At 71.2% G+C, this 56,980-nt stretch carries 51 protein-coding genes and 1 pseudogene (2 of these 52 running past the window's edge); 21 read left to right on the top strand and 31 right to left on the bottom strand.

All coding sequences use genetic code 11. The features are described from left to right. The 17 genes from ACZ6AA_RS22745 to ACZ6AA_RS22825 form a co-directional block, all read right to left on the bottom strand. Positions 1 to 378 carry the 5' portion of a cytochrome P450 gene (locus ACZ6AA_RS22745; RefSeq protein WP_468453045.1) on the bottom strand. The gene continues 1,128 nt to the left of window position 1, outside the view, so 378 of the gene's 1,506 nt are visible here — the first part of the coding sequence; it begins with the start codon at positions 376 to 378; its stop codon lies beyond the left edge, outside the window. A gap of 71 nt (positions 379 to 449) precedes the next feature. Further along, a complete protein-coding gene (locus ACZ6AA_RS22750; protein WP_385724172.1) occupies positions 450 to 1,079 on the bottom strand; it encodes a GTP-binding protein in 630 nt (209 codons plus the stop codon). Further along, positions 1,060 to 1,470 (bottom strand): DUF742 domain-containing protein, encoded by a 411-nt coding sequence (locus ACZ6AA_RS22755; protein WP_385724175.1) that lies wholly within the window; start codon positions 1,468 to 1,470, stop codon positions 1,060 to 1,062. The genes ACZ6AA_RS22750 and ACZ6AA_RS22755 overlap by 20 nt, the downstream gene beginning before the upstream one ends. After that, a complete protein-coding gene (locus ACZ6AA_RS22760; RefSeq protein ID WP_468453042.1) occupies positions 1,467 to 1,874 on the bottom strand; it encodes a roadblock/LC7 domain-containing protein in 408 nt (135 codons plus the stop codon). Before ACZ6AA_RS22760 ends, ACZ6AA_RS22755 begins: the two co-directional genes overlap by 4 nt. Further along, the gene (locus ACZ6AA_RS22765; protein WP_468453040.1) at positions 1,871 to 3,502 is read right to left on the bottom strand and encodes an ATP-binding protein; all 1,632 of its coding nucleotides are present in this window, start codon (positions 3,500 to 3,502) and stop codon (positions 1,871 to 1,873) included. Before ACZ6AA_RS22765 ends, ACZ6AA_RS22760 begins: the two co-directional genes overlap by 4 nt. 438 nt (positions 3,503 to 3,940) lie before the next feature. After that, positions 3,941 to 6,751 carry a DEAD/DEAH box helicase gene (locus ACZ6AA_RS22770; RefSeq protein WP_468453038.1) on the bottom strand — a complete coding sequence of 937 codons (2,811 nt, stop codon included), beginning with the start codon at positions 6,749 to 6,751 and terminating at the stop codon, positions 3,941 to 3,943. 112 nt (positions 6,752 to 6,863) lie between these two features. Further along, positions 6,864 to 7,754, bottom strand: a complete 891-nt coding sequence (locus ACZ6AA_RS22775) for a diacylglycerol kinase (protein ID WP_468453036.1) — start codon at positions 7,752 to 7,754, stop codon at positions 6,864 to 6,866. An 83-nt stretch (positions 7,755 to 7,837) separates the two neighbouring features. Beyond that, the gene (tatC, locus tag ACZ6AA_RS22780) at positions 7,838 to 8,740 is read right to left on the bottom strand and encodes a twin-arginine translocase subunit TatC (protein WP_468453488.1); all 903 of its coding nucleotides are present in this window, start codon (positions 8,738 to 8,740) and stop codon (positions 7,838 to 7,840) included. A 95-nt stretch (positions 8,741 to 8,835) separates the two neighbouring features. Continuing rightward, positions 8,836 to 9,135, bottom strand: a complete 300-nt coding sequence (gene tatA, locus ACZ6AA_RS22785; RefSeq protein WP_030356254.1) for a Sec-independent protein translocase subunit TatA — start codon at positions 9,133 to 9,135, stop codon at positions 8,836 to 8,838. A gap of 239 nt (positions 9,136 to 9,374) precedes the next feature. After that, positions 9,375 to 9,572: a hypothetical protein gene (locus ACZ6AA_RS22790; protein WP_468453034.1), complete on the bottom strand. Its 198-nt coding sequence runs from the start codon at positions 9,570 to 9,572 to the stop codon at positions 9,375 to 9,377. A 9-nt stretch (positions 9,573 to 9,581) separates the two neighbouring features. Next, entirely contained in the window at positions 9,582 to 9,827 is a 246-nt protein-coding gene (locus tag ACZ6AA_RS22795; protein WP_385724198.1) for a hypothetical protein, read from the bottom strand. A gap of 52 nt (positions 9,828 to 9,879) precedes the next feature. Then, on the bottom strand, positions 9,880 to 10,923 hold the full coding sequence (locus ACZ6AA_RS22800) for a helix-turn-helix transcriptional regulator (protein WP_471459629.1): 1,044 nt from the start codon (positions 10,921 to 10,923) through the stop codon (positions 9,880 to 9,882). An 18-nt stretch (positions 10,924 to 10,941) separates the two neighbouring features. Next, complete coding sequence (locus ACZ6AA_RS22805) at positions 10,942 to 11,958, bottom strand: helix-turn-helix transcriptional regulator (protein WP_385724203.1); 1,017 nt, start codon at positions 11,956 to 11,958, stop codon at positions 10,942 to 10,944. A 146-nt stretch (positions 11,959 to 12,104) separates the two neighbouring features. After that, positions 12,105 to 12,479, bottom strand: a complete 375-nt coding sequence (locus ACZ6AA_RS22810; protein WP_468453030.1) for an FKBP-type peptidyl-prolyl cis-trans isomerase — start codon at positions 12,477 to 12,479, stop codon at positions 12,105 to 12,107. A 64-nt stretch (positions 12,480 to 12,543) separates the two neighbouring features. Further along, positions 12,544 to 13,539 carry an FKBP-type peptidyl-prolyl cis-trans isomerase gene (locus tag ACZ6AA_RS22815; RefSeq protein WP_468453028.1) on the bottom strand — a complete coding sequence of 332 codons (996 nt, stop codon included), beginning with the start codon at positions 13,537 to 13,539 and terminating at the stop codon, positions 12,544 to 12,546. Between the two features lie 184 nt (positions 13,540 to 13,723). Further along, a complete protein-coding gene (gene pafA, locus ACZ6AA_RS22820; RefSeq protein ID WP_468453026.1) occupies positions 13,724 to 15,085 on the bottom strand; it encodes a Pup--protein ligase in 1,362 nt (453 codons plus the stop codon). Positions 15,086 to 15,094: 9 nt separating this feature from the next. Further along, positions 15,095 to 16,354: an MFS transporter gene (locus tag ACZ6AA_RS22825; protein WP_468480666.1), complete on the bottom strand. Its 1,260-nt coding sequence runs from the start codon at positions 16,352 to 16,354 to the stop codon at positions 15,095 to 15,097. A gap of 244 nt (positions 16,355 to 16,598) precedes the next feature. Between ACZ6AA_RS22825 and ACZ6AA_RS22830 the strand changes: the two genes are divergently transcribed. Then, positions 16,599 to 17,633 (top strand): LacI family DNA-binding transcriptional regulator, encoded by a 1,035-nt coding sequence (locus ACZ6AA_RS22830; protein ID WP_468453022.1) that lies wholly within the window; start codon positions 16,599 to 16,601, stop codon positions 17,631 to 17,633. Between the two features lie 42 nt (positions 17,634 to 17,675). Here the strand turns inward: ACZ6AA_RS22830 and prcA are convergent, their stop codons facing one another. The 6 genes and pseudogenes from prcA to arc all read right to left on the bottom strand — a co-directional run bounded on the left by prcA (position 17,676) and on the right by arc (position 23,447). Continuing rightward, the gene (gene prcA / locus ACZ6AA_RS22835; protein ID WP_468453020.1) at positions 17,676 to 18,464 is read right to left on the bottom strand and encodes a proteasome subunit alpha; all 789 of its coding nucleotides are present in this window, start codon (positions 18,462 to 18,464) and stop codon (positions 17,676 to 17,678) included. Positions 18,465 to 18,514: 50 nt separating this feature from the next. Then, the gene (prcB, locus tag ACZ6AA_RS22840) at positions 18,515 to 19,360 is read right to left on the bottom strand and encodes a proteasome subunit beta (RefSeq protein ID WP_380852719.1); all 846 of its coding nucleotides are present in this window, start codon (positions 19,358 to 19,360) and stop codon (positions 18,515 to 18,517) included. Continuing rightward, positions 19,312 to 19,524: pseudogene (locus ACZ6AA_RS22845) on the bottom strand (endonuclease domain-containing protein); the annotation flags it as partial. The pseudogene ACZ6AA_RS22845 and the gene prcB, both read right to left, overlap by 49 nt. A 34-nt stretch (positions 19,525 to 19,558) precedes the next feature. After that, positions 19,559 to 19,777, bottom strand: coding sequence for a ubiquitin-like protein Pup (locus ACZ6AA_RS22850; RefSeq protein ID WP_016325855.1), 219 nt, complete (start codon positions 19,775 to 19,777; stop codon positions 19,559 to 19,561). Between the two features lie 132 nt (positions 19,778 to 19,909). Beyond that, entirely contained in the window at positions 19,910 to 21,421 is a 1,512-nt protein-coding gene (gene dop, locus ACZ6AA_RS22855; RefSeq protein ID WP_468453017.1) for a depupylase/deamidase Dop, read from the bottom strand. Between the two features lie 259 nt (positions 21,422 to 21,680). Further along, entirely contained in the window at positions 21,681 to 23,447 is a 1,767-nt protein-coding gene (gene arc, locus ACZ6AA_RS22860; protein ID WP_030356239.1) for a proteasome ATPase, read from the bottom strand. Between the two features lie 254 nt (positions 23,448 to 23,701). On the opposite strand from arc, the gene ACZ6AA_RS22865 reads away from it, so the two are divergent. Next, positions 23,702 to 24,016, top strand: coding sequence for a ferredoxin (locus ACZ6AA_RS22865; protein WP_289953000.1), 315 nt, complete (start codon positions 23,702 to 23,704; stop codon positions 24,014 to 24,016). 138 nt (positions 24,017 to 24,154) lie between these two features. Here the strand turns inward: ACZ6AA_RS22865 and ACZ6AA_RS22870 are convergent, their stop codons facing one another. From ACZ6AA_RS22870 to ACZ6AA_RS22880, 3 genes are all read right to left on the bottom strand, one after another. Next, positions 24,155 to 24,751 (bottom strand): hypothetical protein, encoded by a 597-nt coding sequence (locus tag ACZ6AA_RS22870; RefSeq protein WP_471459634.1) that lies wholly within the window; start codon positions 24,749 to 24,751, stop codon positions 24,155 to 24,157. 218 nt (positions 24,752 to 24,969) lie between these two features. Beyond that, positions 24,970 to 25,872 carry a tRNA (adenine-N1)-methyltransferase gene (locus tag ACZ6AA_RS22875; RefSeq protein ID WP_016639459.1) on the bottom strand — a complete coding sequence of 301 codons (903 nt, stop codon included), beginning with the start codon at positions 25,870 to 25,872 and terminating at the stop codon, positions 24,970 to 24,972. Positions 25,873 to 25,940: 68 nt separating this feature from the next. Then, entirely contained in the window at positions 25,941 to 27,707 is a 1,767-nt protein-coding gene (locus ACZ6AA_RS22880; RefSeq protein WP_471459636.1) for a site-2 protease family protein, read from the bottom strand. 129 nt (positions 27,708 to 27,836) lie between these two features. Between ACZ6AA_RS22880 and ACZ6AA_RS22885 the strand changes: the two genes are divergently transcribed. Next, positions 27,837 to 28,754, top strand: coding sequence for a RecB family exonuclease (locus tag ACZ6AA_RS22885; RefSeq protein ID WP_468480663.1), 918 nt, complete (start codon positions 27,837 to 27,839; stop codon positions 28,752 to 28,754). Between the two features lie 15 nt (positions 28,755 to 28,769). Continuing rightward, a complete protein-coding gene (locus ACZ6AA_RS22890; protein ID WP_030356234.1) occupies positions 28,770 to 29,441 on the top strand; it encodes a response regulator in 672 nt (223 codons plus the stop codon). 93 nt (positions 29,442 to 29,534) lie between these two features. On the opposite strand, the gene ACZ6AA_RS22895 is transcribed toward ACZ6AA_RS22890, so the two are convergent. From ACZ6AA_RS22895 to metH, 4 genes are all read right to left on the bottom strand, one after another. Next, complete coding sequence (locus tag ACZ6AA_RS22895) at positions 29,535 to 31,115, bottom strand: ABC transporter substrate-binding protein (RefSeq protein WP_468453006.1); 1,581 nt, start codon at positions 31,113 to 31,115, stop codon at positions 29,535 to 29,537. Positions 31,116 to 31,157: 42 nt separating this feature from the next. After that, the gene (locus ACZ6AA_RS22900) at positions 31,158 to 32,765 is read right to left on the bottom strand and encodes an ABC transporter substrate-binding protein (protein ID WP_468453004.1); all 1,608 of its coding nucleotides are present in this window, start codon (positions 32,763 to 32,765) and stop codon (positions 31,158 to 31,160) included. 397 nt (positions 32,766 to 33,162) lie between these two features. Beyond that, entirely contained in the window at positions 33,163 to 33,858 is a 696-nt protein-coding gene (locus ACZ6AA_RS22905; RefSeq protein ID WP_468453002.1) for an HAD family hydrolase, read from the bottom strand. Between the two features lie 203 nt (positions 33,859 to 34,061). After that, positions 34,062 to 37,610 carry a methionine synthase gene (metH, locus tag ACZ6AA_RS22910; protein ID WP_468480662.1) on the bottom strand — a complete coding sequence of 1,183 codons (3,549 nt, stop codon included), beginning with the start codon at positions 37,608 to 37,610 and terminating at the stop codon, positions 34,062 to 34,064. A gap of 303 nt (positions 37,611 to 37,913) precedes the next feature. On the opposite strand from metH, the gene ACZ6AA_RS22915 reads away from it, so the two are divergent. From ACZ6AA_RS22915 to mtnB, 8 genes are all read left to right on the top strand, one after another. After that, positions 37,914 to 38,678: an IclR family transcriptional regulator gene (locus ACZ6AA_RS22915; protein WP_468452998.1), complete on the top strand. Its 765-nt coding sequence runs from the start codon at positions 37,914 to 37,916 to the stop codon at positions 38,676 to 38,678. A gap of 275 nt (positions 38,679 to 38,953) precedes the next feature. Continuing rightward, positions 38,954 to 39,739, top strand: a complete 786-nt coding sequence (locus ACZ6AA_RS22920; protein ID WP_468452996.1) for an MIP/aquaporin family protein — start codon at positions 38,954 to 38,956, stop codon at positions 39,737 to 39,739. Positions 39,740 to 39,786: 47 nt separating this feature from the next. After that, positions 39,787 to 41,325, top strand: coding sequence for a glycerol kinase GlpK (glpK, locus tag ACZ6AA_RS22925; RefSeq protein ID WP_468452994.1), 1,539 nt, complete (start codon positions 39,787 to 39,789; stop codon positions 41,323 to 41,325). Positions 41,326 to 41,377: 52 nt separating this feature from the next. After that, positions 41,378 to 42,997 (top strand): glycerol-3-phosphate dehydrogenase/oxidase, encoded by a 1,620-nt coding sequence (locus ACZ6AA_RS22930; protein ID WP_468452992.1) that lies wholly within the window; start codon positions 41,378 to 41,380, stop codon positions 42,995 to 42,997. A 142-nt stretch (positions 42,998 to 43,139) separates the two neighbouring features. After that, positions 43,140 to 44,204, top strand: a complete 1,065-nt coding sequence (locus tag ACZ6AA_RS22935) for an LLM class flavin-dependent oxidoreductase (protein ID WP_468452990.1) — start codon at positions 43,140 to 43,142, stop codon at positions 44,202 to 44,204. Between the two features lie 143 nt (positions 44,205 to 44,347). Next, positions 44,348 to 44,941 carry a 1,2-dihydroxy-3-keto-5-methylthiopentene dioxygenase gene (locus ACZ6AA_RS22940; protein WP_468452988.1) on the top strand — a complete coding sequence of 198 codons (594 nt, stop codon included), beginning with the start codon at positions 44,348 to 44,350 and terminating at the stop codon, positions 44,939 to 44,941. Further along, positions 44,938 to 45,675, top strand: coding sequence for an acireductone synthase (mtnC, locus tag ACZ6AA_RS22945; protein ID WP_471459643.1), 738 nt, complete (start codon positions 44,938 to 44,940; stop codon positions 45,673 to 45,675). Before ACZ6AA_RS22940 ends, mtnC begins: the two co-directional genes overlap by 4 nt. Continuing rightward, positions 45,672 to 46,307 carry a methylthioribulose 1-phosphate dehydratase gene (gene mtnB / locus ACZ6AA_RS22950; RefSeq protein ID WP_468452984.1) on the top strand — a complete coding sequence of 212 codons (636 nt, stop codon included), beginning with the start codon at positions 45,672 to 45,674 and terminating at the stop codon, positions 46,305 to 46,307. The genes mtnC and mtnB overlap by 4 nt, the downstream gene beginning before the upstream one ends. A 234-nt stretch (positions 46,308 to 46,541) precedes the next feature. Here the strand turns inward: mtnB and mtnA are convergent, their stop codons facing one another. Further along, a complete protein-coding gene (gene mtnA / locus ACZ6AA_RS22955) occupies positions 46,542 to 47,588 on the bottom strand; it encodes an S-methyl-5-thioribose-1-phosphate isomerase (RefSeq protein WP_471459645.1) in 1,047 nt (348 codons plus the stop codon). A 410-nt stretch (positions 47,589 to 47,998) separates the two neighbouring features. Between mtnA and ACZ6AA_RS22960 the strand changes: the two genes are divergently transcribed. The 9 genes from ACZ6AA_RS22960 to ACZ6AA_RS23000 form a co-directional block, all read left to right on the top strand. Next, positions 47,999 to 49,123, top strand: coding sequence for a BMP family ABC transporter substrate-binding protein (locus ACZ6AA_RS22960; RefSeq protein ID WP_471459647.1), 1,125 nt, complete (start codon positions 47,999 to 48,001; stop codon positions 49,121 to 49,123). Beyond that, the gene (locus ACZ6AA_RS22965) at positions 49,107 to 50,768 is read left to right on the top strand and encodes an ABC transporter ATP-binding protein (protein ID WP_471459649.1); all 1,662 of its coding nucleotides are present in this window, start codon (positions 49,107 to 49,109) and stop codon (positions 50,766 to 50,768) included. The genes ACZ6AA_RS22960 and ACZ6AA_RS22965 overlap by 17 nt, the downstream gene beginning before the upstream one ends. Then, on the top strand, positions 50,758 to 51,984 hold the full coding sequence (locus ACZ6AA_RS22970; RefSeq protein ID WP_471459651.1) for an ABC transporter permease: 1,227 nt from the start codon (positions 50,758 to 50,760) through the stop codon (positions 51,982 to 51,984). Before ACZ6AA_RS22965 ends, ACZ6AA_RS22970 begins: the two co-directional genes overlap by 11 nt. After that, on the top strand, positions 51,984 to 52,931 hold the full coding sequence (locus tag ACZ6AA_RS22975) for an ABC transporter permease (protein ID WP_468452975.1): 948 nt from the start codon (positions 51,984 to 51,986) through the stop codon (positions 52,929 to 52,931). Before ACZ6AA_RS22970 ends, ACZ6AA_RS22975 begins: the two co-directional genes overlap by 1 nt. Continuing rightward, a complete protein-coding gene (locus tag ACZ6AA_RS22980) occupies positions 52,931 to 53,725 on the top strand; it encodes a nucleoside phosphorylase (protein WP_471459653.1) in 795 nt (264 codons plus the stop codon). The genes ACZ6AA_RS22975 and ACZ6AA_RS22980 overlap by 1 nt, the downstream gene beginning before the upstream one ends. 85 nt (positions 53,726 to 53,810) lie before the next feature. Further along, positions 53,811 to 55,169: an amidohydrolase gene (locus ACZ6AA_RS22985; protein ID WP_468452971.1), complete on the top strand. Its 1,359-nt coding sequence runs from the start codon at positions 53,811 to 53,813 to the stop codon at positions 55,167 to 55,169. A gap of 89 nt (positions 55,170 to 55,258) precedes the next feature. After that, positions 55,259 to 55,900, top strand: coding sequence for a sulfite oxidase-like oxidoreductase (locus ACZ6AA_RS22990; RefSeq protein ID WP_471459815.1), 642 nt, complete (start codon positions 55,259 to 55,261; stop codon positions 55,898 to 55,900). A gap of 61 nt (positions 55,901 to 55,961) precedes the next feature. Continuing rightward, entirely contained in the window at positions 55,962 to 56,687 is a 726-nt protein-coding gene (locus ACZ6AA_RS22995; RefSeq protein ID WP_471459817.1) for a ferredoxin reductase, read from the top strand. A gap of 161 nt (positions 56,688 to 56,848) precedes the next feature. Then, positions 56,849 to 56,980, top strand: the start of a protein-coding gene (locus ACZ6AA_RS23000) for a FadR/GntR family transcriptional regulator (RefSeq protein ID WP_030356218.1). The gene runs 540 nt beyond the window's last position; only the first 132 of its 672 coding nucleotides appear in the window; its start codon is at positions 56,849 to 56,851; its stop codon lies beyond the right edge, outside the window.

Here is a 56,980-nt window from a genome sequence, read left to right on the forward strand (position 1 = left end):
GGAGGCCATCGGCTGCCAGCTGAACACGGGCGCGAGCGGGTGGTCGGGGCCCGCCGTGCCGTCCCTGACCGCGCTCCACACGCGGGAGTCACGGGTGTACTGGGACGGCGTGCGGACCATGTGCAGGTTCTCGCTGTGGCCGAGCACCGCCCAGACGCGGACGTCGTTGTGGATCAGCGCCGGGGCCACCGGGCCGTGTTCGGCGCGCAGCTTCTCGTAGACGCCCGCGAGGTCCTGGTCCGCCTCGGGTCCGTACAGGCGGCGCAGCCCGTCGCGGCCGATGCCGGAGGACTGGTGGGCGGGGCAACCGCGGGGCGGGGTGGCGTCGGGGTCGGGGTTCGACGCGGAGTAGGGGGAGTGCCGGGAGGGAGTCGTCACGGTGGTGGCTCCGGGGTGGTGAAGGTTCCGGGGTGGTGGGGTTCCGGGCGGGCGGATGGCGGGCGGCGGGCTCAGGCCCTGGCCACGGCAAGGGAGTGCAGATAGCGCATGAGCGTCATCAGCGTGTCCCTGCTGGAGACCCGGTGCCGGGCGTCGCAGTGCACGATCGGCACGCCCTGCTCCAGGTCGAGCGCCCTGCGCAGGGCGTCCATCGGGTGCCGTGGCGCGTCCGGGAAGTCGTTGACGGCGATGATGAACGGCACGCCCTTCTCCTCCAGGCGTCCGATCACGTCGAAGCTGACCTGGAGGCGGCGGGTGTCGATCAGGACGACGGCGCCGAGCGCGCCTTCGAAGAGGCCGTTCCACAGGAACCAGAACCGCTCCTGGCCCGGGGTGCCGAACAGATAGAGCACCAGCTCTTCGGAGATGCTGATCCGGCCGAAGTCCATCGCGACGGTCGTGGCGGTCTTGGTCTCGGAGCCGTAGTTGTCGTCGACGCCGATGCCGGCCTGCGTCATGGTCTCTTCGGTGGTCAGCGGACGGATCTCGCTGACCGAGCCCACCATCGTCGTCTTGCCGACTCCGAACCCGCCCACGATGACGACCTTCACGGCGGCCGTGGCCGTGGCGGGCAGGACGTCCTGCGCGCGGGGGCCGGTGATCGCGCCGGAGGTGAGCGTGTCAGAGCTTTTGAAGTCCATGCATCACCGCTTCGAGAAGGGAACGGTCGGGGAGCGCGGAGCGCACGATGGGGGCGCGCGCCAGCACTAAGTCCGCCGCGAGCATGTCCGTCAGGACCACGGTCACCACGCTGAACGGCAGGGCCATATAGGCCGACAGCTCCGCGACGGACAACGGCGTCCGGCACAGCCGCACCACGGCGGACTGTTCGGGCTGTGCCGTCGGGGAGGGATCACCCTTGGCGACGATCAGCGTGACCAGGTCGAGCGGTGCCCGTTCGGAGTCCTCGCCGGTGAGGATGTACAGCCGCTCGGGATTCTCGGGGCTGCGGCGTTCACGTCGGACTGGCACCTCCGCCTGGAAGCGGGCATCGGGTTCATCGCCTTGCGGGGGGTGTAGCGGATGAGTCATACGGCCTGCCCGTCTCGCCGCGGCGGGCTCGTGAGGTGCGCGCCGATCCGGACGACCAGGTCCCGCATGCGGGTGCCGATGAGTCCGGCGTCGACGGTCTCCTCGGCGAGCACGGCGAGGTAGGCCCCGGCGCCCGCGGCCATCATGTAGAAGTAGCCGCCGTTGACCTCGATGATGACCATCCGCATCTTGCCGTCGCTCTCCGGGATCTCGGTGGCCACGGCGGCGGCGAGGCTCTGCAGGCCCGCGCAGGCGGCCGCGAGCCGGTCGGCGGCGTCCGGGTCGCCGCCGTGGCGCGCGATGCGCAGCCCGTCGGCGGAGAGCACCACGATCTGCCGGGTGCCGTGGACGCCGTCGGCGAGTTCCTTGAGCATCCAGTCGAAGTTGGCCCGCTGCTGGATCACTTCCAGCCCCCCTCATCGGCGTTGTCGGTGCTGCCGTGGTCGTTCCGGTCGCGGACCTGTCGCTGGGCCGCCGGGTCGCCGGGGCGGTCGCCCTCGGTCGGGTCCTCGCCGTTGACGCCCTTCATGAAGGCCTCGATCCACAGACCGGGTTCCTTCTCCTCCTTCGGGGCGGGCGGCGGAGGTGGCGGCGGGGCGGCGGCCATGGCCGCCTCGGCGCGGCGCTGGGCCTCGGCCTCCTGCGCGTAGCGCTCGCTGAGCGACATCTTGACGCGACTCCTGCGCTGCGGAAGGCCGTTGGCCGTCCACTCGGTGACTTCGGGGATCTCGTCCTCCATGGACACCGAGAGCGGCATGGAGGGGTGGGGCACCGTGGTGACCTTGCGCGGCTTCTTGCGGCGGATGTCGCGGGCCTCTTCGATGATCGTGCCGTCGGCGTTCACACGCGGCACGGCGGAGGCGCCGATGCCGTGCGCGAGCCCCGGCGCGGCCCCGGTGGTGATCATCTCGCGCGGCACGATGAGGACGGCGCGCACGCCGCCGTACGCGGACTGCCGGAGCGACACCTGGAGGTTGTACATCTGCGAGAGCCGGCCGACGACGGCCATGCCGAGGCGTGGCGTCTCGCCGAGGTCGTTCAGGTCCATGCCCTGCTGGGCCCTCTCCAGCATCCGCTCGGCCCGGGCGCGGGCCTCCTCGCTGAGGCTGACGCCGCCGTCCTCGATCTCCACGGCGATGCCCGTCTGCACCTCGACCGCGGTGACGTGCACCCGGGTCTGCGGCGGCGAGTAGCGCGTGGCGTTGTCGAGCAGTTCGGCGCAGGCGTGGATCAGCGGCTCCACCTTGGTGCCGTGGATGGCGACCTTGGCGATGGAGTGCAGGTCGACGCGCTGGTACTCCAGGATCCGGGACATGGCGCCGCGCAACACGCTGAACAGCGGTACGGGCTTGGGCCACTGGCGTCCCGGGCGGGCGCCGCCGAGCACGGTGATCGAGTCGGCGAGGCGGCCGATGAGGGCCGTGCCGTGGTCGATGCGCAGCAGGTCGTCGAAGACCTCGGGGTTGCGCCCGTGGAACTCCTCCATGTCGCGGAGTTCCGCGGCCTGCTGGTGGACGATGGACTGCACGCGGCGCGCGATGTTGACGAAGGCGCGCTGCGAGTTCTCCCGCATGGCCTCCTCGCGGTCGAGGATGTCCAGGATGGAGCGCAGCAGGATGCGCTGGGCCTGCGGCAGTCGGCGGTTGGTCTCGTCGCCGTCGATGACGTGGCGGATGACCTCCGAGGGCGCCTCGCCCTGCCGGACCCGGTAGAGGGTCTCCGGCAGCAGGTCGCGGCCCAGCCGGACGGTGTCCTCGTCGTGGGTCTCGATGCGGCGCTGGAGGTGGGCGGTCTGCTTCGCGTGGCTCCGGTGCAGGTCGCGGATGACGCGGCCGCGGCGCGCGGCCTCGGCGCCGACGGCGACGACCACGAGCGTGGCGACGGCACCGCACCAGCCGACCGCGATCCGGGCCGGTTCGGTCACCGCGGCGACGGCGGCTCCCGTCGCCGCCGCCATGACCATGGCGGGCAGCAACAGCACGCGTGCGTAAGGGACTTCTCGGCCACCGGGAGGCGATTGAACACTCACCATGTATGCCCTCTGAACACTCGTCTTGGGGGAGGAAGTTGGGGATCGATACGGGGGTGACGCTGGTAACGCGTGTGGTGCATGTGATCGATGTGGGGGTATGGGGGGATGTGATGCATTGCGTGTCTTCCGCCGGGTTCGGCCCGCGCGAGAAAACGAATTTTCGAATATCTGGGAACAAGCGCGCGAATCCGTCGCAACTCGTTCAACTCGCCGCGCTTCGGGCGAGCTTAGTCCGCTCGCATCACGCTGGAGTCATATTCGGCAACCCTCTGCGAGCGCCCGCCGACAGGCATACACTCAGCCCCATTTGCACGCATGGCGACTGTAACGCCGCATGCAGTGACGATCCGGGGGCGCGCGGTGAACGGCACCGGCGCGGGCACGAAGAAGGCCCCCGCCGGTTTCACCCGGCAGGGGCCGCCCCAGAGCTGATGTGCGTCAGCCGACGGAGCTGTACGCCACCACACCGCGCAGCAGCTGCTCCACCGCCTTGCGCGCGTTCTTCCCGACCGTGCTGTCCTCGCGCGGCGCCGCCGCCGAGATCTGCCCGAGCACATCGATGACCTGCTTGCACCAGCGCACGAAGTCACCGGCCGGCATCTCCGCCTCGCGCAGCACCTCGTCGAGGCCCTTGCCGCTCGCCCACATGTACGCCGCCCAGGCGAAGCCGAGGTCGGGCTCGCGCTGCCCCACACCCTCGGCCTGGCTGATCTTGAACTCCTCCTCCAGGGCGTCGAGTCGGCCCCAGATGCGCACCATCTCGCCGAGCGCCGCCTTGGCCCCGCCGGAGGGCAGCTTGGGCGCGAGCGCGTCGTCTCCGACCCGAGCCTCGTACACCAACGCCGAGACGCACGCGGCCAGTTCGGCCGGGCCGAGGCCCTCCCAGACCCGGGCGCGCAGGCATTCGCTGGCCAGCAGGTCCAGTTCGCCGTACAGCCGGGCGAGGCGTTTGCCGTGCTCGGTGACCTCGTCGCCGCGCAGATAGTCCAGCTCGGTGAGCAGGGCGACGATGCGGTCGAAGGTGCGGGCGATGGTGTTGGTCCGGCCCTCGATGCGCCGCTCCAGCTGCTGGGTGTCGCGCCGCAGGCGGTAGTACCGCTCGGCCCAGCGGGCGTGGTCCTCGCGCTCGTCGCAGCCGTGGCACGGGTGCGCGCGCAGCTCGGCGCGCAGCCGGGAGATCTCGCGGTCGTCGGCGGCGGCCGCGCGGCCCTTGCGGTGGCGCTCGGGCACCAGGTGCCCGGCCTTGGTGCGCAGCGCTGAGGCGAGGTCGCGGCGCGACTGCGGGGAGCGCGCGTTGAACGACTTCGGGATGCGCATCCGCTCCACGGCCTCGACGGGCACCGGGAAGTCCATCGACGCGAGCCGCTTGACCTGCCGCTCGGCGGTGAGCACCAGCGGGCGCGGCCCGTCCTGGTGCTCGAAGCCGCGGTGGCCGTTGGCCCGGCCCGCGGGCAGCCCCGGGTCGAGCACGAGCGCGAGGCCCGCGTACTTCCCGGTCGGCACATGGATCACGTCGCCCGGCTTGAGCTTCTCCAGGGCGGCCGCGGCGGCGGCCCTGCGCTGGTTGGCGCCCTGCTTGGCCAGTTCGTTCTCGCGGTCCTTGAGTTCGCGGCGCAGTCGCGCGTACTCCTCGAAGTCCCCGAGGTGGCAGGTCATCGAGGCGTGATAGCCCTCGAGCCCCTCTTCGTTCTTCTGCACCTGCCGGGAGATCCCGACGACCGACTTGTCGGCCTGGAACTGCGCGAAGGACGTCTCGAGCAGCTCGCGCGAGCGGTGCCGCCCGAACTGCTCGACCAGGTTCACCGCCATGTTGTACGACGGCTTGAAGCTGGAGCGCAGCGGGTAGGTGCGGGTGCCCGCGAGGCCCGCCAGGTGCTCGGGGCTCATGGCGCGCTGCCACAGCACGACCGCGTGGCCCTCGACGTCGATGCCGCGGCGGCCCGCGCGGCCGGTCAGCTGGGTGTACTCGCCCGGGGTGATGTCGGCGTGCTGTTCGCCGTTCCACTTCACGAGCTTTTCCAGGACCACGCTGCGCGCGGGCATGTTGATGCCGAGCGCGAGGGTCTCGGTGGCGAACACGGCCTTCACCAGGCCGCGTACGAACAGCTCCTCCACGACCTCCTTGAAGGTCGGCAGCATGCCCGCGTGGTGGGCGGCGATGCCGCGCTCCAAGCCCTCCAGCCATTCGTAGTAGCCAAGGACGTGCAGGTCCTCGTTCGGGATGGACTCGGTGCGCTCCTCGACGAGTTCACGCACCCGCAGCCGCGCGTCGTCGTCGTTCAGGCGCAGCCCCGCGTACAGACACTGCTGCACGGCGGCCTCGCAGCCCGCGCGGCTGAAGATGAACGTGATGGCGGGAAGCAGGTCTTCGGCGTCCAGTCGCTCGATGACCTCGGGACGGGCCGGTGTCCAGATCCGCGACCGCGATCTGCGCTCCCGCTCGCGGTCGGCCTCGCGGATCATCTTGCCCTTGCGGCGATCGCGCGGGTTGTACGACCGGCTGGCCTCCAGGCGGGCCATCCGGGTCAGGTCCGGGTTGACCGCCTTGCGCTGGCCCTCGCCCTCCTCGAAGAGGTCGTACATCCGGCGGCCCGCGAGCACGTGCTGGAACAGCGGCACGGGGCGGTGCTCGGAAACGATCACTTCGGTGTCACCGCGGACCGTGTCGAGCCAGTCCCCGAACTCCTCCGCGTTCGACACCGTGGCCGAGAGCGACACCAGCGTGACCGACTCCGGGAGGTGAATGATCACTTCCTCCCAGACGGCGCCGCGGAAGCGGTCGGAGAGGTAGTGCACCTCGTCCATCACCACATACCCGAGGCCGCGCAGCGACTGGGAGCCCGCGTACAGCATGTTCCGCAGGACCTCGGTGGTCATCACGACCACCGGTGCCTCGGAGTTGACGCTGTTGTCGCCCGTGAGCAGGCCCACCCGGTCCGCGCCGTACCGCTTGGCGAGGTCGGCGTACTTCTGGTTGGAGAGCGCCTTGATCGGCGTGGTGTAGAAACACTTCTTGCCCTGCTGGAGGGCGAGGTGCACGGCGAACTCGCCGACGATCGTCTTGCCCGAGCCCGTGGGGGCGGCCACGAGCACACCCTTGCCGGCCTCGAGCGCCTGGCACGCCTCGATCTGGAAGGGGTCGAGGCCGAATTCGTACATCTCGCGGAAGGACGCGAGTGCGGTGGCCTGCTCGGCGGCACGCTGACGCGCCGCCGCATACCGCTCGGCCGGTGAGAGGTCCTCTGTCATCGTGCTTTCGAGCCTACCGGCCACCACTGACAACGGACGATCAATATCGGGACCGGGGCGAATCCGCAGGTGGCGGGCGTAGGGCGGGTGGGGCGCGGGCGCCCGGCCCGGCTCACGGACCGAGGACGCGCACCGCCCCCGGCACACAGGTGGCGGTCAGCGGCAGCTCGCCGAGGCGCTCCCCGTCCGCGTATCCGGTGGTGCCCGCCGCCTCGATCCGCACCTTCGCGGCCCGGTGCACGGTGACCTTCGGATGGTCCAGATGTGTGCCCTTGTAGACCCGCGGAAAGACCTTCAGGAGCGTGCCGCGGCCGCAGTCGCCGACGATGGTGACGTCGAAGAGCCCGTCGCTCATGTCGGCCCCGGCGCAGATCCGCATGCCACCGCCGTACGACGTGCCGTTGCCGATCGCCACGAGCGTCGCGTCGACCTCGTGGACGTCGCCGTCGTCCAGCGTGACGCGGTACGGAACGGGCTTGAACGCGGCCAGTTCGGCGAGCATCGCGAGGTCGTACTTGAACCGTCCGGTGGGCCAGCGCATGCGGTTGCCGCGGTCGTTGACCCGCGAGTCGAACCCGGAGGCGAGCACCGTCCCGAACCAGGTCGCGCCGACCCGCCCGAGGTCGAGGTCCCGGATCCGCTCCTCCTTCAGGGCCGCGGCGACGAGGGCGCCCGCGGCGGCGGGTTCCCGCACGGGCAGGCCGAGGGCGCGCGCGAAGTCGTTGCCGGTGCCCACGGCGATCACGCCGAGCGGGGTGCGGGTCCCGGCGACGGCCTGCAGGGCGAGGCTCGCCATGCCGTCGCCGCCGACGGCTATCAGGGCGCCCGTACCCCCGTCGACGGCGGTCCTGGCCCGGCGCAGCGCGTCCCCGGCGTCCTCGCCGATGACGGTCCGTACGGAGAATCCGGCGGCGCGCAGGGCGGCGGCGGCCGGCTGCGCGGCGTGCGCGCCCCGGCCGCGGCCCGCGGTGGGATTGACGAAGAGGGTGATCTCGCTGGTCACGGGCGGACCCTACACAGCGGTCCGCCGCCGCAACCAGTCGTGGGGCTCAGCGCCCCGGAGCCTGTGGGGCGTCGCCCTGCCTGTCAGGTGACGTCGTCGTAGCCGTTGTACCGGGAGGTGCGGCCGTCGGCGCCGCTGCTGTCGGCCTGCTCGGGGAGCGCCTTGGCGGCGGGGACGGGTGGGTTCCCGTTGATCGGCTCGGGGGTGAGGTCGAGGTCGGAGGCCTCGTCGTCGTCGAGCTCCGCGTCCGGGTCGGCGCGTCGGCGGCGTTTGTCGTTCAGGATCGAGAAGCCCACGGCGAGGAAGTACAGGACCACGATGGGTCCGGCGAGCGCGAGCATGCCGACGGGGTCGGTCGTGGGGGTCGCCACCGCGCCGAAGACGAAGACGCCCATGACGACGCCGCGCCACCAGCCGAGCATGCGGCGTCCGGTGACCATGCCGGTCATGTTCAGCATGACGAGCAGCAGCGGCAGCTCGAAGGAGGCGCCGAAGACCAGGACCATCCTGACGCTGAAGTCGAGGATCTTGTCCATCGGCAGGATGTTCTCGGAGCCCTCGGGCGTGATGCCGAGGAGCACCCGGATGCTGACGGGCATGATCACGTACGCCAGCCAGGCGCCGCCGAAGAACAGCGGCACGGCCGCGGACACGAAGGCGTAGGTGTACTTGCGCTCGCTCTTGTGCAGTCCGGGCGCGACGAAGGCCCAGAGCTGGTAGAGCCAGATCGGGCTGGCTCCGATGATGCCCGCCATGAGGGACACCTTCACCGTCGTGGTGAAGGGCGAGAGGAGATCCGTGTACGCGACGGTGGCGCACTCACCGCCGGTCGTCGACATGCCCTCCTTGCAGCGGGGCACGGGGTCGGCGAGGAACTCCATGAGTTGCTCGCTGTAGAACGCGGCGACGATCGCGACGATCGTGATCGCCAGCATCCCCTTCGCGAGCCGGTTGCGGAGCTCGCGCAGATGGTCCGCGAGAGGCATCCGCCCCTCGGGGTCCCTCTCCTTCTTGCGGGCAGACTTGAGCAACCCACGTCCTCATCTCGTGCGGCAGGCCGGCGGTGGCAGCCGGCCTTGGATCAGCGCTGCGTCGTGTGGTCGGTCGGCTCGGCGACCGGACGGGAGCTGGTCACGTCGCCGGGGGCCGCCTGGATGGTGCGGGGCTGCTGCTGCGGGGCGCTCTGGTCGGCGGGCGCGGGCGGGTCGGCCGGGGCCTTCTCGTCCTGCTTGCCGTCCGACTTCATGGCCTTGGCCTCGCTCTTGAGGATGCGCGCCGACTTGCCGAGGGACCGGGCCATGTCCGGGAGCTTCTTCGCACCGAAGAGCAGGACCAGGATGACGAGGATCAGGATGATCTCGGTGGGGCCGAGCCTACCCATAGCTGTCTACCTTCTTCACCGAGGCGTCAGATTTCGGGACCGGGTGTCGGACAGTCGTCCGACCACCGGGCTTGGCAGCGATCGTAACCCCCTGGAGTAAACGCAGGGCAATCCCCGTGCATACTCCCAGTTGCGGCCCGCGCCTCACATTTCGGGCCACTTCAGCAGCGTACCTGCCGGGTATGGGGAGTTGACAGGCCGCACCGGGCCACGCTCCGACGACCGGCCGGAGCGAGCGCTCAGGGGAGGTCCCGGCCCGCGTGGGCCACGCCGGCCGCGGCCTTCTCCAGATCCTCGGCGGCGCGGTTGATCCGCCGCGTGGTCTCCGACACCTGGCGGCCGAGCCGCTGCGCCTCGATGAAGACCTTGATCGCGAACACACTCAGGACGGCGAGGCCGCAGAACCCCGAGCCCACCGCCAGCATCGCCCAGAACATGTGCCGAGCCTAGACGGTCGAGTGCAGCCGCAGCGTCCGCACCCCGCCCCCGGTGAGCAGCTCGACGATGCGCTCCCCGGCGGGCTTGCGCACGGCGGTGCCGCACTCGGGGCAGGTGAAGGAGTAGAAGGTCGTACGGCGGCTGGCGCCGATGGCCAACCGCAGGGCCCCCGCGGACAGTTCGAAGCGGGCGCGGCAGTCCGGGCAGGCGGCCTTGAAGAGAACCGCGGCCACCGACTGGGGTGAAAGGGGCATCAGTGACATACTGCGCAACTCTCCTCGGTTCCGTTCTCCACGCCCGGCACGGTCACGCTCCCGCGACGTCGGCCCCGCCCACGCGCTCGCCGTCGCGCTCCCCCACGGGGCCCCCGGTCCCACCGGCCTCCCCTTCATATTCATAGGCCACGAGCGCCTCCTGGGCCGCACGGCGGGCGCTGTCCGTCAGGTCCTGCGGCGAGACGATGCGGCCGTCCCGGCCGAGGCGCAGGGCGAGGCGGCGCAGCGAGGCGGGGTCGGGGGTGCGCAGGGTGATGCGCAGGCCGCCGTCGGGCAGCTCCTCCGCGCTGTCGTGCGGGTAGTACTCGGCGACCCAGCGGCCGCCGGGGCCGACCTCCACCACGACCTCGGGGTCCTCGGCGGCGGGCTGCACCAGACCGGCGGAGAGGTCCCGCAGCTCGACCTCGGGCGGCGCGGACGGCTCGTCCAGGACCTTGATCTCGGCGACCCGGTCGAGCCGGAAGGTGCGGCGCGCCTCGGAGCGGCGGCACCACGCCTCCACATAGGTGTGGCCGACGCTGACGAGCCGGATCGGGTCGATCTCGCGCTCGCTGAGCTGGTCGCGGGCCGGGGAGTAGTAGCGGATCCAGAGTCGGCGCCGCTCGGAGATGGCGCGGTCCACGTCGGCGAAGACGCCGCCCTCGGACTCGAAGGTGACCGAGAGCCGTGAGCTGGCCCCGGCCGCCTCGCCCGCGGCCTCCTCCAGCTTCGCCGTGGCGCGCAGCAGCGCGAGCCGGTCGCCCTCGCGCAGGCCGGGCAGCGTGGCGACCGCGCGGGCGGCCACGAGCAGCGCCGTGGCCTCGTCGGCGGCGAGCCGCAGCGGCTCGGCCGTGTCCGCGCCGAGGGCGCCGGGGTTGCGCCACCAGATGCGGTCGCCGTCGGTGTCGATGTCGAGGAGGTCCCCGCCGCGGAAGCTGGTCCCGCACAGCGGAAGCACATCCAGGTCGGAGATCAGCTCGTCGGGGGTGATGCCGAAGGCGCGGGCGACGTCGGCGACGCGGGCGCCGGGGCGCTCGCGCAGATAGGTCACCAGGGACAGCATCCGCCTGGTCTGGTCGATGGCGTTCGTGGCCATTGCTCGCTTTCGTTCCCCTCAGCCCTTGGCCACGGCGCGCAGCCGGTCCACGACGTCCGCCCGCAGCTCGGCGGGTTCGAGGACCACCACGTCGGGTCCGAACTCCACCAGCCAGGCGTCGAGCCCGTGCCCGTACGGAATCTCCAACTCGTCCCAGCCCTCGCCGAGTTCCCGGGCGGCCACGGCCTTGGCGCGCAGCGGATAGCCCGCACCCTTGCGCAGCCGGATCAGCGCGGTGCCGTCCGCCCGCTCCCCCGCCCAGCTCGCCACGGTCTCCCGCACGGTCACCACGTCGGGCACCTCGGCGCGGAACTTCCCGGCGCGCGAGCGGACCTTGCCGGTGATACGGGAGAGCCGGAACACGCGCTCGGCCTCCCGGTCGCGGTCCCAGCCCGCCAGGTACCAGTGGCCGCGCCAGCATTCGAGGGCCCAGGGCTCGACCTGGCGCTGCTCGGGGCGTGCCGCGGTGGCCTTGCGGTAGTCGAACACGACGGGGCGCCGGTCGCGGCAGGCCAGCATCAGCGGCTCGAAGGCCGCCTCGTGCACGGGGATGTGCGGCTCCAGGGCGCCGTGCGACTCGTACGGGTCCACGTCCTCGGGCAGGCCCGCGGCGCGCAGCTTCTGCAGGGCGCCGCTCGCCGCGCCCGCGAGCCGGGCCTGCTGCCAGACCTTCGCGGCGAGGCCGAGGGCGGCGGCCTCCTCGGCGTCGAGCGTGATGGGCGGCAGCCGGTTGCTGTCGCGGCGGGCGAGATAGCCGACCTCGCCGTCCAGGTTCTCCACCGTCTCGATGACCAGGCCGAGTTCGCGGAGGTCGTCCTTGTCGCGCTCGAACATGCGGTTGAAGGAGTCCTCGGACCCGGCGGACGGCCCGGAGAGCGCGCTCCGGCCCGGCCCGAAGGGCGCGCCCGGCCCCGGCCCGAAGGCCTCGACGTAGGCCTCGATGGACTCCCGCAGCTCACGCTTGCTGAGCGGACGCCTCGTCCCGAGCAGACACAGCGCCAGATTCATCAGCCGCTCGGCCTTGGCAATGGCCATCGACGCCCTTTCTCTCTCCCGGTCGACGACCGTACCGCCCCGGGGTGTGGTGGCAAAAGCCGAGGGCCCCTGCCGGGGTTGGCAGGGGCCCTCGACGGACACTTCCGGTCGGACGTGGACACGTCCGGGAGTGACTCAGGCGTGGCTCAGACGGAAACCAGGTCGCAGACGAAGATCAGCGTCTCGCCCGGGGCGATGCGGCCGCCGCCGGCGCCGCGGTCGCCGTACGCCAGGTGCGCCGGGATGGTCAGCTCGCGCCGGCCGCCGACCTTCATGCCCTGCACGCCCTGGTCCCAGCCGGCGATGACCTGTCCGGCGCCGAGCTGGAACTCCAGCGGGTTGCCGCGGTTCCAGGAGGCGTCGAACTCCTCACCGGTGGAGAAGGACACGCCCACGTAGTGGACCTTGACGAAGTCGCCCGCCTTGGCGACGGCGCCGTCCCCCTCCCAGAGGTCCTTGATCTGCAGCTCGGTGGGGGGCTCACCGACGGGGAAGTCGACCTCGGGCTTGTCGATGCTCACGAAAAACTCCTGCTCATGTGCGTTATGGGCAACCGGGACAGTCTGCCATCCGTCCCGGGGGTGATCACATCTTGGCGAGGATGTCCACGGAGAAGACCAGCGTGGAGTCCTTCTTGATGGAGCTGCCCTGCGGCGGCTTGTCCGCGTAGCCGTCCTTGGGGGGCACGACGACCAGGACGCGGCTGCCGACCTTCTTGCCCTTCAGGCCCTCACGCCAGCCGGGGATGACCTGCGCCAGCGAGAACTGCGCGAGCTGACCGCTCTTGTACGAGGAGTCGAACGGCTTGCCGTCCGCCCACAGCACGCCCTTGTACTGGCACAGGAGCGTGTCGCTCTCCTTGACCTCGTCGCCGTCGCCCTCGATGACATAGGCCGAGGCGACCTTCTTCGGGGCGTCCGTCTTCGGTACGTCGATGGAGGGGGCCTTGCCGTCGGTGTTCGTCCCGATCTTCGGCAGGTCCTTGTTGTCCTGGGCGACTTCCTTGCCCTTGGCGGAGCTCTTCGTGCTGAACGTGTTCACGATGTCGACGACGAACACCAGGGTGTCCGTGCCCTTGATGCCCGCCTGCTTGTTGCCCTGCTTGCCGTACCCCAGCTCCGGGGGGATGGCGAGCTCGACGCGGCTGTCGATCTTCTTGCCGACCAGGGCCTGGTCCCAGCCCGGGATGACCTGGCCGACGCCGATCGGGAAGATCGTCGGGGCCTTGCGGTCGTAGGAGTTGTCGAAGACCTTGGCCGTGTCCCAGATCTGGCCCAGGTAGTGGGCCTGGAGATAGTCGCCCTTGGCGACCGTGGCGCCCTTGCCCGCGATGAGCGTCTTCACCGCGAGGTCGGACGAGGGCTTGCCGGAGCCCTTGGCGATGGTGGGCTTCTCGCCGAACTTGGTGCCCTTGCTCACGGCGGGCACGGGGCCGTCGACGATCTTCGCCTTCGGCGGCGTGGAATTCGACGGGGACGGGCTGTCCTTGGACTTGGCCTTGTCGGACTTGTCGTCGTCGCCGCATCCGGCCAGGGTCAGCAGGCCGGCCGGAACGGCCAGGAGAAGTGAGCGTCGGCGCACGGTGGGGGCCTCGTATCAATCGATCTTGTGGGTTGGCGTGCGCGCAACTCTACGCAGTGAGAAGGGCGCCGTACGAGGAACGTACGGCGCCCCGCGTTGCGTTCCCACAACACCCTGGCGTCTCGTGGGCCACGATCCGGCCACCCGCCGACCGCGGGCCTGTCACCCGGCGGTCATGCCCGGCTCACATCCCGGCGATCAGCTTCTCCACCCGGTCGTCGACGGAACGGAACGGGTCCTTGCACAACACGGTGCGCTGCGCCTGGTCGTTGAGCTTGAGGTGCACCCAGTCCACCGTGAAGTCCCTGCGCTGCTCCTGGGCACGGCGGATGAAGTCGCCGCGCAGCCGCGCCCGGGTGGTCTGCGGCGGCACCGACTTGCCCTCGAAGATCTTCAAGTCGTTGCAGATCCGGGCGGCTTGGCCCTTGCGCTCCAGGAGGTAGTACAGGCCCCGGCGGCGGTGGATGTCGTGGTAGGCGAGGTCTATCTGCGCGACCCTCGGGTGCGACATCGTCATGTTGTTCTTGGCGCGGTACCGCTCGATGAGCTTGTACTTCATCACCCAGTCGATCTCGGTGGCGATGCGGTCCAGGTCCTCGCTCTCGATCGAGTCGAGCGTGCGGCCCCAGAGCTCGAGGACCTGCTCGACCGTGCCGGTGCGGATGCCGCGGCGCTCGACGAAGTCGACCGCCTTCTCGTAGTACTCGCGCTGCACCTCGAGGGCGGAGGCCTCCCGGCCGCTGGCCAGCCGGACCTTGCGGCGGCCCGTGATGTCGTGGCTGACCTCACGGATGGCCCGGATCGGGTTCTCCAGCGTCAGATCCCGCATCACCGTGCCCGCTTCGATCATCCGGAGCACGAGATCGGTCGCGCCGACCTTCAGAAGCATGGTCGTCTCGGACATGTTCGAGTCGCCGACGATCACATGCAGTCGGCGGTAGCGCTCGGCGTCCGCGTGCGGCTCGTCACGCGTATTGATGATCGGCCGTGAGCGTGTCGTCGCCGACGACACACCCTCCCAGATGTGCTCCGCGCGCTGGCTCACGCAGTACACCGCGCCGCGCGGGGTCTGCAGCACCTTGCCCGCGCCGCACAGCAACTGCCGGGTGACGAGGAACGGAATCAGGATGTCCGCGAGACGCGAGAACTCCCCGTGCCGGGCCACGAGATAGTTCTCATGACAACCATAGGAGTTTCCCGCCGAGTCGGTGTTGTTCTTGAAGAGATAGACGTCGCCCGCGATTCCCTCCTCGTGCAGGCGGCGTTCGGCGTCGACGAGCAGGCCTTCCAGAATGCGCTCGCCTGCCTTGTCGTGGGTGACCAGCTCGGTCACGTTGTCACACTCGGGTGTGGCGTATTCCGGGTGTGAACCCACGTCGAGATACAGGCGGGCGCCGTTCCGCAGAAAGACGTTGCTGCTGCGGCCCCATGACACAACACGGCGGAAGAGGTAGCGCGCCACTTCGTCAGGCGACAGACGGCGCTGTCCCCTGAACGTGCACGTGACGCCGTACTCGTTCTCCAGCCCGAAAATGCGGCGGTCCATGACTGAACATTACGCCCGATGCCCCGCACTGAAACCGGGTTCGGCAGCACCGTTTCGATCATTTTCCGATGAACCCGCAACCACCGGGCCCACACCTGCGGATGCGAACGCCCGCCCTGTGCACACGAGCACCAGCAGTGCCGCCCCACCCGCGAGTCCCGGAACGGCGAACCCCCAGCGCGTCCCGGCCCACTCGACCACGGGACCGCCCGCCGCCGTCCCGACCGACGTGCCCACCGTGAACGTCGTCACCAGCCACGAGAACGCCTCCGTGACCGTGCCCCGGGGCGCGTGCCGGTCCACGACGATGAACGCACACGCGAGCGCCGGCGCGAGGAACACCCCGGCGAGCGCGGTCAGCGCCACCATGCCCGCCGCGCCCGGCACCAGGACCAACGGCACGTAGCAGACCGCGAGCAGCGCCACGAGCAGCACCAGGCGCCGCTCCGGCGCGCCGCTCCACTGCCGCGCCCCGTAGACCGTCCCGCCCGCGAGCGCCCCGAGCCCGAGGCCCGCCATCATCCAGCCGTACACCGCGTCCCCGCCGTGCCCGTCCGCGTACGACACCCCCGCCACCGTGATCGCGCCGAGCGCCGTGCCGACGAACAGGAACGCGCCGAGGAGCGCGAGGAGTCCCGGGGAGCGCAGCGCGCCGAGCCAGTGCGCCTCACGCGGCGCCGACCGCCACGCGCGCGAAGGGCGCGACACCACCACCGACAGCGCGCCGAGCACACCGATCGCGTTCACGACGAGCAGGGCCGCGCTCGCCGACCACAGCGACACGAGCCCGGTCACCAGGAGCGGCCCGACGGTGAACATGACCTCCTGCGCCACGGCGTCCATCGCGTACGCCGTGTGGACCTGCCCCTCCTTGTGCAGCACGTCCGGCCACAGCGCCCGCAGGCCGCCCTCCAGCGGCGGCGTGAACAGTCCGGCGACCACCATCGCGGTGTACGCGGCGGCCAGCATGTCGGGGCCGGTGAACGCGAAGGCCGCCATGCCGAGGCCCGAGACGACGGCCGCGGGCAGCATCACGCGCGGCTGGCCGTGGAGGTCCACCAGGCGCCCGAGCAGCGGCTGCCCCACGGCCGTCGCCACTCCGTAGACGGCGGCCAGCGCACCGGCCAGGCTGTACGAGCCGCCCTCCGCGCGGACGAACAGCACGATGCCGATCGCGGCCGTCGCGTTCGGCAGTCGGCCCACGAGGGTGCCCGCGAGGAGTCGCGTCGCGTACCGCGCGCGCAGGATCTCGCCGTAACCGGAAGCCATCAGTGAGCCTCTCCTCGCCCGCCCGCGCGCCGATGCGCCCTTAGTTGTACGTATAACTTCGCGGGGTCATACGTACCATGTGCGCTGTTCACCAGTCCACTGTCCGTGCGTGCCCGCCGTGCGCCGGGCGCCCCGACCGCCGGCGCGGGACCGCGTCCCGGCGCCGACCGCACCCCGCACCGCCCCGCCCCCGGGGCTCCACCGCCCCACCACGCCGGGGCCCCACAGCGACCAGGAGACGTCCGTGGCCGGACCCCAGCACGACACCGCGGCCCCCCGCCCCACCAGCCGCGACGTCGCCCGCGCCGCCGGGGTCTCGCAGGCCACCGTCTCCCTCGTCCTGGGCGACAAGTGGCAGGGCCGCGTCGCCGAGCGCACCGCCGAGCGCGTCCGCGCCGCCGCCCGCGAGCTGGGCTACCGCCCCAACCTCGCCGCCCGCAACCTCCGCCTCGGCCGCACCCGCACCGCCCTCCTCGTCGTGCCCGCCCTCACCAACGAGTTCTTCGCCCGCGTGCACACCGGAGCCGCCCGCGTCGCCGCCCGGCACGGCTTCGGCGTGGTCCTCTACCCCACCCCCGACCTCACCGCCCCGGCCCGCGACCCCTTCGACTCCGCCCGCGCCTCACTCGACGGCGTGCTCGCCTCCTCCATGGCCTCCGAGGCCCTCGGCGCGATCCGCGGCGACGAACTCCCCCTCGTCATGCTCGACAGCGACCCCGCGGGCAGCCTCGGCGCGAGCACCGTCAACCTCGACATCGCCGACGGCATGCGCCAGGCCACCGAGCACCTGCTCGCCCTCGGCCACCGCGACCTCCTGCACCTGGCCGCCGACATCGACTCCTGGACCTTCCACGTGCGCCGCGACGCCCTCGTCACCGCCGTCCGGGGCACCGGCGCGACCGTCCGCACCGCCAAGGCGCTGCTGACCGTCGACGACGCCCGCATCGCCGCCGAGACCGCGCTCAGCGGACCAGGGCCCCGCCCCACCGCCGTGGTCTGCGACGACGACATCCTCGCCGCGGGCGTCTGCAAGGCCGCCCGCCGCCTCGGCCTGCACGTGCCGGACGACCTCAGCGTCACCGGGTTCGACGATCTGACCCTCGCCACCGCCGTCGAGCCCGAACTCACCACCGTCGCCCTGCCCGCCGAACGCTTCGGCGAGCAGGGCATGGCCACCCTCATCGCCGTCCTCGACGGCCGCGCCCCCGAACCCGCGGCCCTGCCCGCCCATCTCGTCGTCCGCGGCTCCACGGCACAAAGCCCCGCGCCCCGACGCTGAACGCCGGGGCACGGGGCCAATTCGCCTGCTGCGGCCGCGGAACTACTCCTCGGACGCGTCCGAACCGGAATCCGATGCGGCGTCGGAGGCGGCATCCGACTCCGCGTCGTCCCCCGCGTCCGCCGCCGTGCCGTCCTCGCCGAGCAGCCGCTCCAGCTGGCGGCCGACGATCCGCTTGAACTTCCGCTGCTGCGGCCGCGTACGGTCGAGGACCGCCACCTCCAGGCGCTCCGCGGGGATCTCCCGCTCGCTGCCGTTGGTGTCGCGCGACAACGACTGCACCGCGAGCTTCAGCGCCTCGGCGAGCGTCATCCCGTCCTGGTGGCGCTGGTCGAGATACGTACTGATCTGTTCCGCGTTGCCGCCCACCGCGACCGAGCCGTGCTCGTCGACGATCGAGCCGTCGTGCGGCAGCCGGTAGATCTGGTCGCCGTCCGGGGTCGTGCCGACCTCGGCGACGACCAGCTCGACCTCGTAGGGCTTCTCCGCGTTGCTGGAGAAAATAGTGCCCAGCGTCTGTGCGTACACATTCGCCAGACCGCGGGCCGTCACATCGTCACGGTCATAGGTGTATCCCCGCAGATCGGCGTAGCGGACGCCGCCGATGCGGAGGTTCTCGTACTCGTTGTACTTACCGGCCGCGGCGAAACCGATCCGGTCATAGATCTCGCTGAACTTGTGCAGCGCACGGGACGGATTCTCACCGACGAACACAATGCCATCGGCGTACTGCAGCACGACCAGACTGCGACCTCGGGCGATGCCCTTGCGGGCGTATTCCGCCCGGTCGGCCATGGCCTGCTGGGGTGAGACATAGAACGGCGTCGACACCGGCTATCCGTCCCTTTCTGTCAAAAATTCACACAACAACAACGGGGCACTCAGAGCAGCGCGGCGCGCGGTCCGTCCGGCTGCTCGAGACGACGAGCCAGAATCGAGCGCGCGATCTCGGAGGTCTCCGCCTCCGCCAGCCTCCGGAAGCCCTCTTCGGAGATCACCGTCACAATCGGATAGATCCGCCGGGCGACATCCGGACCGCCCGTCGCCGAGTCGTCGTCCGCGGCGTCGTACAACGCCTGCACGACGAGTGTCGTCGCCTGCTCCTCCGTCAGGTCGTCGCGGTAGAGCTTCTTCATCGCCCCGCGCGCGAAGACCGAGCCCGAGCCCGTCGCCGCGAATCCGTGCTCCTCGCTGCGGCCGCCCGTCACGTCGTACGAGAAGATGCGGCCCTTGGCACGGTCCACGTCGAACCCCGCGAAGAGCGGGACGACCGCGAGGCCCTGCATCGCCATGCCCAGGTTGGACCGGATCATCGTCGAGAGCCGATTGGCCTTGCCCTCCAGGGAGAGCGTCGCGCCCTCGACCTTCTCGAAGTGCTCCAGCTCCAGCTGGAACAGCTTCACCATCTCCACGGCGAGACCGGCCGTGCCCGCGATGCCGACCGCCGAGTACTCGTCGGCCGGGAAGACCTTCTCGATGTCGCGCTGCGCGATGACATTGCCCATCGTGGCGCGACGGTCACCGGCGAGCACCACGCCGCCGGGGAACGTCGTCGCCACGATGGTCGTGCCGTGCGGAGCCTCGAGCACCCCTTGCGTCGGCGGCAACTGCCGCTTGCCGGGGAGCATTTCCGGCTGGTGCTCGGAGAGAAAGTCCATGAAGGACGAGGAACCAGGGGTCAGGAAGGCAGCCGGCAGACGCCCGGGCTTTCGAGTGTTGGCTTCCACGGGTTTCCTTCCAGGTAACTGATGGCCCGGCGCAAGGTGCCGGGAGCATCTCCCAACTTGCCGATCGCCGAATTGCAGTTGAAGCACAGTACGCCACGGACCCTACCCGTCCCGTGGCAGTGATCCACATGGGCCGTCGCGCTTTCGCAGCGCACTCGACGGCCCCCGCCCGCCCTTGGAAACCAAGGGGTGGGCGGTCTACTGGCCACCCTTTTGAACGAAGGAGCGCACGAAGTCCTCCGCGTTCTCCTCGAGGACGTCGTCGATCTCGTCCAGGACGGAGTCCACGTCGTCGCTCAGCTTCTCCTGGCGCTCCTTGAGGTCCTCGGAAGCCTGCGCGTCCTGCGCCTGCTCCTCGACCTCCTCGGTGGAACGCGTCGCCTTCTGCTGTCCGCCGCCGGTGTCCTTGGTCGCCATCTACCTCACCCCGCTCGGTTAGACGTTTCTTGATCAGACCCTACAAGCCGGGTCTGACATCGGCCCCGCACTTCGTACAACGTGCGGGGCCCACCTCTGTGATTCCCCCGCCGCCGGTCTTTCAGCCGCCTTTCAGCCTCCGGAGAGCACCCGGACCAGATCCTCCGCCGTGCGGCACCGGTCGAGGAGCTCCTTGACGTGATTACGCGTTCCGCGAAGCGGCTCCAGGGTGGGCACGCGCTGGAGCGAGTCGCGTCCGGGCAGGTCGAAGATGACCGAATCCCACGAGGCCGCGGCGACGTCGTCGGCGTACTGCTCCAGACAGCGGCCCCGGAAGTAGGCGCGGGTGTCCTCGGGCGGCTTGGTGCGGGCCCGCTCGACGTCGCCCTCGTCCAGGAGGCGCTTCATCTTGCCGCGGGCCGCGAGGCGGTTGTACAGGCCCTTCTCGGGGCGTACGTCCGCGTACTGGAGGTCCACCAGGTGCAGGCGCGCGGCGTCCCAGTCGAGGCCGTCACGGCGGCGGTAACCCTCCATGAGTTCCCGCTTGGCGACCCAGTCGAGCTCTCCGGAGAGACTCATCGGGTTGTTCTCCAGGCGGTTCAGGACGTCTTCCCAGCGGCTGAGGACGTCCTTGGTCTGGTTGTCCGCGTCGGCGCCGTACCGCTCCTCGACGTATTTGCGGGCCAGCTCGAAGTACTCCATCTGGAGCTGCACCGCGGTGAGCGTGCGGCCGCTACGGAGCGTGACCAGGTGCTGGAGGGTCGGGTCGTGGGAGATCTGGTGGAGGGTGCGCACGGGCTGGTCGACGGCGAGGTCCACCGCGATGAAGCCGTCCTCGATCATGGCGAGGACCAGCGAGGTGGTGCCGAGCTTGAGGTAGGTGGAGATCTCCGAGAGGTTCGCGTCGCCGATGATCACATGCAGGCGGCGGTACTTCTCGGCGTCGGCGTGCGGCTCGTCGCGGGTGTTGATGATGGGCCGTTTGAGGGTGGTCTCCAGGCCGACCTCGACCTCGAAGTAGTCGGCGCGCTGGCTGAGCTGGAAGCCGTGCTCGTGGCCGTCCTGGCCGATGCCGACGCGGCCCGCCCCGGCGAAGACCTGCCGGGAGATGAAGAAGGGCGTGAGGTGGCGCACGATGTCCGAGAACGGGGTCTCCCGCTTCATCAGGTAGTTCTCGTGCGTGCCGTAGGAGGCGCCCTTGTTGTCGGTGTTGTTCTTGTAGAGGTGGATCGGCTGGGCGCCGGGGAGCGCGGCGGCCCGCTCGGCGGCCTCGGCCATGATGCGTTCGCCGGCCTTGTCCCAGAGGACGGCGTCGCGGGGGTTGGTGACCTCCGGGGCGCTGTACTCGGGGTGTGCGTGGTCGACGTAGAGGCGGGCCCCGTTGGTGAGGATCACGTTGGCGAGGCCGATGTCCTCGTCGGTGAGCTGGCTGGCGTCGGCGGATTCGCGGGCGAGGTCGAAGCCCCGCGCGTCCCGCAGCGGATTCTCCTCCTCGAAGTCCCAGCGGGCGCGTCGCGCCCGGTGCATCGCCGCGGCGTAGGCGTTGACGATCTGGGACGAGGTGAGCATGGCATTGGCGTTGGGGTGGCCGGGGACGGAGATGCCGTACTCCGTCTCGATGCCCATTACTCGCCGTACGGTCATGCGGCCCTCCTTGCCCGGCGGCGCCCTCGGTCGGGGGCGCCGCTCAAGTACCGCTGGTTCTCCGGTGCGTGTGCGGTGCCCGTCCCCGCACTGCGCGACTCGGCGGTACGGAAGAGCCTAGAACGCCTCTGCGCTGGTGGGGAGATCATTTCCTGCTTTGCTCTCGCTGGGTTGGTGACGCGGCTGCGAGGCGCCCGCGACCGGCGGAAAACAGTCGGCTGCGGGTACCCGTGGAGGGCACCCGCAGCCGCCCTGTCATCTACAGGTACTGACCGGTGTTGGCCACCGTGTCGATGGAGCGTCCGGTGTCGGCGCCCTGCTTGCCGGTGACGAGCGTGCGGATGTACACGATCCGCTCGCCCTTCTTGCCGGAGATGCGGGCCCAGTCGTCCGGGTTGGTGGTGTTGGGCAGGTCCTCGTTCTCCTTGAACTCGTCGATGCAAGCCTGGAGGAGGTGAGAGACCCTGAGGCCCTTCTGGTTCTGCTCGAGGAAGGCCTTGATGGCCATCTTCTTGGCGCGGCCGACGATGTTCTCGATCATGGCGCCGGAGTTGAAGTCCTTGAAGTAGAGGACTTCCTTGTCGCCGTTCGCGTACGTGACCTCGAGGAAGCGGTTCTCCTCGGACTCGGCGTACATCTGCTCCACGACGGACTGGATCATGCCGTGCACGGTGGCGGCCTTGTCGCTGCTGTGCTCGGCGAGGTCGTCGGAGTGCAGCGGCAGTCGTTCGGTGAGGTACTTGGCGAAGATGTCCTTGGCCGCCTCGGCGTCCGGGCGCTCGATCTTGATCTTCACATCGAGGCGTCCGGGCCGCAGAATGGCCGGGTCGATCATGTCCTCGCGGTTGGAGGCACCGATGACGATGACGTTCTCCAGGCCTTCCACACCGTCGATCTCGGCGAGCAGCTGGGGGACGATGGTGTTCTCCACGTCCGAGCTGACGCCGCTGCCGCGGGTGCGGAAGAGGGATTCCATCTCGTCGAAGAAGACGATGACGGGGGTGCCCTCGCTCGCCTTCTCGCGTGCGCGCTGGAAGACCAGGCGGATGTGCCGCTCGGTCTCGCCGACGTACTTGTTGAGGAGCTCGGGGCCCTTGATGTTGAGGAAGAAGCTCTTCCCCGCGGGCTGCCCGGTGACCTCGGCGACCTTCTTGGCAAGGGAGTTGGCGACGGCCTTGGCGATCAGTGTCTTGCCGCAGCCGGGCGGGCCGTAGAGCAGGACGCCCTTGGGCGGCCGCAGTTCGTGCTCCTTGAAGAGGTCGGGGTAGAGGTAGGGGAGCTCGACGGCGTCTCGGATCATCTCGATCTGACCGCCGAGGCCGCCGATCTTCTCGTAGCTGATGTCCGGGACCTCTTCGAGGACCAGTTCCTCTACTTCGCTCTTCGGTACGACCTCGTAGACGTAGCCGGAGCGGGGCTCGAGCAGGAGGGCGTCGCCGGGGCGGATGGTGACGTCCAGGAGCGGCTCGGCGAGCCTCACCACCCGTTCCTCGTCGGTGTGCCCGACCACCAGGGCCCGATCGCCGTCCTCGAGGATCTCCTTGAGGGTGACGATGTCCCCCACGCTCTCGTACTCCATGGCCTCGACCACGTTGAGCGCTTCGTTGAGCATGACTTCCTGGCCGCGCCTGAGGTCGTCGAGTTCGACGCTCGGGCTGACGTTCACGCGGAGTTTGCGGCCGCCGGTGAAGATGTCGGCGGTGCCGTCCTCGTTCGCCGTGAGGAAGACTCCGAAGCCTGCCGGCGGCTGTGCGAGCCGGTCGACTTCTTCCTTGAGGGCCACGATCTGGTCGCGGGCCTCGCGGAGCGTGTTGGCGAGCCGTTCGTTCTGCGCGGACACGCCTGCCAGGTTGGTCTGCAGCTCGACGATCCGCTCTTCGAGAATCCTCGTATGACGCGGAGAGTCGGCGAGCTTGCGTCGCAGGACGGCGATTTCCTGCTCGAGATAGGCAACCTGACCGGCTGGGTCCTCAGACCCTCGCCCCGGCCGGATGCCGCGGTTGATGTCGTCGTCGTGGGCTGCCACGGTCCTCACCTCCTCCAAGGGGAGCTGGACGCTTCCTGACCCTACCTGGGTGGGTGCTGATTGAAACCCCTAGATCACAAAGACGGTCGGGGTGTGTCCGATCTTCACCCTTGCGCTCTCCCTCACGCCAGGGGAATACCCACCCAACAACATCGGAAAGCCGCCGGTTGTAGGGTCGAACTGTTCAACACCCGTCAGGGCTGGCCGGACTTGCAGCAAAGTCGGCCCTGCTCGACGCAGTTTCGGCAGGAGAGATGACCGTGCAGCACGAGGCGGAGACCGTCGGCGAGAGCCATGATCTGCTCGAGGTCTGGATCGATCAGGACCTGTGTACCGGCGACGGCATCTGTGCCCAGTACGCGCCGGAGGTCTTCGAGCTGGACATCGATGGCCTGGCCTATGTGAAGGGCGGCGACGACGAGCTGTTGCAGACGCCGGGGGCGACAACACCCGTGCCCCTGCCGCTGCTGCGGGACGTCACCGACTCCGCGAAGGAGTGCCCGGGTGACTGTATTCATGTACGTCGGGTTTCGGACAAGGTCGAGGTCTACGGCCCCGACGCAGAGTGACCGAATTATTTCGCTGCGTGAGCGAAATGGGGCCCGTGGTTACCGTCTGAAGGTAACCACGGGCCCTTCTCGTGTCCGCCGGGTGTCCCCGGAGTCCACGCGCCGTCCACTGCGGCGGCGCGTGGGGCGGCGGGTGCGTCACACCCCGCGCGTCGCGCCGGGTGTCGAGCGGGTGAACGCGCCGTTCTTCCACTGCCACTTGGTCTCGTCGCGGAGATCGGGGCGGTAGCGGGGCACGTCGATCGAGGAGTAGCCGAGGAGCGTCGCGGTCACGGCGCCCTGGCGCACGGCGAGCGCGCTGACGGTGCGGCCCTCCTTGGCGTCGAGGAGGGTGGCGACGACGCGCGGCTTGCCCTCCCGGGGCCGGGTGATGACGTACAGGGCGTGCGGCGGGGTACCGGACCCCGCTTGGCAGTGCACGGCGGCGACGGTCTCGGGCCGGCCGTCGCCGTCGAGGTCGCCGGTGGCCTTCTTGGCGACGACGGACTTGGCGGGGCAGTCCAGGGGGTAGGCGACGGCGGCCGGGTCGGGGGCGGGTGCTGGAGCGGGCGCCGGGGCGCTCCTCGACTCCGGTTCGCGGTCGGTCGGGGCGGCGGTGGCCGGGTCGGGCTGGAGGAAGCCCGAGGCCGCGACGACGGCGGCGAGCGCGGCGGCGGTGGCCACCCAGTGGATGGGTCGGGTGGCCCACGGCCGGTCCACCGTGTGGGCCAGTTCCGGGACGGCGGGGTGCTGCACGAGGAGTGTCTCCTGTGAGGGCTGTGCCGGTGGGGGTGGGTGGCCAGCATGCTGCCACACCTCACAGCGCCGGGGAACACCGGGGTCCGGTGCGCTGACACGCGTCCAACGCGACGGCGCCGCCGCCGAGTTCCCTGGGTCCGGTGGGAACTCGGCGGCGGCGCCGGTGCGTTGTGTGCAGTACGCCGGGCGCGCGGGGTGCGCGTCCGGGCGGGCGGTCAGCGGGGGCTGCCGCCGTCGGCGTTCGGGCCGGTGTAGTCCTCGCCGTAGGCACCCTTGGCGGGGCGGCGGCGCCGCATGGGCGGCTCGACGCCGTCCGCGAGGCGGCGGGCGGTGAGGAGGAAGCCGGTGTGGCCGATCATGCGGTGGTCCGGGCGGACGGCCAGGCCCTCGATGTGCCAGTTGCGGATCATCGATTCCCAGGCGGTCGGCTCGTTGAAGCCGCCGATCTCACGGATCGACTCGACGGTGCGGGCCAGCTGCGTGGTGGTGGCGACGTACGCACACAGGATGCCGCCGGGCACCAGGGCCTTGGAGACGGCCTCCAGGCACTCCCAGGGGGCCAGCATGTCGAGGATGACGCGGTCGACCTCGGTGTCGGACAGGTTGTCCTGGAGGTCGCCGACGGTGAGCTGCCAGGCGGGGTGGGGGCCGCCGAAGTAGCGCTCCACGTTCTGCTGGGCGATCTCGGCGAAGTCCTCGCGGCGCTCGTAGGAGTGCAGCATCCCGTGGTCGCCGATGGCGCGCAGCAGGAAGGCGCTGAGCGAGCCGGAGCCCACGCCCGCCTCCACGACGCGCGCGCCGGGGAAGATGTCGGCGAAGGCCAGGATCTGCCCCGCGTCCTTGGGGTAGACCACGGCGGCGCCGCGGGGCATGGACAGGACGTAGTCGGGGAGCAGGGGACGCAGCGCGAGGTAGGCGACGTTCCCCGTGGTGCGGACAACACTGCCCTCGGGAGCGCCGATCAGCTCGTCGTGCGGGAAGGAACCCTTGTGGGTGTGGAAATTCTTCCCGGCCTCGAGCGTGAACGTGTAGTGGCGTCCCTTGGGGTCGGTGAGCTGGACCTGGTCCCCGACCTTGAAGGGCCCGCGTCGGCGGGCGGCACCGGTCGGTTCGGACATGTGACCAGCCTACCGGCCGTGGCGCGGGCCGCCGACCACCGCGGTCGCGCGGGCCCCGCCGGGCGCGGTCAGCTGGGCCGGGCCATGGCGTTGACGAAGGCCCGCTCGACGTCGGCGGCGGACAGGACGCCGTAGATCTCGCCGGAGGCCTCGACGACCAGGTACTCGGTGGCCGGGGTGGCCCGCAGCCGGTCGAGGAGTTCCTCCCCCGCGAGGTCGACGGGGACGCGCATGCCCTCGGTGATGTCCTGGGCGAGGCCGCTGACGGTGACCCAGGGGCGGCGGTGTTCCGGTACGCCGACGATGGCGGCCTCCCGGACCACGGACAGGGGGTCGCCGTCGGCGTCCACCACGACCAGGGCGCGGGCGCCCGCGGCGTTGGCCCGGCGCAGGGCCTCCGACAGCGGGGTGTCGGTCTCCACGGGGACGGCGCGGCGGGTGAGCGCGCGGGCGCGCAGTTCGGGCAGGTGCTCGCGCAGCCGGGCCATGCGCAGGCTGTTGCCCGCCCCGGTCCAGATGATGGCGGCGAGGATCGCGGCGAGCAGGGCGTCGGTGACGGTGTCCATGCCGCCGATGTCCTGGGTCTCGCCGCCGAGGGCGCCGGACTGGTTGAGGATCGGCAGGCCGACGAGGACGGAGATGGCGAGCGCGCGGCCGACCCAGGCGGCGGCGATGGTGCCGCTCATGGGCTTGCCGGTGATCTTCCAGACGACGGCGCGGAGCATCCGGCCGCCGTCGAGCGGGAGGCCGGGCAGGAGGTTGAACGCGGCGACGATGAGGTTGGAGATCATCAGTCCGGCGAGCAGGACGCCGGGGACGGTGCCCGGCTCCACGGCGCGCATGCCCACGTAGAAGACACCCGCGAGGACCAGGGACAGCAGCGGGCCGACGAACGCGAGGACGAACTCGCGACCGGGGGTCTCGCTCTCCTTCTCGATCTCGCTGACGCCGCCGAAGAACTGGAGCTGGATGCGGCGCACGGGGAGCTTGAAGCGGAGCGCGGCGACGGTGTGGGCCAGCTCGTGCACGAGCACGGAGGCGTAGAAGGCGACGGCGAAGAACAGTGACACGAGATAGCGGACGTTGCCGAGCTCGGGCAGGACCCGGTCGAGCTGGCCGCCGAACACCCAGGTGATCAGGGCGGCGACGAGGAACCAGCTGGGCGCGACGTAGACGGGTACGCCGAAGGGGCGCCCCATGAGGAGCCCGCCACCGGGGTTCTTCGGCTCGCCCTTGTCCCCCCTGTCCTGCCTGTCCCGCCTGTCCCCCTTGGCCTCCTTGAGCGGCTCACCCGTGTGGTGGGCGTGGGCCCGCTCCGGGGTCGGCGCGGGGGCCTGGGGCGCAGTGGACCGGTCGGCGGGGTCGGGCTTGCGCGTGGACACGGGGGTGGTGGAGGGCCGGGGGGCGGACTCCTTGTCGGCCGCAGGACGCGCCGCGCTCGGCGCCGCTTCGGGCTCGCCGTCGGCCGTGGGACGCGCCACGCCCGGCGCCGCCGCGGGCTCGCCGCTCGCGTCGTCGGGCCGGTCCGGGGCGCCGTGCCCTTCGGGCCGGACCCGGGTCCGCCCCTCCCCCGCGTCGCCCGCGCGGACGTCCCCCTCGGCGCCAGGGCGCTCGGCCGGGGGCCGGGACGCGCCGGACGACGCGCCCTCCGCCCGGACGGGCGCGCTCTCCGCCTTACCGGACGCGCTCGCCGTCCGGCCGGGCGCGGTCTCCGCCCGGTCGGAGGCGTGTTCCGCCTGGGCGGGCGCGTGCTCGGCCTGACCGGAGGCGTGTTCCGCCTGGGCGGGCGCGTGCTCGTCGGACTGCGGCCTGCCGCTGCCGCCGCTTTCGTCCACGATGTCCCCTCGTTCGAAGCGTCCCCCGCTCCTGCTGTGGCGCGGTACACACACGATCATGCAGGGCGGGAGGGTCTGTCGTCGATGGTATGCGGCCGTTGTCAGTGGCGGGTCGTAGGGTCTGACGTCATGGAGACCAGGACCGAGGATGTCGGGGTGGCCGCGCGCCCGGCGTCGCTTTCACCCTCGCGCGCGAGCGATTTCATGCAGTGTCCGCTGCTGTATCGCTTCCGGGTGATCGACAAGCTGCCGGAGAAGCCGAGCCAGGCGGCGACGCGGGGCACTCTGGTCCACGCGGTCCTGGAGAGACTCTTCGACGCGCCGTCGGCGGAGCGCACCGCGCCGCGGGCCAAGGAGCTGATCCCGGGCCAGTGGGACCGGCTGCGCGCGGCCAAGCCGGAGCTGGCGGAGCTGTTCGCCCAGGAAGGCGAGGGCGGCACGGACGCCGCAGACGGCGACGACGGCGCGGCCGAGCGCATGGCCCAGTGGCTCGCGGACGCGGAGAAGCTGGTCGAGCGCTGGTTCACGCTGGAGGACCCCACGCGCCTGGAGCCCGCCGAGCGGGAGCTGTTCGTGGAGGCCGAGCTTGCCTCGGGCCTGAAGCTGCGCGGCATCATCGACCGCGTCGACGTCGCCCCCACCGGCGAGGTCCGCATCGTCGACTACAAGACCGGCAAGGCCCCCCGCCCCGAGTACGCGGAGGGCGCGCTGTTCCAGATGAAGTTCTACGCCCTCGTGGTGTGGCGCCTGAAGGGCCTGATCCCGCGCCGTCTCCAGCTCGTCTATCTGGGCAGCGGCGACGTCATCACGTACGACCCGGTGGCGGCGGACCTGGAGCGGGTCGAGCGCAAGCTGCTCGCGCTGTGGGACGCCATCGTGCTCGCGACGGAGACGGGGAACTGGCGGCCGCGGCCGACGAAGCTGTGCGGCTGGTGCGACCACCAGGCGGTCTGTCCGGAATTCGGCGGCACGCCGCCGCCGTATCCGCTTCCGGTGAGGCCGCCGGAGTCGCCGGAGGCGGAGCAGGGCAGAATGGGCCCGGGCTAGGCGAAGGAGAGTTACGTGGCCATCCGCGTCCTACTGGTCGATGACCAGCCGCTGCTGCGCACGGGTTTCCGGATGATCCTGGAGGCCGAGCAGGACATCGCGGTCGTCGGCGAGGCCGGAGACGGTCTGCAGGCTCTGGATCAGGTCCGGGCGTTGCAGCCCGATGTCGTGCTGATGGACATCCGCATGCCGCGGATGGACGGGGTCGAGGCGACCCGGCAGATCACCGGACCCGGCCGGGACGGACCGGCGAAGGTCCTCGTCCTGACCACCTTCGACCTCGACGAGTACGTGGTGGAGGCGCTGCGCGCCGGTGCCAGCGGCTTCCTCCTGAAGGACGCGCCGGCGAACGAGCTGGTGCAGGCGATCCGGGTGGTCGCCGCGGGTGAGGCGATGCTCGCGCCGAGCATCACGCGCCGCCTGCTCGACAAGTACGCCGGGCACCTCCCGTCCGGCGACGAGCCGGTCCCGGACACGCTGCACACCCTCACCGACCGTGAGGTCGAGGTGCTGAAGCTGGTGGCGCGCGGCCTGTCCAACGCGGAGATCGCCGCGGACCTGTTCGTCAGCGAGACCACGGTCAAGACGCATGTGGGGCACGTCCTGACGAAGCTGGGCCTGCGCGACCGCGTGCAGGCGGCGGTGTACGCCTACGAGAGCGGCCTCGTCCGGCCGGGCGCGCAGTAGCAGTAGCCCGACGGCAGAGCACGACTGGCAGAGTACGACTGAGGGGGCGCCCGGCCGGGCGCCCCCTCAGTCGTACTCGCCTCACCTCGGGCGTCAGTCCTTGCTGAGCTCCCAGAAGCGGAAGACGGTCGACGCGTCCAGGCAGGACTCCACGCCGTAGACGTTCTCCTGGACGACCGCGTACTGCTTGGCCTGCCAGACCGGCAGGACGGGCAGCTCGGCGGCGACGATGTCCTGGAGCTTGCCGTAGGCCTTGTCGGTGTTGGTGCGGTCGCTCTGCGCGGCCGTGTCGGGGATGATCTTCCCGGTGATGTCGCTGTTCTCGTAGTGGTTCGACAGGACGTTGCCCTTGCCGAAGAACGGCTGCGTGAAGTTGTCCGGGTCCGGGTAGTCCGGCACCCAGCCCTTGACGTAGACGCCGTACTTCCCGGCCTCGATGTCCTTCTCGTACTGCTCGAACTCGACGGACTTCACATCCGCCTCGAACAGGCCGCTGGCGTTGAGCTGCTTGGCTATCGCCCGCAGCTCCTCGTCGGTGGCCGGGCCGTAGCGCGACGGCGTGGACCACAGCGTCAGCTTGGCCTTGCCCTCGACGCCGGCCCCGCGCAGGGCCGCGGCGGCCTTGTCGCGCTGGGGGCGGGCGCCGTAGGTGTCGAAGAAGGCGGTGTTGTGGCCGCCGATACCGGCCGGGACGATCGAGTACAGCGGGGTCGCCGTGCCCTGGTACACCTGGTCGACCAGCGCTTCGCGGTCGAGCAGGTAGGCGATGGCCTTGCGCACGCCGGGCTTGCCGGCCATCGGGTCCTTCATGTTGAACACCAGGTGCTGCACTTCGGCGCTGGTGCCCTCGACGACCTCCATCTTGCTGTCGGAGGTGCCCTTCTCGAGGTCGGCTATGTCACCGGCGGCGAGGCCTCGGTAGGCGACGTCGATGTCGTGGTCGGTGATCGCCTGCTTCAGGCCCTTGCGGTCGCCGTGGAAGAAGCGCAGGGTGACGCCGTCGTTGCGGGTCTTGGCGGTGCCCTCGTAGCCGGAGTTGACGGAGAAGACCGCCTCGTCCTTGTCGAACGAGTCGAGCTTGTACGGACCGGAGCCCACCGCCTCGCCGTCGGCGCGCAGCTTGTCCTTGGGGTACTCGCGGTGGTCGACGATCGAACCGGCACCCGAGGCGATCTTGCTGGGGAAGGTCGCGTCGGGGAACTTCAGCTTGAAGACGACCGTCTTGGCGTCCGGCGTCTCGACCTCGTCGAGCATCGGGAACATGATCGCCGGGCCGGTCTTGTCGTTGATCTCCCGGACACGGTCGAAGGAGTACTTGACGTCCTTCGAGGTCAGGTCGTTGCCGTTGCTGAACTTCAGACCGTCGCGCAGCGTGCAGGTGAAGACCTTGGTCTGCTGGTCGGTGAAGGCGCACTTGCGCGCGGCCTCCGGCTCCGGCTCGGTGGCGCCGTTGGGGAAGCTCAGCAGCGACTGGAAGACGTTGTTGAACAGCAGCCACGAGCCCGGGTCGTAACCGGAGGCCGGGTCGGTGGCGAGGACGTCGTCGGACATCCCCACCACCACGGAGTCGCTGTCAGCGGCGGAGCCGCCGGACTCCGATCCGCAGCCGGTCAGCAGGGTGGCGGCCAGCCCGGAGGTGAGGGGCAGGGCCAGCCACTGGTTGCGCATTTTCACTTGCGTGCCTTGTCGTTGTTTCCGTACTCGGTGAGGCGCCGGTCAGTCGCTCACACCGCGGGCGAGCTCCCACAGCTGCAGGTTCGAGGAGGAGTTGAGAGCCCATTCGACACCCGTGATGTCGTCACGTGCGGCGATGTACTGCTTGCCCTGCCACAGCGGCAGCACCGGGACGTCATCGGCCACGATGTCCTGGATCTTCTCGATGCTCTTGCTGGCGCTGAGGCGGTCGGCCTCGCGCCGGGAGGTGGGGATCAGTTCGTCGTTGATGGTGCTGTTGCGGTACGGCGAACCGAGGAAGTTGTCCTTGTCGAGGAACGGCGCGAGGAAGTTGTCGGCGTCCGGGAAGTCGGGGAACCAGCCCATGCCGTAGACGTCGTACTTGCCCTCGCGCTCCGCCGGGCGGAAGGTGTTCCAGATCTCGCCCTTGATCTTCACGTCGAAGAGGCCGGTGGAGTTCAGCTGCTGCTGCAGCGTCTCGAACTCCTTCTTCGTGGCCGGGCCGTAGTGGTCCGTGGTGTAGTGCATGGTCAGCTTGACGGGCGTGTCGATGCCCGCGTCGCTGAGCAGCGCCTTGGCCTTCTTCGGGTCCGGCTGTTCGTACTTGTTGAAGAACGAGTTGGAGTGGCCGGTGATGGTGGTGGGCACCAGCGAGTACAGCGGGTCGGCCATGGAGCCGTACACGTCGCTCGCGAGCGCGCCGCGGTCGACGATCTGGGCCATGGCCTGGCGGACGGCCTTGTTCTTGACGGTCGACGCGTTGGTGTTGAAGGCGAGGTAACGGATCTCCAGGCCGGGCATCTCGACGAGGTCGATGTCCTTGCCGGGGTCCCCGTCCAGCTTCTTCACCTGCTGGGGCGACATGGTGCGGGTCATCAGGTCGATGTCGCCGCTGTCGAGGGCCTTGCCCATCCCGGCCGCGTTCACGAAGGTGCGCAGCTCGACCTTCTCGTTCTGCTGGCCGAAGGAGCCCTTGTAGTGCGGGTTCTTGGTGAAGACCGACTTGACGAGCTGGTCGCCCTTGACCTCCTGCTTGACGGTGTACGGTCCGGAGCCGTCCACCGCGAAGCCGTTCCGCAGCTTCTTCTTGCTGTAGTGATCGGGGCTGACGATGCCCGCGATCGGCGTGGCGAGCTTGTACGGGAACGTCGCGTCCGGGCTCTTGAGGTGGAAGACGACGCCGCGGTCGCCCTGGACCTCGATGGTCTCGACGTTCGACACGAGGCCGTCGACACCGCTGGAGTTGGCGACCTTCATGTCCCGCACCCGCTCGATGGAGAACTTCACATCGGAGGCGGTCAGGGGCTTGCCGTCGGCGAACTTGAGGTCCTTGCGCAGCGTGCACGCGTACCGCTCGTTGCCGGTGTCGGTGAAGCCGCACTTCTGCGCCGCCTCGGGCTCCGGCTCGCCGCCCCCGCGCGGCATGGCCATCAGCGTCTGCAGGGTCTGCCGCAGAATGTTCCAGGTGCCGGCGTCGTAGGAGTACGCAGGGTCGAAGGGAGCCGGGACTTCCTTCGAGACGGCGAACCGGTCCGTGGTGCCCACCGCGATGGGGTCGTCGCTGTCCCCGCTGCCCGAACCGCCACACGCGGCGAGCGTGGGGGCGAGCAGACCTATCAGGGCCGGCAGCACCAAAGTCTTGCGGTTCATGCTGGACGTTCTCCAGAACTCTTGAATACCCGTGTTTTCCGGCAACGGCGGGGTGGGGTTGATGGGTCACGGGGGGGGTGGGGCGATGTTCTCGCGACGAGATTAGTCCGCACCAGCAGAGGCGTTGGAGGAGACCGGAGTTGAGCTGCCATCACGCAGTGATACGGGGCGTGGACGCACCGATAACCCGACACCGGAAGGTTTCGTGCACTGACGGCCCAATCAGGACACAAGGTCACGCCCCGTCCAGGGGGTAGGGGCTCTCCGGCATAGGATCGAAGACCTGTCGACCCTCTTCGAAGTGGGAAACGTCACACTTTCAACTGGCCGTGCGCCCCGGGTATTTCGGCCACCCGAGGCTGGTTCACCGGCTGTCATGCCCGTTCGGGCACTCTTCTCAGAGACTCATCAGGCCGTGCAGGAACCGCAGGTCGACCTGTTCGAGGGACGGCACCACGGTGCGGCCCGCGGCCGGGGCGATCGGCGCGACGGACGGTACGGCCACGACGCGGCAGCCCGCGGCCTCGGCGGCGGCCACACCGGTCGCGGTGTCCTCGATGACGGCGCAGCGGCCCGGCTCGGCGCCGAGGCCCGCGGCGGCGATCAGATAGGGGTCGGGGTGCGGCTTGGTGCGCTCCACCTCGTCGCCCGCCACGGTCAGGCGGAAGTGGTGGGTGCCGATGGAGCCGAGGATCCGGTCGATGATGCGCCGGTGCGAGGCCGAGACGAGGGCCGTCGGCACGTCGTGGGCGGCGAGTTCGGCGAGGAGTCTGGCGGCGCCAGGCATCAGCGGCAGGGCGCGGCCGATGCGGTCCTCGAAGCCGTCGTTGAGCAGCACGGTCAGCTCGGCGAGGGTGATGTCGGCGCCGGTGGCCTCGATGAGGAAGCCGGCGCTGCGGGTCATGGGGCCGCCGACGACGATGTCCCGCCAGGACTCGTCGAGGGTGTGCCCGAGCGCCGCGAAGACCTCCACCTCGGCGTCCCACCAGAAGCCCTCGGTGTCGACGAGGGTTCCGTCCATGTCGAGGAGAACGGCCTGCAGGGCGGATCCTTCGGCCGTTCGGGTACCGAGGGCGGGAACCGTGCTGGTCATGGGGCACACCTCCATGAGGGACGAGAAGGCCGGTCCCCCAAGGGGGACCGGCCTGAGCTGGACCGACCAGTGTACGTTCCCGGCGCGGAACGCGCGCTGCGATATTTCTCTTGGGTCGGGCGCCGTTGCGGGGGCTGCGCCCCCGGACCCCCGCCTGTCGGCGCTTCGCGCCTCGTCCTCAATCGCCGGACAGGCTCATATCGCTACCGCGCGTTGAAGTACTTCGCTTCCGGGTGGTGGATCACGATCGCGTCCGTCGACTGTTCGGGGTGGAGTTGGAACTCCTCGGAGAGTTCCACGCCGATCCGCTCCGGCTGGAGGAGTTCGGCGATCTTGGCGCGGTCCTCCAGGTCGGGGCAGGCGCCGTAGCCGAGGGAGAAGCGGGCGCCGCGGTACTTGAGGGCGAACATGTCCTCGACGTCGGCCGGGTCCTCGCCGGCGAAGCCGAGTTCGGAGCGGACGCGGGCGTGCCAGTACTCGGCCAGGGCCTCGGCCAACTGGACGGACAGGCCGTGCAGTTCGAGGTAGTCGCGGTAGGCGTTGGCCTCGAAGAGCTTGGCGGTCTCCTCGCCGATCCGGGAGCCGACGGTGACGACCTGCAGGCCGACCACATCGGTCTCACCGGACTCCTCGGGGCGGAAGAAGTCGGCGAGGCACAGGCGTCGGCCCCGGCGCTGGCGCGGGAAGGAGAAGCGGGTGCGTTCGTTGCCCTGCTCGTCCAGGATGATCAGGTCGTCGCCCTTGGACACACAGGGGAAGTAGCCATAGACGACGGCGGCTTCGAGGAGGTTCTTGGTCTGGAGTTCGTCCAGGAGGCCGCGCAGCCGTGGGCGGCCCTCGGTCTCGACCAGTTCCTCGTACGTCGGTCCGTCGCCGGCGCGGGCCTGCTTCAGGCCCCACTGGCCCTTGAACAGCGCGCCCTCGTCCAGCCAGGAGGCGTACTCCTTGAGCTGGATGCCCTTGATGACGCGGGTGCCGCGGAACGGGGGCGTCGGCACGGGGTTGTCGGTGGCGACGTCGGAGCGGGCGGGGCCCTCGGGCTCCTTGACCTCCAGGGCGGGCGTGTCCCGCTTGGGGACGCGGCGCTGCTTCAGCTCGGGCAGGGTGGCGCCGGGCACGCCGCGCTTGACTGCGATGAGGGCGTCCATCAGGCGCAGGCCCTCGAACGCGTCGCGGGCGTAGCGGACTTCGCCCTCGTAGATCTCGTGCAGGTCCTGTTCGACGTAGGCCCGGGTGAGCGCGGCGCCGCCGAGGATGACCGGGTAGTCGGCGGCCATCTGGCGCTGGTTCAGCTCCTCCAGGTTCTCCTTCATGATCACCGTGGACTTGACCAGGAGCCCGGACATGCCGATGACGTCGGCGCGGTGTTCCTGCGCGGCGTCGAGGATCGCGGCGACGGGCTGCTTGATGCCCAGGTTGACCACGTTGTAGCCGTTGTTGGACAGGATGATGTCGACGAGGTTCTTGCCGATGTCGTGGACGTCGCCGCGCACGGTGGCGAGCACGATGGTGCCCTTGCCCTCCGCGTCGGACTTCTCCATGTGCGGCTCCAGGTGGGCGACCGCCGTCTTCATGACCTCGGCGGACTGGAGCACGAACGGCAACTGCATCTGGCCGGAGCCGAACAGCTCACCGACGACCTTCATGCCCTCAAGGAGCGTGTCGTTGACGATGTCCAGGGCGGGGCGGTCGACGAGCGCCTCGTCCAGGTCGGCCTCCAGGCCGTTCTTCTCGCCGTCGATGATGCGGCGCTTGAGGCGCTCGTCCAGCGGCAGGGCGAGGAGTTCCTCGGCCTTGCCCGCCTTCATCGACTTCATGTTGACGCCCTCGAACAGCTCCATGAGCCGCTGCAGGGGGTCGTAGGCGGGCTCGTCGCCCTGCTGGGGGCGGCGGCGGTCGTAGATCAGGTCGAGGGCGACCTTGACCTGCTCCTCCTCCAGGCGGGCGATCGGCAGGATCTTCGAGGCGTGCACGATCGCGGAGTCCAGGCCCGCCTTGACGCACTCGTCGAGGAACACCGAGTTGAGGACCACGCGGGCGGCCGGGTTGAGGCCGAAGGAGATGTTGGAGAGGCCGAGGGTGGTCTGGACGTCGGGGTGGCGCCTCTTCAGCTCGCGGATGGCCTCGATGGTGGCGATGCCGTCGCCCCGGGACTCCTCCTGACCGGTGCAGATGGTGAAGGTCAGGGTGTCGATGAGGATGTCCGACTCGTGGATGCCCCAGTTGGTCGTCAGGTCCTCGATGAGGCGCTCGGCGATGGCGACCTTGTGCTCGACGGTGCGGGCCTGGCCCTCCTCGTCGATGGTGAGGGCGATCAGGGCGGCGCCGTGCTCCTGGGCGAGCGCGGTGACCTTCGCGAACCGGGACTCGGGGCCGTCGCCGTCCTCGTAGTTGACGGAGTTGATGACCGCGCGGCCGCCCAGCTTCTCCAGGCCCGCCTGGATGACGGGCACCTCGGTGGAGTCCAGGACGATGGGCAGCGTGGAGGCGGTGGCGAAGCGTCCGGCCAGCTCCTGCATGTCGGCGACGCCGTCCCGGCCGACGTAGTCGACGCACAGGTCGAGCATGTGGGCGCCCTCGCGGATCTGGTCGCGGGCCATCTCCACACAGTCGTCCCAGCGGGCGTCCAGCATGGCCTCGCGGAACTTCTTCGAGCCGTTGGCGTTCGTACGCTCGCCGATGGCCATGTACGAGGTGTCCTGGCGGAACGGCACGGTCTGGTAGAGCGAGGCGGCGCCGGGCTCGGGGCGCGGGTCGCGTGCGGTCGGGGTCAGGCCGCGGACGCGCTCGACGACCTGGCGCAGGTGCTCGGGGGTGGTGCCGCAGCAGCCGCCGACCAGGGAGAGGCCGTACTCGCGGACGAAGGTCTCCTGGGCGTCGGCCAGCTCGGAGGCCGTCAGCGGGTAGTGCGCGCCGTCCTTGCCGAGGACGGGCAGGCCGGCGTTGGGCATGCAGAGGATCGGGACCCGGGAGTGCCGGGCGAGGTAGCGCAGGTGCTCGCTCATCTCGGCCGGGCCGGTCGCGCAGTTCAGGCCGATCATGTCGATGCCCAGCGGCTCCAGGGCGGTCAGCGCGGCGCCGATCTCGGAGCCGAGCAGCATGGTGCCGGTGGTCTCGACGGTGACGGAGCAGATCAGCGGCACGGTGGCGCCGGTGGCGTCCAGGGCGCGGCGGGCGCCGAGGAGGGCGGCCTTGGTCTGCAGCAGGTCCTGGGTGGTCTCCACCAGGAGGGCGTCGGCGCCGCCCGCGATCATGCCTTCGGCGTTCTGCTGGTAGGCGTCGCGCAGCAGGGTGTACGGGGCGTGGCCGAGGGTGGGCAGCTTGGTGCCGGGGCCCATGGAGCCGAGGACCCAGCGCTGCTGGCCGGTGGAGAGGGTGAACTCGTCGGCGACCTCGCGGGCGATGCGGGCGCCGGACTCGGAGAGCTCGAAGACGCGCTCGGGGATGTCGTACTCGCCGAGGGCCGCGTGGTTCGCGCCGAAGGTGTTGGTCTCGACGCAGTCGACGCCCGCGGCGAAGTACTCGCGGTGGACGGAGGCGACGATGTCGGGGCGCGTGATGTTCAGGATCTCGTTGCAGCCCTCGAGGTTCTGGAAGTCCTCGAGGCTCGGGTCCTGTGCCTGCAGCATGGTGCCCATCGCGCCGTCGGCGACCACCACGCGGGTCGCCAGTGCTTCGCGGAGGGCGTCGGCCCGGTTCCCGGCGGAGGTGTCCACCGCGGAAGCGGATGAGGGGGTCGGCGACGAGGCCATGAATGAGCTCCCTGGAGTGCGACGGCTGTCGGCTTTGCGGGTTCCTTGGGGACCCGCACCCGGCCAGGGTAGCGGGGACCCCCCTCCCACCGTGAGAGCGTCCCAGCGGGCGGACCCCTGCCGCCCCCTTCCGCCACGTGGCCGGAAGTAGTCGTACGGCCGTGTCTCAGGGGAAACGCCGCGTGCGCACCCTTAGCCACAGGTCGGCAACGACCGATAGTGTTCAGCATTGTCGAACGGTGAAGGCGTTCTTGAGTTCGCTGCGGACTGTGTGCGCGGCACGGGATGGAGGACAGGGCTGCGATGGCACGGAACATCCAGTCGCTCGAGCGGGCCGCCGCGATGCTGCGCCTGCTCGCGGGCGGCGAGCGCCGACTGGGCCTCTCGGACATCGCCTCCGCCCTCGGGCTCGCCAAGGGCACGGCCCACGGCATTCTGCGCACCCTCCAGCAGGAGGGCTTCGTCGAGCAGGACGCGGCATCGGGCCGCTATCAGCTGGGCGCGGAGCTGCTGCGGCTCGGCAACAGCTATCTGGACGTGCACGAGCTGCGCGCCCGCGCCCTGGTGTGGACCGACGACCTGGCCCGCTCCAGCGGCGAGAGCGTCTACCTGGGCGTTCTGCACCAGCAGGGCGTCCTGATCGTGCACCACGTCTTCCGGCCCGACGACAGCCGCCAGGTCCTGGAGGTGGGGGCCATGCAGCCGCTGCACTCCACGGCCCTCGGCAAGGTGCTCGCGGCGTACGACCCGGTGGCGCACAGCGAGGCCCTGGAGGCCGAGCGGGAGTCGTTCACGGCGCACACGGTGAGCGCGGCGGAGGCCTTCGAGGGCGTCCTCGACCTCACCCGCGCGCGCGGGTACGCGGCCGACGTGGAGGAGACCTGGGAGGGGATCGCGTCCGTGGCCGCGCCCATCCACGACCGGCGGCGGATGCCGGTGGGGGCGGTGGGGATCACGGGGGCCGTGGAGCGGGTGTGCCCCTCGGGCGAGATGAAGCCCGAGCTGATCGCCGCCGTACGGGACTGCGCGCGGGCCGTCTCCCGCGATCTGGGCGCGAGCCGGTTCTGACCTGGGGCCCGGCGCGCGCCCGCGCGCTTCTGGTTGCGACTCCGGCGATAACCCAGAACGATCAATAACGATCGTGTTTTCAATTACAGAACTCTTGACGCGCTGGTAACCCCACGGCCAGACTCGCGTCCACCGGTCGGCATTGTCGAACACCTAACGGCATTACGCGTTACAGTGGGGCAAGCCAGGGCCGGCAACGCCCTCACCTGAGGGCGCGGACCACCGGAGGGACCCGGGGTTCGCCTTTCCCTGGACGAAGGACAAAGGAGTCGCGGGTGTCCAGCTCCGACATCTTCATCGGCGAGACCATCGGTACCGCCGTGCTCATCCTGCTCGGTGGTGGCGTGTGCGCCGCCGTCACGCTCAAGCGCTCGAAGGCCAAGGACGCGGGCTGGCTCGCGATCACGTTCGGCTGGGGCTTCGCCGTACTGACCGGCGCCTACCTCGCGGGCGGCGTCTCCGGCGCGCACCTCAACCCGGCGGTCACCATCGGCCTCGCCGTGGACGGCGGCACCAAGTGGAGCGACGTGCCGATCTACCTCGGCTCGCAGTTCCTCGGCGCCATGATCGGTGCGGTGCTCGTGTGGGCCACGTACTACGGCCAGTTCCAGGCCCACCTCACGGACCCGGAGATCGTGGGCGCCAAGTCCGGCGACGAGGGCATGGTCGACCTGAAGGCGGCGCCCGAGGCAGGACCCGTGCTCGGCATCTTCTCGACCGGTCCGGAGATCCGGAACGTCGCCCAGAACCTCGTGACCGAGATCATCGCCACGACCGTGCTCGTCCTGGCGATCCTCACGCAGGGCCTCAACGACGGCGGCAACGGCCTCGGCGTCCTCGGCGCCCTGATCACCTCGCTCGTCGTGGTCGGCATCGGCCTCTCGCTCGGCGGCCCCACGGGCTACGCCATCAACCCGGTCCGTGACCTCGGCCCGCGCGTCGTGCACGCGCTGCTCCCGCTCCCCAACAAGGGTGGCTCCGACTGGTCGTACGCGTGGATTCCCGTCGTCGGACCGCTGATCGGCGGCGCTCTCGCCGCGTACATCTTCAAGCTGTTCTGAGCGACCACGCCGACCACGACCACCCGACGGACTTTCAGGAGCACACCGTGACCGACGCACACACCGCCGGCCCCTTCATCGCGGCCATCGACCAGGGCACCACGTCCAGCCGCTGCATCGTCTTCGACCGCGACGGGCGCATCGTCTCCGTCGACCAGAAGGAGCACGAGCAGATCTTCCCGAAGCCGGGCTGGGTCGAGCACAACGCCACCGAGATCTGGACCAACGTCGAGGAAGTCGTCGCCGGGGCCATCTCCAAGGCCGGCATCACCAGCGCCGACATCAAGGCCATCGGCATCACCAACCAGCGCGAGACCACGCTGCTGTGGGACAAGAACACCGGCGAGCCGGTGTACAACGCCATCGTCTGGCAGGACACCCGCACCGACGCCCTCTGCAAGGAGCTCGGCCGCAACGTCGGCCAGGACCGCTTCCGCCGCGAGACGGGCCTGCCGCTGGCCTCCTACTTCGCCGGGCCCAAGGCCCGCTGGCTGCTCGACAACGTCGACGGCCTGCGCGAGCGCGCCGAGGCGGGCGACATCCTCTTCGGCACCATGGACTCCTGGGTCATCTGGAACCTGACGGGCGGGGTGAACGGCGGCAAGCACGTCACCGACGTCACCAACGCCTCGCGCACCATGCTGATGAACCTGCACACCATGGAGTGGGACGAGCGCATCGCCGAGTCCATCGGCGTGCCGACCCAGATCCTCCCCGAGATCCGCTCCTCCGCCGAGGTCTACGGCGAGGTCACCGGCGGCAAGCTCGGCGACATCCTGGGCGGCGTCCCGGTCGCCTCCGCGCTCGGCGACCAGCAGGCGGCCCTGTTCGGCCAGACCTGTTTCGAGGAGGGCGAGGCCAAGTCCACGTACGGCACCGGCACGTTCATGCTGATGAACACCGGTGAGAAGGCCATCAACTCGTACTCCGGACTGCTCACCACCGTGGGCTACCAGATCGGCGAGCAGAAGCCGGTCTACGCCCTCGAGGGCTCCATCGCCGTCACCGGCTCGCTCGTGCAGTGGATGCGCGACCAGATGGGCCTGATCAACTCCGCCGCCGAGATCGAGACCCTCGCGTCCTCGGTCGACGACAACGGCGGCGCGTACTTCGTACCGGCCTTCTCGGGCCTGTTCGCCCCGTACTGGCGTTCCGACGCCCGCGGTGTGATCGCCGGTCTGACCCGGTACGTCACCAAGGCGCACATCGCGCGCGCCGTTCTGGAGGCCACCGCCTGGCAGACCCGTGAGATCACCGACGCCATGACGAAGGACTCCGGCGTCGAGCTCGCGGCCCTCAAGGTCGACGGCGGCATGACCTCCAACAACCTGCTGATGCAGACCCTCTCGGACTTCCTGGACGCGCCGGTGGTGCGCCCCATGGTCGCCGAGACGACCTGCCTCGGCGCCGCCTATGCCGCCGGTCTCGCCGTCGGCTTCTGGTCCTCCACCGACGACCTGCGCGCCAACTGGCGCCGGGCCGCGGAGTGGACCCCCCGCATGGACGCGGACATCCGCGACCGTGAGTACAAGAACTGGCTCAAGGCCGTCGAGCGGACCATGGGCTGGCTCGAAGACGAGAGCTGACGAGAGCTGAGCTGAACCGCACTCGGCTCGGCTGATGAGGAGTTAAGCAACCATGACCACCCTGCAGAGCGGCCCCGCCTTTCCGGCTCTCGGCACGCCTCCGGCCGCGGGCAGCGCGCCGAGCCGCGCCGAGACCCGGGAACGTCTGTCCAAGGCGTCCTACGACCTCCTGGTGATCGGCGGCGGAATCCTGGGCATCTCCACCGCCTGGCATGCCGCGCAGTCGGGTCTCAGGGTGGCCCTGGTGGACGCCGGCGACTTCGCCGGCGCCACCTCCTCCGCCTCCTCCAAGCTTCTCCACGGCGGTCTGCGCTACCTGCAGACCGGCGCGGTGAAGCTGGTCGCGGAGAACCACTTCGAGCGGCGTGCGGTGTCACGCCAGGTGGCACCGCACCTCGCCAACCCGCTCACCTTCTACCTGCCGGTCTACAAGGGCGGCCCGCACGGCGCCGCCAAGCTCGGCGCGGGCGTCTTCGCCTACTCGGCCCTGTCCGCGTTCGGCGACGGCGTCGGCCACCTGCTCTCCCCCGCCAAGGCGGCGCAGGACGTGCCGGAGCTGCGCACGGACAACCTGAAGGCCGTCGCCGTGTACGGCGACGACCAGATGAACGACGCGCGCATGGCCCTGATGACGGTCCGCGCCGCCGCCGAGGCCGGCGCCGCCGTCCTCAACCACGCCGAGGTCACCGGCCTGCGCTTCACCGGCGGCCGGGTCACCGGAGCCGACCTCAAGGACCGCGTGGACGGCGAGGAGTTCGGCGTCAACGCCCGCCTGGTCCTGAACGCGACCGGCCCCTGGGTCGACCACCTGCGCAAGATGGAGAACCCGGACGCGGCCCCCTCCATCCGTCTGTCCAAGGGCGCGCACCTGGTCCTCAAGCGCACCGCCCCCTGGAAGGCCGCGCTGGCCACGCCGATCGACAAGTACCGCATCACGTTCGCCCTGCCCTGGGAGGACATGCTGCTGCTCGGCACCACCGACGAGGAGTTCGAGGGCGACCCGGCGGACGTGCGCGTCACCGAGTCCGACACCGCGCAGATCCTGGACGAGGCCGCGTTCTCCATCCGCGACCAGCAGCTGTCCCGGGACCTGATCACGTACTCCTTCGCGGGTCTGCGGGTGCTTCCCGGCGGTCCCGGCGACACCTCCAAGGCCAAGCGCGAGACGGTCGTCACCGAGGGCCGCGGCGGCATGCTGTCGGTCGCGGGCGGCAAGTGGACGACGTTCCGCCACATCGGCCGTACGGTCATGAAGAAGCTGGAGGCGCTGCCGGGCCACCCGCTCGGTGACGACTACGAGCCGATCTCCGAGCTGCCGAAGAAGCTGCCGCTGCCCGGTATCGCCAACCCGCGCGCGGTCGCCCACCGCCTCCTGGTCGACGGCCCGGCGCCCGGCCCGCGCATGGCGCCCGACACCGCGCGCCACCTGGCCACGCACTACGGCTCCCTGTCCTTCGACATCGCCCGCCTGGCGAACGAGAACCCGGAGCTGGCCGAGCGCGTGCACCCCGACGCCCCGGAGATCTGGGCGCAGGTCGTGTACGCCCGTGACAACGAGTGGGCCGAGACGGCCGACGACGTGCTGCGTCGCCGTACGACCCTGACGATCCGGGGCCTGGCGACGGACGAGATCCGTGGCAAGGTCGAGGACCTGCTGGGCAAGAAGAGCTGACGCGCAAGCGCTGCCCCCAGGGCAGTCGGTAAGGGGCGGTCGCCATGGCGACCGCCCCTTACTCATACCTCGCTCCTGCCTCTACCGGGGGGTGCCATGCCGCCGCCACACCGCCGCAACGTTCGACGCGCACATTTGAAGCATGAAGTTTCAGGTCCTTTCCCTCATCTCCCACTCGCCCCACCCCCTGACCGGTGAACTCCCCTCCGCCGCCGAGCGGTTCGAGGACGTCGTCGAGGTCGGTGTCGAGGCGGAACGGCTCGGATACGACGCGTACGCGGTGGGCGAGCGGCACGCGGGCGCGTTCCTGTCGTCGAGCCCGACGGTGGTGCTCGGCGCGCTCGCGGCGCGCACGTCCCGCATCCGGCTCCTGACCGGCGTGACGGTGGTCGCGATCCTCGACCCGGTGCGGGTCGCCGAGGACTACGCGACGCTCGACCAGCTCTCGCGCGGGCGCGTGGAGCTGGTGATCGGCAAGGGTGCCGAGGCGGGCCACTTCGACCTGTTCGGGCTCGACGAGGCCCGCCAGTGGGACCTCCAGAAGGAGAAGTACGAACTCCTGCGGCGGCTGTGGCGGGAGGAGAACGTCGACTGGGCGGGCGAGTTCCGTCCCGCCCTGAAGGACGTGACGACCGTGCCGCGCCCGTACGCCGGTCCGCCGCGCGTCTGGCACGGCTCCGCGACCTCCCGCAACTCCCCCGAACTCGCCGCCCTGCACGGCGATCCGCTCTTCACCGCCAACGCCATCCAGCCGCGCGCCGCGTACGCGAAGCTCATCGCGCACTACCGGGAGCGGTTCGAGGCGCACGGCCACGACCCGGCGCGGGCCCATGTGGCGGCGGGCTCGGGCGGGTTGCTCATCGCGGACAGCGCGGAGCAGGCCGTGAGCCGCTACCGGGAACTGTACGAGGCGAGGGTGCGCCAGACGTTCAAGCCGCACCTCGAAGGAAAGGCGGGCTACAACACCCCTTTCCGCACGATCGAGGACGCCGTCGCCGACGGACCGCAGCTCATCGGATCCCCGCAGCAGATCATCGACAAGATCCTCGGCTACCACGAGGTGTACCGGCACGATCTGCAGTCGATCTCCGTGGACGGGTTCGGCCTGGCGCGCGGCGAACAGGTCGAAACCCTCCAGCGGTTCGCGGAGGAGATCGCTCCGGTGGTGCGGCGCGAGGCGCCGTCGACACTCTGGTCCGACGCCTGACCGCTCCCGTCCCCTCCCCCGGGCCGACGGCGGGCCGTCGTCCACGCTGTGGAACACCTCGTGCCCCCGGACCGCTCCGGGCTACGATCCGCACAGGCGTCCGGCCCCGCCCCTGTACCACTCACTGCCTTCTGGAGTGACCCATGACTCTCCTCACCACCTGGCCGGAGTCCGGCCCCGCGACCGTCGTGCGCCGTACCGCCGACCCCGTCGAGATAGCCGCCGCGCTCGCGCCCCTCGGCGTGCGCTACGAACAGTGGCCGGTCCGCGCGGACGTGCCCGCCGACGCGGACAGCGACACCGTGTTCGCCGCGTACCGCGCGGAGATCGACCAGCTCAACGCCGAAGAGGGCTTCCGGACCGTCGACGTGGTCGCCCTGCACCCGAGCGACGACCCCGGGTGGCCCGACAAGGCCAGGGCCGCCCGGCAGAAGTTCCTCGCCGAGCACACCCACGACGACGATGACGAGGTGCGCTTCTTCGTCGCGGGCGCCGGGATCTTCTATCTGCACGTGGCAGGCGAAGTGCACGCCGTCTACTGCGAGAAGGGCGATCTGCTCGGGGTGCCGCGCGGCACGACGCACTGGTTCGACATGGGTACGTCGCCGTCGTTCACCGCCATCCGCTTCTTCCACGAGGAGGACGGCTGGGTCGGCAACTTCACCGGCAGCCCCATCGCCGAGCGCTTCCCGGACTTCGACACCCTCCACGCCGGGTACGCGGAGTCCGCCGCGTGAGCGTGCGCTTCCCGTCCGGCTCGGTCGACGCCGTGGTGCTCGACATCGAGGGCACCACGAGCGCCACCGGCTTCGTCGTGGACGTCATGTACCCCTACGCCCGCGAGCGGTTCGGCGAGCTGCTGACCCGGCGGGCCGGGGAGCCGGTCGTCGCGCGGGCCGTGGCGCAGGTCCGCGAGGAGATCGGCGAACCGGACGCGGACGCGGCGCGCGTCGAGAAGGTCCTCGGCGAGTGGGCCGACGCGGACCGCAAGGCGACCCCCCTGAAGGCCCTCCAAGGCGTCCTCTGGGCCGAGGGGTTCGCCCTCGGGGACCTCGTCTCCCACTTCTACGAAGACGTCGTTCCGGTGCTGCGGCGGTGGCACGCCGCCGGGCTGAGCCTGTACGTGTACTCCTCCGGATCGGTGGCCGCGCAGCGCGCCTGGTTCGCCCACTCCGCCGAGGGTGACCTCACCCGGCTCGTCAGCGGCCTGTACGACACCGAGAACGCCGGGCCGAAGCAGGAGGCCGGCTCCTACCGCGCCATCACCGCCGCGATCGGTGTGCCGGCCGGGCGCACCCTCTTCCTGTCCGACCGGCTCGGGGAGTTGGACGCCGCGCGGGACGCCGGGTGGCGGACCGTGGGCGTGCGGCGGGTCGGGGAGCCGTACTTCGCCGCCGGGGTCGGCGGGCATCCGGAGGCAGCCGCCTTCGGGGAGATCGAGTTGCTCTCTGAGCGGAGGACGGACGCATGAGCGGGATCGCTGGCCGTGGGGCCGACCTTGGCCCGAAGCTTGACCTGGACCTTCAGGAGGCCGGGGCCGTGCTCGCCGCCGAGGCTGCGCGGTTCGCCTCCTTCGGCTGGATGCGCGGGACCTCCGGGAACCTCTCCGTCGTCGTCTCCCGCGATCCCGTACGGCTCGCCGTCACCGCCAGCGGGCGCGACAAGGGCGAACTCACCCCCTCCGACGTCGTCCTCACCGACGACCAGGGCGCCGCTCTCGGGGCCGGGCGGCCGTCCGCCGAGGCCGCGCTGCACGCGCGGGTCGTGCGGCTCACCGGGGCGGGGGCCGTGGTCCACGTCCACACCGTCGCCTCCGTCGCGCTCGGGCGGCGGCGGCCGGAGGGCATCGGCTTCCGGGACCTGGAGATGCTCAAGGGGCTCGGGCATCCCACCCACGAGGTGGCCGTCACCCTGCCGGTGATCGGCAACAGCCAGGACATGGAGGTGCTCGGGGATCGGCTCGAGGCCGCCCTTTCGCCCGGGATGCCGGCTGTGGTGGTGGCTGGGCACGGCTTGTACGTCTGGGGAGCGGATCCTCGCGAGGCGCGGCATCGGGCCGAGGTGGTGGAGTGGTTGCTGGAGCTGGAGCTGGCGGAGGGTTGAGCCTTGCCGGGGGCTCCCCAACCCCACCCCTTCCCGAAACCGGGGGCTGCGCCCCCGGACCCCCGCTGATCGGCGCTCCGCGCCTCGTCCTCAAGCGCCGGACGGGCTGAATAGGGGTGGGGGTCACGGGCGGGTGGGACAAGCCCCCGCCGAATCGCCGCTCCGCGGCTCGTCCTCAAACGCCGGACGGGCTGGTGCATACCGGCACATTTTCCAGCCCCTCGTGAGGCCCCCCTACCCCACCGGCATCTCGCCCGCCGAAACCTCCCGTACGCCCCGCTCCGTCACCAGAGCCGTCACCAGCTTCCCCGGCGTCACGTCGAACGCCGGGTTGTGGCCGCGCGACGCGGCGGGCGTGGTGCGGAGGCCGCCCCAGGAGAGGACCTCGTCCTCGCTCCGCAGTTCGATGCGGATGCCGTCGCCGGTGGCGGTGGCGAGGTCGACGGTGGTGGTGGGGGCGGCGACGACGAAGGGGATGCGGGCGTAGGCGCAGGCGAGGGCGATGCCGACGGTGCCGACCTTGTTGGCGGTGTCGCCGTTGGCGGCGATGCGGTCGGCCCCGACGACGGCCGCGTCGACCTCGCCGCGCAGGATGGTCCCGGCGGCGGCGGAGTCGGCCTGCACGAAGTGCGGGATGCCTTCCTGGGCGAGTTCCCAGGCGGTGAGCCGCGCGCCCTGGAGGAGCGGCCGGGTCTCGTCGGCGTACACGGTCTCCAGGCGCCCGCGCCGGTGGAGTTCACGGATGACGCCGAGCGCGGTCCCCCACCCGGCGGTGGCGAGGGCACCGGTGTTGCAGTGGGTGAGGACACGCAGGGGACGGTCGACGCCGACGCGGGCGAGGAGCCAGTCGGCGCCGTACGCGCCCATGGCGTGGTTGGCCTTGAGGTCCTCGTCGACGACGGCGTGCGCCTCGGCGAGCACCGCGTCGAGCCCTTCGTCGACGCGCGGCGCGACCCGGTCGACGCTCGCCATGAGGTTCACGGCGGTGGGCCGCGCGGCGCGGATCCGGGCGACCTCGGCGTCGAGACGGGCCCGCGTCCAGCCCTCCCGCTCGCCCTGGACGAGGGCGAGCGCCACGCCGTACGCACCGGCCGCGCCGATCGCGGGCGCGCCCCGGACCACCAACCGCACGATGGCGTCCACGAGTTGGCCGACGGTGCGCACCTCGACGCGCTCCAGGGCGTGCGGCAGGGCCGTCTGGTCGATCAGGGACAGGGCGGGGCCGTCCGCCGATGTCGTCCAGAGGACGGCGCGCAGGTCCTGGCTGCTGCTGTTGCTCATGCTGCTCAACTCCGGGGAATCCCCGAGGAGATCGGGGAGATCAGAGGGTGCGAGGGGTGCCGCCACCGTACCTGACCTGCCCGAACCACATTTCGAGACGTTCGTGCGGCCGTCCGAATTCCGGTGTTACTCTCACGCCCACCCCGGTCGGACCCACGGTGTGAGGAGGACAGCCATGACCGCCAAGAGCGCCGTGTGCCGCCCCGCCGTGTCCCGCGGCCACCTCATGTGCCGCTGTCGCCGCTGTATGCCCGGTACGGGCTGTATGCGCTGAGCGGCGCCCTTCCGTCGCTCGCCCACCGCTCCCCGTACCGCCACCCCGGGCTCCCCCTTCCCCCGCGCGCCCCACCGCGTCAACTCCCTGCCTGCCGTTGCCTGATCCCCAGGCACCTTCCAGAAGGCGCACCCTGATGACTGTTCCGTCCGGTCCGGCTGTTCGGCTGTTCCCGCCGTCCCCGACCTCCCCGTCGCCATCGCCGTCACCGTCACCGTCACCGTCGAGGAGGAGCCGCACCCTTCGCCTCACGAGCGCCGTCGTCGGCGCCGCCCTCCTCGCCACCGGCTGCAACGCCGCAGCCAAGGACGACGGCGCGGACAAGGAAGGCGGCGGCAAGGCGTTCACGCTCGTCACGCCCGACCCCGTGGCGCAGAACGAGTTCCTGAAGCTCGCCGTCACCGGCGTCGAGGCGGCGGCGAAGAAGCAGGGCGGCAGCCGGCGGGTGTTCCAGAGCAGCGACACCAACTCGCGGCAGCAGAACGTGCAGTCGGCGGTGGACTCCGCGCCGGACGTCGTCGTGCTGGTCGGCTTCGAGTTCGCCGACCTCGTGGCGCAGCAGGCCGAGGCGCACCCCGACCAGCAGTTCCTGCTGGTCGACGCGTGCACCGAGAAGACGTACAAGAACGTGACGTGTGCGGTGTTCCGGGAGCACGAGGCGGTGTATCTGGCGGGCGCCGAGGCCGGGCTGCTGAGCGAGAGCCAGAAGGTCGGTGCCGTGGACGTGCTCGACACGCCCCAGTTCCGGCGCTACAGCGAGCCGTTCGCGGCGGGCGCGAAGAAGGTCCGCGCGGGGACCTCGTCGCGGACGCTGTTCGTGGGCGGGCAGTCGCCGTTCAACGACGCGGCGCGCGCCAAGGACCAGGCGGCGACACTCGCGTCGGGCGGCGCCGACCAGGTGATGGCGGCCGCCGCGGGCGGCAACACCGGCGTCTTCCAGGCTGCGAAGGCCAAGGGCTTCCAGGCGTACGGCGTGGACGCCAACCAGTGCCTGACGGCTCCCGGCGTCGTCGTCGACAACGTCCTGAAGAAGACCGATGTCGCCGTCGAGAAGGGCGTCGCGCAGATCCTCGCGGGCAAGGGCGGCTCGACCGTCTCGTACGGCCTGAAGGAGGGCGGGATGTCGCTGACCGGCCTGGAGCCGGGGCTCGGCGCATCCAAGTGCCTCATCGCGGACCACCGCGACGTGCTGAAGCGGGTGAAGGGGCTGCGGGACGACATCGTCGCCGGGAAGCTGACGGTCGATGACCCGGCCGCCTGAGCCCGCCCCGGCGACGGCGACGACGGCGACGGCGACGGCGACGGCGAGCGCCGGGGAAGCCGCTCCGCCGGCCGCAGGCACCGCGACCGCACCGCCCGCCGTCGAACTGCGCGGCATCACCAAGGAGTTCCCCGGCACCCTCGCCAACGACCGCGTGGACCTGACCGTCGCGCGCGGCGAGATCCACGCCCTGATGGGTGAGAACGGGGCGGGCAAGTCCACGCTGATGTCCGTCCTGTACGGGCTGCTGCGGCCGGACGCCGGGCGGATCCTGCTCGACGGGCGCGAGGTCGCCTTCGCCGACCCGAGCCAGGCGATCGCCGCGGGGCTCGGCATGGTGCACCAGAGCTTCCGGCTCTTCCCTTCGTTCACCGTCGCCGAGAACGTGGTGTTCGCCGCCGAGCCGCGCCGCTTCGGCCTCGTGGACCGGGCGGCGGCCGTGCGCGAGGTGGGCGCGCTCGCCGAGCGGCACGGACTCGCCGTCGATCCGGCGGCGCGGGTCGGTGACCTGCCGGTGGGGGTGCGCCAGCGCGTGGAGATCCTCAAGCTGCTGCACCGGGGTGCCCGCACGCTCATCCTGGACGAGCCCACCGCCGTGCTGACGCCCGCCGAGGCCGACGCGCTGTTCGCGGTGCTGCGGTCGCTGGCCGCCGACGGCCGCACCGTTCTCCTGGTCACGCACAAGCTGCGTGAGGTCATGGAGGGCAGCGACGCCGTGACGGTGCTGCGGGACGGGCGGGTGGCCGCGCGCCTGCGCACGGCCGAGACCAGCGCGGACGCCCTCGCCGAGGCGATGACGGGGCGCGCGGTCGTGCTCGACCGGGTGCATCCGTCCGGTGCGCCGGGCGACGAGGTCCTCGCGGTGAGCGAGCTGCGGACCGACGCCGTGCGGGACGTCTCGCTGTCCGTGCGCGCCGGGGAGATCGTCGGCATCGCCGGGGTCGCGGGCAACGGCCAGAGCGAACTCGTCGAGGCCGTCGCCGGTCTGCGGCCCGTCACCGGCGGCCGGGTCGCCCTGGCCGGGGTCGACATCACGCACGCGTCGGCCGCGCGGCGGCGGGCGGCCGGACTCGCGTACGTCCCCGAGGACCGGGCCGCCGTGGGCACCGCGCCCGCCGCGTCCGTCGCCGAGAACCTCGCCATGGGGCACCACCGGGGGCACCGGCTGCTGCGGCCGTCCTGGCTGCGGGCGCACGCGCGCGAGCTGATCGAGCGGTTCTCGATCAAGGCCGCGTCCGAGCGGCACCCGGCGGGCGCCCTGTCCGGCGGGAACCTCCAGAAGCTGGTCATCGGCCGGGAACTCGCCCATGAGGCGCCCCTGCTGATCGCCGAGCAGCCCACGCGCGGCGTCGACATCGGCGCGATCCAGACCATCCACCAGGAGCTGATCGCCCACCGGGACGCGGGGCACGCCATCCTGCTCGTCTCGGCCGAGCTGAGCGAAATCCGGGGGCTCTCGGACCGGGTGCTCGTGATGTACGAGGGGCGCGTGACGGCCGAGTTCACTCGCGAAGAGGCGGACGAGCGGGCGCTGGGGCTTGCGATGGCGGGCGGGGGGTCGGGCCCGCCCGCACCCGCTCCCGAAGGCGCGGCCGCAGCCACCGAACCCGCGGCTCCCAAGGAAGGCCTCCCTCATGGCAGTTGAGACCCCCTCGGTCCCCTCCCCATCGCCCCCGGCCCCACCCCCGGCCACCCGCGCCCCGCGCTCCCCCGCCCTGCGCCGCTTCCTGGGCTCCTCCGCCCTGCACTCCGTCCTCGCCGCCGTGGCCGTGGGCGCGCTGTTCCTGCTCGGGACGGGCGCCGACCCCGTGGACGCGTACGGATCCGTCGTCACCGGCGCGCTCGGTCCGGACGGGATCGGGCCGACCCTGACGACGGGGACGTCCGTCCTCGGCCTCGCGGTCGCGCTCGCCGTCCCCCTTCGGGCGGGCCTGCTGAACCTCGGCGGGGACGGGCAGCTCGTGCTCGGCGGGATCGCGGCGGCGGCGACCGGTCTGTACGTACCGCTGCCCGCGCCCCTCGCGGTGGCGGCCGCGCTGCTCGCGGGCACGGTCGCCGGGGCCGCGTACGCAGCCCTTGCCGCGGTGTGCCAGAACCGGTTCGGGGTGCCGCTGCTCGTCAGCAGTCTGCTCCTCGGCTATCCGGCGATGTCCTTCGCCTCGTACCTGGCGCGCTTCCCGCTGAAGGAGGACGGGTCGAGCCTGCCGCAGACGCGGCGGCTGCCCGACGGCGTCGCGCTGCCCGCCTTCGGGGACTCGACGGTCACCGTCGGCCTGCTGCTCGTCCTGCTCGCCGCCGGTCTGTTCGTGTTCGCGGACGCCCGCACCGGCGCCGGCTACGAGATCCGGATGACCGGCCTGAACCCGCGCTTCGCCGCGTACGCGGGCGTGGACCGGCCGCGCCTGACACTGCGCCTGATGGCGCTGTCCGGCGGCATGGCGGGCCTGGTGGGCGCGATCGGCGTGCTCAGCTTCCCCTACCGCTTCATCGACGGGGCGCTGACCGGCGCGGGGCACACCTGGACGGCGCTCACCGCGGCGCTGCTTGCGTCCGCCGCGCCCCTCGGGACGGCGCTCGCCGCGCTGTTCTTCGCGGCGCTCGACGTGGGCGGGCTCGCCATGGAGCGGGCCACGGAGGTGCCGCGCGAGCTGACGCAGGTGCTCCAGGCCGTCGTCATCGTGTTCCTCGCGGCGCGGCTGCGCCTCACCTGGCGACGCGCGCGCAGACCCGAGGGCGCGGAGGAGTCCCGCGGGGCGCGCGGCACGGACCACGCGCCCGGCAAGGTCCTCGCACCCGGCGCGGAGCCCGCCCCCGGCCAGGACCACCCCCAGCGAACGGACAAGACCGAGGTGCCGTCCTGATGAGCGTCGACTCCGCCCTCTTCCACTCCGCGCTGCTCGCGCTCACCCCGATCCTGCTCGCCGCGCTCGGCGGCGCGATCTGCGAGCGCGCGGGCGTGTTCAACATCGGGCTCGAAGGCATGATGCTGGTCGGCTGCTTCGCGGCCGTCGCCGGGAGCTGGTACACGGGCAGCGCCTGGCTGGGCGTGGCCCTCGCCGCGCTCGCCGCGGCCGCGTACGCGCTGATCCTCGCCGTGGGCGCCATCACGCTGCGCGGCGACGCCGTCGTCCTCGGCGTCGCCCTGAACCTGCTGGCCGTCGGCCTGACGGGCTATCTGCTGCGGACCGTCTTCGGCGTCCAGGGCACCTTCTCCGACCCGGACCTGCCGGGCCTCGGCGAGATCGACGTCCCCCTGCTCGGCCCCGTCCTCTCGGGCCACTCGCTGCTCGTGTACGCGGCGTGGGGCGCCGTCGCCGTCAGCGCGCTGTTCCTCGCCCGGCACCCGTGGGGGCTGCGGCTGCGCGGTGTCGGGGAAGCGCCAGAGGCGGCCGCGACGCTGGGGGTGAGCCCGGCGAAGTACCGTTACGCCGCGGTGCTCGCGTCGGGCGTCCTGTGCGGGCTCGCGGGGGCCCAACTGGCTCTCGGCAACGTGACGTTGTTCTCGGAGAACATGACGGCGGGGCGCGGCTGGATCGCCGTGGTGGCCGTCATGCTGGGCCGGGCGGCGCCACTCGGCGTGCTGCTCGCGGCGCTGCTCTTCGGGGTCGCGGAGGCCGTGGGCTTCCGGTTGCAGGGGGTCGGGCTGCCGCAGCAGGCCACGGACGCCGCGCCGTACGTCGTGACCCTCGTCGCCCTCTTCCTGTCCACCGCACGCCGACGCCGCCGCGCCGCACCCGCACGTCCGCCCGGACCACCCCGGCGCCCGACGTCACCCAAGCCGTCCGATCCCCTGGTAGGAGCATCCTGATGACGACATCCGCCGACACCCTGCCCATCTCCGGAGTGCCGCGTTCCGGCCTGCCCCCGTACGCCGTCGTCGTCGGCGACCCCGCGCGCGCCGCGGCCGTCGCCGAGCTGCTCGACGGCGCCAAGGAGGTCTCGTACCACCGCGAGTACCGCACCTTCACCGGAAGCTGGCAGGACCTGCCCGTCGCCGTGTCCTCGCACGGGGTGGGCGCGCCCGGTGCCCTGTGCCTGTTCCAGGAGCTGGCCGACGCGGGTGTGACGCACTTCATCCGCCTGGGGACGGCGGGGGCGATCCGGCCCGGCATCGGGGACGGGGACCTGGTCGTCGCGGACGCGGCGGTGCGCGACGACGGCGTGACCCAGCAGCTGATCCCGGCCGAGTACCCGGCGTTCGCCGCGCCGGAGGCGGTGCTCGCGCTCCAGCGGGCGGCCCGGGCGGCACAAGCCCCGTACCACCGGGGCGTGGTGTGGACCCGGGCCGCCTTCCAGCCGGGCTTCCTGCCGCTGCCCGCCGAGGCCTACGAGCGGGCCGGGATCGCCGCGATCGAGATGGAGCTCTCGGCGCTGTACGTGTTCGCCTCGACGCGCGGCCTGACGGCGGGCGGCGCGCTCGTGGTCGACGGCGCCAACGCCGACGAACTGGTCGACGAGGAGGCCACCGGCGGCTACGACCCGCACCGCTCGGTGGTCGCCGACGGCGTCACCCGTGGCGCCCGGATAACCTTGGACGCACTGCGCCTGCTGGCCGCCGAGGACGCCGGGCTGCCCGCGCAGACATCGCCCACCAAGCGGTAGGCCACGCCCGCGTCGGCAGGACCCCGCCGACGCCGTGACCTCCCCGTCCCACGACACCGCAGCCCCTTCGCACGGAACGGAACTCATGATTCCCATCGATCTCCTCGTCCACGGCGGTGACGTCCTCACCGTCGACGCCTCCGGCACGGTCGTGCCCGACGGCGCGGTCGCCGTGCGCGGCGGCGAGATCGTCGAGGTCGGCCCGGCCGCGCGGCTGCACGCCGCGTACGCGGCGGCCGAGGAGATCGACGCGCGCGACTGTCTGGTGCTGCCGGGGCTCATCAACACCCATACGCACCTGGCGATGACGCTGCTGCGCGGCACCGCCGACGACGTGACCCTCCAGGGCTTCCTGGAGCGCGTCATACCGCGCGAGGCGGCACTGCTGTCGCCGGGGACGGTCGCGGCGGGCATCGGGGCGGCCGTCGCGGAGTCGGTACGCGGCGGGGTGACGGCCGCGCTCGACATGTACTGGTTCCACGAGGCGGCCGAGGAGGTGGCGCGCGCGGCCGGGTGGCGGCTGCTCACCGGGCCGACGTTCATGGACGTGCCACAGCCGCCGGACGGCCGCCCGTACGCCGACCGGCTCGGCTGGGCCGAGGCCCACCTGGCAGCCCGCACCCCGGCGCCTGGCACCCGGCCCGTGGTGTTCGCGCACTCCGCGTACACGCTGGTGCCCGAGCAGCTCACCGCGATCGCCGAGCTGGCCCGCGCCCACGGCGCGCTCCTGCACCTGCACGCCGCCGAGAACGCCACCGAGGTGGCGACGGTCACCGAACTGCACGGGATGCGCCCCGTGGAACTGCTCGACTCGCTCGGCGTGCTCGGCCCGGACACGCTCCTCGCGCACGCCGTCGACCTGACCGACGCCGAGATCGCGGCCCTCGCCCGCACCGGCACGGCCGTCGCGCACTGCCCGGTGTCCAACCTGAAGCTGGGCTGCGGCATCGCGCGGGTGCCGGACCTGACGGCGGCGGGCGTCACCGTGGGCCTGGGCACGGACGGCGCGGTGAGCTCCAACACCCTCGACGTGCTCGGCGCGGTGCGGGCGGCGGCGCTCGTGCACAAGGCGGGCGGCGACCCGACGGCGGTGGGCGCCGAGCAGGCCGTGCGGATGGCGACCGTCGAGGCCGCGCGGGCCCTCGGCCTCGACGGTCAGCTGGGGTCCCTGGAGCCCGGCAAGCGCGCCGACCTGATCGTCATCGACCTGGACCGCCCGCACCTCGCGCCCCGGCACGACCCGTACTCGACCCTCGCGTACGCCGCCGGACCCGCCGACGTGCGCGACACCGTCGTCGACGGCCGCGTCCTGATGCGCGACCGGACGCTCCTGACCGTCGACGAGCGCCGGGCCGTCGACGCCCTGCGCGAGGCCGCCGCCTCCGTTCCCCTCCCCCGCCCCCGCGCGACCGCCGAGCACCGCACCGCCGAGGTCCCCACATGACCGCCGACACCGACGTGCGCACCGGAGCCGACGTGAGCACCCCAGCACCCGAGCACCTGGCCGACCCCGTGCCCGAAGACCCCGAGCCCATGGACCCCGCCCCCGCGGATCCCCCGCCCACCGCGCCGACCCGCGGCTTCACCGGCCGCGCCCGCGCCGCCGACCGCGACCCACGCCTGCCCCCGGGCCAGTACGACGCCCGCGACGGCTGGCCCGTCCTGTCCGCCGAGGTGACCCCGAGCCTCGCGGCCGCCGACTGGACGTTCCGCGTCGACGGCCTGGTCGCGCGGCCGCGCACCTGGACCTGGGACGAGGCGCACGCGCTGCCCGCGTCCGAGTACCGGGGCGACATCCACTGCGTGACGAGCTGGTCCAAGTTCGGCGTGCGCTTCGGCGGCGTGAGCCTGGACGCGTTCCTCGCCGCCACGGACCCGGCGCCGACGGCCACCCACGTCGTCGCGTACTCCCACACCGGCTACACCACCAACCTGCCGCTCGCCGACGTGACCGGCGGGCGGGCGTGGATCGTCTGGGAGTACGACGGGGAGCCGCTGGCGCCGGAGCACGGCGGGCCCGCCCGCCTGATCGTCCCGCACCTGTACTTCTGGAAGAGCGCCAAGTGGATCGCGGGCCTCACGCTCCTCGACCACGACGAGCCGGGCTTCTGGGAGCAGAACGGCTATCACCACCGGGGCGACCCGTGGCGCGAGCAGAGGTACGCCGGTGACTGACGACTCCCTCCCTCTTGGCCCTCTTGGCCCCCTTGGCCCCCTCGGCACGGCCCCGGGCTTCGTGCCGCCGACCGCGTTCGCCGTGCCCGGCCGCATCGCCGTGAGCAACCGCTCGGCCGCCGTGTGGCAGCAGGCCCTGATCACGGACATCCGCCGGGAGACGCCCGCCGCGTCGACGTTCCGGCTGAAGGTGCCCGACTGGCAGGGCCATCTGCCGGGCCAGCACCTGATGCTGCGGCTCACCGCCCCGGACGGCTACGTCGCCCAGCGCCACTACTCCCTGGCGTCCGCGCCCGACGACAGCGGCGAGATCGAGCTGACCCTGGACCACGCGCCGGGCGGCGAGGTGTCCGGGCATCTGCACACCGTGGCCCGGGTGGGCGACACCGTGGAGGTGCGCGGCCCGCTGTCCGGCTTCTTCGCCTGGCCCGGCGACCGGCCCGCACTGCTGCTCGGCGCGGGCTCCGGCGTCGTACCGCTGATGTCGATGATCCGCCACCACCGCCGCGCGGGCCTGACCGTGCCGTTGCGCCTGATCGTCTCCGCGCGCACCCGCGAGGACCTGATCTACGCGGACGAGTACGGCGACGAGACCACGGCCGTCCTCACCCGCGCCGAAGGCCGCCTGAACGCCGGGCACTTGGCGCCGCACCTCGGCGCCGGACAGCCCGACGGCGGCTGGGAGGCGTACATCTGCGGGTCCAACGGCTTCGCCGAGCACGCCTCGCGGCTCCTGGTGGACGGCGGGCAGCCGGTGGACCGGATCAGGATCGAACGCTTCGGCTGAACCCCCTGCTCAGCGGCGGCCGCAGGGGACATAATGAGCCGATACATCGGATGTCTATTGATGGCTGTTCCCGCTAGTCCCCACTAGTCACCGCTGGTCCCCACCGGTCCGCACTGGTCCCCACCGGTCCGCGCCGGTCCGCACACTGAGGCGAGGTCCCCATGGCTGTCACGGACGAGGCCATCGAAAAGATCAAGGGCATGATCGTCTCCGGCGCGCTGCGCCCCGGCGACCGGCTGCCCAAGGAGAGCGAACTGGCCGCGGAGCTCGGGCTCTCCCGCAACTCGCTGCGC

It is taken from the genome of Streptomyces sp. NPDC040610, assembly GCF_055594065.1.

Excerpts from the sequence above, each read along its gene's own strand:
- ACZ6AA_RS22900 (WP_468453004.1), bottom strand. The coding sequence starts at position 32,765 with ATGAACCGCAAGACTTTGGTGCTGCCGGCCCTGATAGGTCTGCTCGCC.
- ACZ6AA_RS22930 (WP_468452992.1), top strand. The coding sequence starts at position 41,378 with ATGACCACCCTGCAGAGCGGCCCCGCCTTTCCGGCTCTCGGCACGCCT.
- ACZ6AA_RS22990 (WP_471459815.1), top strand. The coding sequence starts at position 55,259 with ATGGACCCCGCCCCCGCGGATCCCCCGCCCACCGCGCCGACCCGCGGC.
- ACZ6AA_RS22975 (WP_468452975.1), top strand. The coding sequence starts at position 51,984 with ATGAGCGTCGACTCCGCCCTCTTCCACTCCGCGCTGCTCGCGCTCACC.
- ACZ6AA_RS22905 (WP_468453002.1), bottom strand. The coding sequence starts at position 33,858 with ATGACCAGCACGGTTCCCGCCCTCGGTACCCGAACGGCCGAAGGATCC.
- ACZ6AA_RS22985 (WP_468452971.1), top strand. The coding sequence starts at position 53,811 with ATGATTCCCATCGATCTCCTCGTCCACGGCGGTGACGTCCTCACCGTC.
- ACZ6AA_RS22980 (WP_471459653.1), top strand. The coding sequence starts at position 52,931 with ATGACGACATCCGCCGACACCCTGCCCATCTCCGGAGTGCCGCGTTCC.
- ACZ6AA_RS22770 (WP_468453038.1), bottom strand. The coding sequence starts at position 6,751 with ATGACAGAGGACCTCTCACCGGCCGAGCGGTATGCGGCGGCGCGTCAG.
- mtnB (WP_468452984.1), top strand. The coding sequence starts at position 45,672 with ATGAGCGGGATCGCTGGCCGTGGGGCCGACCTTGGCCCGAAGCTTGAC.
- ACZ6AA_RS22865 (WP_289953000.1), top strand. The coding sequence starts at position 23,702 with ATGACCGTGCAGCACGAGGCGGAGACCGTCGGCGAGAGCCATGATCTG.
- ACZ6AA_RS22935 (WP_468452990.1), top strand. The coding sequence starts at position 43,140 with ATGAAGTTTCAGGTCCTTTCCCTCATCTCCCACTCGCCCCACCCCCTG.
- ACZ6AA_RS22960 (WP_471459647.1), top strand. The coding sequence starts at position 47,999 with ATGACTGTTCCGTCCGGTCCGGCTGTTCGGCTGTTCCCGCCGTCCCCG.
- ACZ6AA_RS22850 (WP_016325855.1), bottom strand. The coding sequence starts at position 19,777 with ATGGCGACCAAGGACACCGGCGGCGGACAGCAGAAGGCGACGCGTTCC.
- ACZ6AA_RS22805 (WP_385724203.1), bottom strand. The coding sequence starts at position 11,958 with ATGGCCATTGCCAAGGCCGAGCGGCTGATGAATCTGGCGCTGTGTCTG.
- dop (WP_468453017.1), bottom strand. The coding sequence starts at position 21,421 with ATGACCGTACGGCGAGTAATGGGCATCGAGACGGAGTACGGCATCTCC.
- ACZ6AA_RS22795 (WP_385724198.1), bottom strand. The coding sequence starts at position 9,827 with ATGCCCCTTTCACCCCAGTCGGTGGCCGCGGTTCTCTTCAAGGCCGCC.
- ACZ6AA_RS22965 (WP_471459649.1), top strand. The coding sequence starts at position 49,107 with ATGACCCGGCCGCCTGAGCCCGCCCCGGCGACGGCGACGACGGCGACG.
- tatC (WP_468453488.1), bottom strand. The coding sequence starts at position 8,740 with ATGCCTCTCGCGGACCATCTGCGCGAGCTCCGCAACCGGCTCGCGAAG.
- ACZ6AA_RS22825 (WP_468480666.1), bottom strand. The coding sequence starts at position 16,354 with ATGGCTTCCGGTTACGGCGAGATCCTGCGCGCGCGGTACGCGACGCGA.
- ACZ6AA_RS22750 (WP_385724172.1), bottom strand. The coding sequence starts at position 1,079 with ATGGACTTCAAAAGCTCTGACACGCTCACCTCCGGCGCGATCACCGGC.
- ACZ6AA_RS22940 (WP_468452988.1), top strand. The coding sequence starts at position 44,348 with ATGACTCTCCTCACCACCTGGCCGGAGTCCGGCCCCGCGACCGTCGTG.
- ACZ6AA_RS22790 (WP_468453034.1), bottom strand. The coding sequence starts at position 9,572 with ATGTTCTGGGCGATGCTGGCGGTGGGCTCGGGGTTCTGCGGCCTCGCC.
- ACZ6AA_RS22885 (WP_468480663.1), top strand. The coding sequence starts at position 27,837 with ATGGAGACCAGGACCGAGGATGTCGGGGTGGCCGCGCGCCCGGCGTCG.
- ACZ6AA_RS22875 (WP_016639459.1), bottom strand. The coding sequence starts at position 25,872 with ATGTCCGAACCGACCGGTGCCGCCCGCCGACGCGGGCCCTTCAAGGTC.
- ACZ6AA_RS22800 (WP_471459629.1), bottom strand. The coding sequence starts at position 10,923 with ATGGCCACGAACGCCATCGACCAGACCAGGCGGATGCTGTCCCTGGTG.
- tatA (WP_030356254.1), bottom strand. The coding sequence starts at position 9,135 with ATGGGTAGGCTCGGCCCCACCGAGATCATCCTGATCCTCGTCATCCTG.
- mtnA (WP_471459645.1), bottom strand. The coding sequence starts at position 47,588 with ATGAGCAACAGCAGCAGCCAGGACCTGCGCGCCGTCCTCTGGACGACA.
- pafA (WP_468453026.1), bottom strand. The coding sequence starts at position 15,085 with ATGGACCGCCGCATTTTCGGGCTGGAGAACGAGTACGGCGTCACGTGC.
- ACZ6AA_RS22970 (WP_471459651.1), top strand. The coding sequence starts at position 50,758 with ATGGCAGTTGAGACCCCCTCGGTCCCCTCCCCATCGCCCCCGGCCCCA.
- ACZ6AA_RS22755 (WP_385724175.1), bottom strand. The coding sequence starts at position 1,470 with ATGACTCATCCGCTACACCCCCCGCAAGGCGATGAACCCGATGCCCGC.
- ACZ6AA_RS22915 (WP_468452998.1), top strand. The coding sequence starts at position 37,914 with ATGGCACGGAACATCCAGTCGCTCGAGCGGGCCGCCGCGATGCTGCGC.
- ACZ6AA_RS22765 (WP_468453040.1), bottom strand. The coding sequence starts at position 3,502 with ATGGTGAGTGTTCAATCGCCTCCCGGTGGCCGAGAAGTCCCTTACGCA.
- metH (WP_468480662.1), bottom strand. The coding sequence starts at position 37,610 with ATGGCCTCGTCGCCGACCCCCTCATCCGCTTCCGCGGTGGACACCTCC.